Source organism: Arthrobacter sp. 05T442, assembly GCF_056395945.1.
This window is the reverse complement of the sequence record NZ_JBFTKM010000010.1, coordinates 1-56,206: the sequence shown is the minus strand read 5'-3', so window position 1 is coordinate 56,206 and position 56,206 is coordinate 1. Positions and strand designations below refer to the sequence as shown.

The 56,206-nt window shown below is 67.7% G+C and carries 55 protein-coding genes and 1 pseudogene (1 of these 56 cut by a window edge); 39 read left to right on the top strand and 17 right to left on the bottom strand.

Translation table 11 applies throughout. The features are described 5' to 3' along the window. Window positions 1-1,003, bottom strand: partial view of a GTP pyrophosphokinase gene (locus AC1DES_RS11410; protein ID WP_476895811.1) — the 5' portion only. 104 nt of this gene lie to the left of the window's left edge; only the first 1,003 of its 1,107 coding nucleotides appear in the window; it begins with the start codon at window positions 1,001-1,003; the stop codon falls past the left edge of the window. A 240-nt stretch (window positions 1,004-1,243) separates the two neighbouring features. On the opposite strand from AC1DES_RS11410, the gene AC1DES_RS11405 reads away from it, so the two are divergent. The 6 genes from AC1DES_RS11405 (at window position 1,244) to AC1DES_RS11380 (ending at window position 6,874) form a co-directional block, all read left to right on the top strand. Beyond that, window positions 1,244-2,041: an alpha/beta hydrolase gene (locus AC1DES_RS11405; RefSeq protein WP_476895894.1), complete on the top strand. Its 798-nt coding sequence runs from the start codon at window positions 1,244-1,246 to the stop codon at window positions 2,039-2,041. 161 nt (window positions 2,042-2,202) lie between these two features. Further along, the gene (gene nhaA / locus AC1DES_RS11400; RefSeq protein WP_476895810.1) at window positions 2,203-3,567 is read left to right on the top strand and encodes a Na+/H+ antiporter NhaA; all 1,365 of its coding nucleotides are present in this window, start codon (window positions 2,203-2,205) and stop codon (window positions 3,565-3,567) included. Between the two features lie 81 nt (window positions 3,568-3,648). Continuing rightward, a complete protein-coding gene (locus tag AC1DES_RS11395) occupies window positions 3,649-3,951 on the top strand; it encodes a rhodanese-like domain-containing protein (RefSeq protein WP_476895809.1) in 303 nt (100 codons plus the stop codon). Window positions 3,952-3,982: 31 nt separating this feature from the next. Next, window positions 3,983-5,344, top strand: coding sequence for an MBL fold metallo-hydrolase (locus AC1DES_RS11390; RefSeq protein WP_476895808.1), 1,362 nt, complete (start codon window positions 3,983-3,985; stop codon window positions 5,342-5,344). Window positions 5,345-5,393: 49 nt separating this feature from the next. Further along, a complete protein-coding gene (locus tag AC1DES_RS11385; RefSeq protein WP_476895807.1) occupies window positions 5,394-6,365 on the top strand; it encodes a carbohydrate kinase family protein in 972 nt (323 codons plus the stop codon). Beyond that, a complete protein-coding gene (locus AC1DES_RS11380; protein WP_476895806.1) occupies window positions 6,362-6,874 on the top strand; it encodes a YbhB/YbcL family Raf kinase inhibitor-like protein in 513 nt (170 codons plus the stop codon). The genes AC1DES_RS11385 and AC1DES_RS11380 overlap by 4 nt, the downstream gene beginning before the upstream one ends. 120 nt (window positions 6,875-6,994) lie before the next feature. Here the strand turns inward: AC1DES_RS11380 and AC1DES_RS11375 are convergent, their stop codons facing one another. Then, entirely contained in the window at window positions 6,995-8,335 is a 1,341-nt protein-coding gene (locus tag AC1DES_RS11375) for an MFS transporter (RefSeq protein WP_476895805.1), read from the bottom strand. A gap of 268 nt (window positions 8,336-8,603) precedes the next feature. Between AC1DES_RS11375 and AC1DES_RS11370 the strand changes: the two genes are divergently transcribed. The 8 genes from AC1DES_RS11370 (at window position 8,604) to AC1DES_RS11335 (ending at window position 16,692) form a co-directional block, all read left to right on the top strand. Beyond that, window positions 8,604-9,185: a PadR family transcriptional regulator gene (locus AC1DES_RS11370; RefSeq protein ID WP_476895804.1), complete on the top strand. Its 582-nt coding sequence runs from the start codon at window positions 8,604-8,606 to the stop codon at window positions 9,183-9,185. A gap of 148 nt (window positions 9,186-9,333) precedes the next feature. Further along, the gene (locus AC1DES_RS11365; RefSeq protein WP_476895803.1) at window positions 9,334-10,431 is read left to right on the top strand and encodes an aromatic ring-hydroxylating oxygenase subunit alpha; all 1,098 of its coding nucleotides are present in this window, start codon (window positions 9,334-9,336) and stop codon (window positions 10,429-10,431) included. Window positions 10,432-10,468: 37 nt separating this feature from the next. Then, on the top strand, window positions 10,469-11,473 hold the full coding sequence (locus tag AC1DES_RS11360; RefSeq protein ID WP_476895802.1) for a PDR/VanB family oxidoreductase: 1,005 nt from the start codon (window positions 10,469-10,471) through the stop codon (window positions 11,471-11,473). Window positions 11,474-11,654: 181 nt separating this feature from the next. Further along, a complete protein-coding gene (locus AC1DES_RS11355) occupies window positions 11,655-12,473 on the top strand; it encodes an HAD family hydrolase (protein WP_476895801.1) in 819 nt (272 codons plus the stop codon). A 134-nt stretch (window positions 12,474-12,607) separates the two neighbouring features. Next, on the top strand, window positions 12,608-12,856 hold the full coding sequence (locus tag AC1DES_RS11350; protein ID WP_476895800.1) for a hypothetical protein: 249 nt from the start codon (window positions 12,608-12,610) through the stop codon (window positions 12,854-12,856). Between the two features lie 130 nt (window positions 12,857-12,986). Continuing rightward, window positions 12,987-13,730, top strand: a complete 744-nt coding sequence (locus AC1DES_RS11345; protein WP_476895893.1) for a glycerophosphodiester phosphodiesterase family protein — start codon at window positions 12,987-12,989, stop codon at window positions 13,728-13,730. Between the two features lie 88 nt (window positions 13,731-13,818). Next, window positions 13,819-14,943 carry a glycerate kinase gene (locus tag AC1DES_RS11340; RefSeq protein WP_476895799.1) on the top strand — a complete coding sequence of 375 codons (1,125 nt, stop codon included), beginning with the start codon at window positions 13,819-13,821 and terminating at the stop codon, window positions 14,941-14,943. A 171-nt stretch (window positions 14,944-15,114) separates the two neighbouring features. Then, a complete protein-coding gene (locus AC1DES_RS11335) occupies window positions 15,115-16,692 on the top strand; it encodes an MFS transporter (RefSeq protein WP_476895798.1) in 1,578 nt (525 codons plus the stop codon). A 45-nt stretch (window positions 16,693-16,737) separates the two neighbouring features. On the opposite strand, the gene AC1DES_RS11330 is transcribed toward AC1DES_RS11335, so the two are convergent. Further along, on the bottom strand, window positions 16,738-17,268 hold the full coding sequence (locus tag AC1DES_RS11330) for a DUF6328 family protein (RefSeq protein WP_476895797.1): 531 nt from the start codon (window positions 17,266-17,268) through the stop codon (window positions 16,738-16,740). A gap of 211 nt (window positions 17,269-17,479) precedes the next feature. On the opposite strand from AC1DES_RS11330, the gene AC1DES_RS11325 reads away from it, so the two are divergent. Both AC1DES_RS11325 and AC1DES_RS11320 read left to right on the top strand, forming a co-directional pair. Then, window positions 17,480-18,391, top strand: a complete 912-nt coding sequence (locus AC1DES_RS11325) for an SDR family oxidoreductase (RefSeq protein WP_476895796.1) — start codon at window positions 17,480-17,482, stop codon at window positions 18,389-18,391. Between the two features lie 60 nt (window positions 18,392-18,451). Further along, window positions 18,452-18,973 (top strand): hypothetical protein, encoded by a 522-nt coding sequence (locus tag AC1DES_RS11320; RefSeq protein ID WP_476895795.1) that lies wholly within the window; start codon window positions 18,452-18,454, stop codon window positions 18,971-18,973. 95 nt (window positions 18,974-19,068) lie between these two features. Here AC1DES_RS11320 and AC1DES_RS11315 read toward each other — a convergent pair whose 3' ends face one another. After that, window positions 19,069-20,424 carry a uracil-xanthine permease family protein gene (locus tag AC1DES_RS11315; protein ID WP_476895794.1) on the bottom strand — a complete coding sequence of 452 codons (1,356 nt, stop codon included), beginning with the start codon at window positions 20,422-20,424 and terminating at the stop codon, window positions 19,069-19,071. Between the two features lie 235 nt (window positions 20,425-20,659). On the opposite strand from AC1DES_RS11315, the gene AC1DES_RS11310 reads away from it, so the two are divergent. The 3 genes from AC1DES_RS11310 to AC1DES_RS11300 all read left to right on the top strand — a co-directional run bounded on the left by AC1DES_RS11310 (window position 20,660) and on the right by AC1DES_RS11300 (window position 23,349). Next, window positions 20,660-21,265 carry a malonic semialdehyde reductase gene (locus tag AC1DES_RS11310; RefSeq protein WP_476895793.1) on the top strand — a complete coding sequence of 202 codons (606 nt, stop codon included), beginning with the start codon at window positions 20,660-20,662 and terminating at the stop codon, window positions 21,263-21,265. Between the two features lie 245 nt (window positions 21,266-21,510). Further along, window positions 21,511-22,044 carry a 2'-5' RNA ligase family protein gene (locus AC1DES_RS11305; RefSeq protein ID WP_476895792.1) on the top strand — a complete coding sequence of 178 codons (534 nt, stop codon included), beginning with the start codon at window positions 21,511-21,513 and terminating at the stop codon, window positions 22,042-22,044. Between the two features lie 138 nt (window positions 22,045-22,182). Continuing rightward, the gene (locus AC1DES_RS11300; protein ID WP_476895791.1) at window positions 22,183-23,349 is read left to right on the top strand and encodes a GGDEF domain-containing protein; all 1,167 of its coding nucleotides are present in this window, start codon (window positions 22,183-22,185) and stop codon (window positions 23,347-23,349) included. A gap of 173 nt (window positions 23,350-23,522) precedes the next feature. On the opposite strand, the gene pgm is transcribed toward AC1DES_RS11300, so the two are convergent. Beyond that, the gene (pgm, locus tag AC1DES_RS11295) at window positions 23,523-25,184 is read right to left on the bottom strand and encodes a phosphoglucomutase (alpha-D-glucose-1,6-bisphosphate-dependent) (RefSeq protein WP_476895790.1); all 1,662 of its coding nucleotides are present in this window, start codon (window positions 25,182-25,184) and stop codon (window positions 23,523-23,525) included. Window positions 25,185-25,318: 134 nt separating this feature from the next. Here pgm and AC1DES_RS11290 point away from each other — a divergent pair, with 134 nt between their 5' ends. Beyond that, window positions 25,319-25,930 carry a DUF4190 domain-containing protein gene (locus AC1DES_RS11290; RefSeq protein WP_476895789.1) on the top strand — a complete coding sequence of 204 codons (612 nt, stop codon included), beginning with the start codon at window positions 25,319-25,321 and terminating at the stop codon, window positions 25,928-25,930. 27 nt (window positions 25,931-25,957) lie between these two features. Here the strand turns inward: AC1DES_RS11290 and AC1DES_RS11285 are convergent, their stop codons facing one another. The 5 genes and pseudogenes from AC1DES_RS11285 to AC1DES_RS11265 all read right to left on the bottom strand — a co-directional run. After that, window positions 25,958-26,818, bottom strand: coding sequence for a phosphotransferase (locus AC1DES_RS11285; protein ID WP_476895788.1), 861 nt, complete (start codon window positions 26,816-26,818; stop codon window positions 25,958-25,960). Window positions 26,819-26,822: 4 nt separating this feature from the next. After that, complete coding sequence (locus AC1DES_RS11280; RefSeq protein ID WP_476895787.1) at window positions 26,823-28,328, bottom strand: peptide MFS transporter; 1,506 nt, start codon at window positions 28,326-28,328, stop codon at window positions 26,823-26,825. Between the two features lie 104 nt (window positions 28,329-28,432). Beyond that, on the bottom strand, window positions 28,433-29,611 hold the full coding sequence (locus AC1DES_RS11275; RefSeq protein ID WP_476895786.1) for an alcohol dehydrogenase catalytic domain-containing protein: 1,179 nt from the start codon (window positions 29,609-29,611) through the stop codon (window positions 28,433-28,435). Window positions 29,612-30,122: 511 nt separating this feature from the next. Further along, window positions 30,123-31,622 carry an amidase gene (locus AC1DES_RS11270; RefSeq protein WP_476895785.1) on the bottom strand — a complete coding sequence of 500 codons (1,500 nt, stop codon included), beginning with the start codon at window positions 31,620-31,622 and terminating at the stop codon, window positions 30,123-30,125. A 160-nt stretch (window positions 31,623-31,782) separates the two neighbouring features. Continuing rightward, window positions 31,783-32,472, bottom strand: a pseudogene (locus AC1DES_RS11265) (Type 1 glutamine amidotransferase-like domain-containing protein); the annotation flags it as partial. A 109-nt stretch (window positions 32,473-32,581) separates the two neighbouring features. On the opposite strand from AC1DES_RS11265, the gene AC1DES_RS11260 reads away from it, so the two are divergent. The 3 genes from AC1DES_RS11260 (at window position 32,582) to AC1DES_RS11250 (ending at window position 34,232) form a co-directional block, all read left to right on the top strand. Beyond that, window positions 32,582-32,908 carry a rhodanese-like domain-containing protein gene (locus AC1DES_RS11260; protein WP_476895784.1) on the top strand — a complete coding sequence of 109 codons (327 nt, stop codon included), beginning with the start codon at window positions 32,582-32,584 and terminating at the stop codon, window positions 32,906-32,908. Window positions 32,909-32,926: 18 nt separating this feature from the next. Next, a complete protein-coding gene (gene pheA / locus AC1DES_RS11255; protein ID WP_476895783.1) occupies window positions 32,927-33,907 on the top strand; it encodes a prephenate dehydratase in 981 nt (326 codons plus the stop codon). 94 nt (window positions 33,908-34,001) lie between these two features. Then, window positions 34,002-34,232 (top strand): hypothetical protein, encoded by a 231-nt coding sequence (locus tag AC1DES_RS11250; RefSeq protein WP_476895782.1) that lies wholly within the window; start codon window positions 34,002-34,004, stop codon window positions 34,230-34,232. Here the strand turns inward: AC1DES_RS11250 and AC1DES_RS11245 are convergent. Then, entirely contained in the window at window positions 34,229-35,293 is a 1,065-nt protein-coding gene (locus AC1DES_RS11245; protein WP_476895781.1) for a diacylglycerol/lipid kinase family protein, read from the bottom strand. The genes AC1DES_RS11250 and AC1DES_RS11245 overlap by 4 nt on opposite strands. 78 nt (window positions 35,294-35,371) lie before the next feature. On the opposite strand from AC1DES_RS11245, the gene serS reads away from it, so the two are divergent. Then, entirely contained in the window at window positions 35,372-36,652 is a 1,281-nt protein-coding gene (serS, locus tag AC1DES_RS11240) for a serine--tRNA ligase (protein WP_476895780.1), read from the top strand. A 148-nt stretch (window positions 36,653-36,800) separates the two neighbouring features. Next, window positions 36,801-37,646 (top strand): HAD family hydrolase, encoded by an 846-nt coding sequence (locus AC1DES_RS11235; RefSeq protein ID WP_476895779.1) that lies wholly within the window; start codon window positions 36,801-36,803, stop codon window positions 37,644-37,646. Window positions 37,647-37,720: 74 nt separating this feature from the next. On the opposite strand, the gene AC1DES_RS11230 is transcribed toward AC1DES_RS11235, so the two are convergent. From AC1DES_RS11230 to AC1DES_RS11205, 6 genes are all read right to left on the bottom strand, one after another. Then, window positions 37,721-38,320, bottom strand: coding sequence for a hypothetical protein (locus AC1DES_RS11230; RefSeq protein WP_476895778.1), 600 nt, complete (start codon window positions 38,318-38,320; stop codon window positions 37,721-37,723). 43 nt (window positions 38,321-38,363) lie between these two features. Beyond that, entirely contained in the window at window positions 38,364-39,068 is a 705-nt protein-coding gene (locus AC1DES_RS11225) for a hypothetical protein (RefSeq protein WP_476895777.1), read from the bottom strand. Then, on the bottom strand, window positions 39,061-39,696 hold the full coding sequence (locus tag AC1DES_RS11220) for a hypothetical protein (RefSeq protein ID WP_476895776.1): 636 nt from the start codon (window positions 39,694-39,696) through the stop codon (window positions 39,061-39,063). Before AC1DES_RS11220 ends, AC1DES_RS11225 begins: the two co-directional genes overlap by 8 nt. A gap of 30 nt (window positions 39,697-39,726) precedes the next feature. Next, window positions 39,727-40,503, bottom strand: coding sequence for a hypothetical protein (locus AC1DES_RS11215; RefSeq protein WP_476895775.1), 777 nt, complete (start codon window positions 40,501-40,503; stop codon window positions 39,727-39,729). Beyond that, window positions 40,500-41,477, bottom strand: coding sequence for a hypothetical protein (locus tag AC1DES_RS11210; RefSeq protein ID WP_476895774.1), 978 nt, complete (start codon window positions 41,475-41,477; stop codon window positions 40,500-40,502). Before AC1DES_RS11210 ends, AC1DES_RS11215 begins: the two co-directional genes overlap by 4 nt. A 196-nt stretch (window positions 41,478-41,673) precedes the next feature. After that, window positions 41,674-42,162, bottom strand: coding sequence for an inorganic diphosphatase (locus AC1DES_RS11205; RefSeq protein ID WP_476895773.1), 489 nt, complete (start codon window positions 42,160-42,162; stop codon window positions 41,674-41,676). Between the two features lie 151 nt (window positions 42,163-42,313). Here AC1DES_RS11205 and dacB point away from each other — a divergent pair, with 151 nt between their 5' ends. The 14 genes from dacB to panC all read left to right on the top strand — a co-directional run bounded on the left by dacB (window position 42,314) and on the right by panC (window position 55,965). Continuing rightward, window positions 42,314-43,831 carry a D-alanyl-D-alanine carboxypeptidase/D-alanyl-D-alanine endopeptidase gene (gene dacB, locus AC1DES_RS11200; RefSeq protein ID WP_476895772.1) on the top strand — a complete coding sequence of 506 codons (1,518 nt, stop codon included), beginning with the start codon at window positions 42,314-42,316 and terminating at the stop codon, window positions 43,829-43,831. Between the two features lie 102 nt (window positions 43,832-43,933). Further along, complete coding sequence (locus AC1DES_RS11195) at window positions 43,934-45,055, top strand: zinc-dependent metalloprotease (RefSeq protein ID WP_476895771.1); 1,122 nt, start codon at window positions 43,934-43,936, stop codon at window positions 45,053-45,055. Window positions 45,056-45,171: 116 nt separating this feature from the next. Beyond that, complete coding sequence (gene tilS, locus AC1DES_RS11190) at window positions 45,172-46,209, top strand: tRNA lysidine(34) synthetase TilS (RefSeq protein ID WP_476895892.1); 1,038 nt, start codon at window positions 45,172-45,174, stop codon at window positions 46,207-46,209. A gap of 29 nt (window positions 46,210-46,238) precedes the next feature. Further along, entirely contained in the window at window positions 46,239-46,790 is a 552-nt protein-coding gene (hpt, locus tag AC1DES_RS11185; protein ID WP_476895770.1) for a hypoxanthine phosphoribosyltransferase, read from the top strand. Window positions 46,791-46,975: 185 nt separating this feature from the next. After that, window positions 46,976-49,036: an ATP-dependent zinc metalloprotease FtsH gene (ftsH, locus tag AC1DES_RS11180; protein ID WP_476895769.1), complete on the top strand. Its 2,061-nt coding sequence runs from the start codon at window positions 46,976-46,978 to the stop codon at window positions 49,034-49,036. Window positions 49,037-49,045: 9 nt separating this feature from the next. After that, a complete protein-coding gene (gene folE / locus AC1DES_RS11175) occupies window positions 49,046-49,690 on the top strand; it encodes a GTP cyclohydrolase I FolE (protein WP_476895768.1) in 645 nt (214 codons plus the stop codon). Between the two features lie 12 nt (window positions 49,691-49,702). Next, window positions 49,703-50,650, top strand: coding sequence for a dihydropteroate synthase (folP, locus tag AC1DES_RS11170; RefSeq protein WP_476895767.1), 948 nt, complete (start codon window positions 49,703-49,705; stop codon window positions 50,648-50,650). A 10-nt stretch (window positions 50,651-50,660) separates the two neighbouring features. Next, window positions 50,661-51,020, top strand: coding sequence for a dihydroneopterin aldolase (folB, locus tag AC1DES_RS11165; protein WP_476895766.1), 360 nt, complete (start codon window positions 50,661-50,663; stop codon window positions 51,018-51,020). Continuing rightward, window positions 51,017-51,556: a 2-amino-4-hydroxy-6-hydroxymethyldihydropteridine diphosphokinase gene (gene folK / locus AC1DES_RS11160; protein ID WP_476895765.1), complete on the top strand. Its 540-nt coding sequence runs from the start codon at window positions 51,017-51,019 to the stop codon at window positions 51,554-51,556. The genes folB and folK overlap by 4 nt, the downstream gene beginning before the upstream one ends. Continuing rightward, complete coding sequence (locus tag AC1DES_RS11155) at window positions 51,553-52,077, top strand: DUF3180 domain-containing protein (protein WP_476895764.1); 525 nt, start codon at window positions 51,553-51,555, stop codon at window positions 52,075-52,077. Before folK ends, AC1DES_RS11155 begins: the two co-directional genes overlap by 4 nt. After that, complete coding sequence (locus AC1DES_RS11150) at window positions 52,058-52,570, top strand: PH domain-containing protein (protein ID WP_476895763.1); 513 nt, start codon at window positions 52,058-52,060, stop codon at window positions 52,568-52,570. Before AC1DES_RS11155 ends, AC1DES_RS11150 begins: the two co-directional genes overlap by 20 nt. Window positions 52,571-52,594: 24 nt before the next feature. Then, a complete protein-coding gene (locus AC1DES_RS11145) occupies window positions 52,595-54,172 on the top strand; it encodes a PH domain-containing protein (protein WP_476895762.1) in 1,578 nt (525 codons plus the stop codon). Continuing rightward, window positions 54,165-55,061: a Rossmann-like and DUF2520 domain-containing protein gene (locus AC1DES_RS11140; protein WP_476895761.1), complete on the top strand. Its 897-nt coding sequence runs from the start codon at window positions 54,165-54,167 to the stop codon at window positions 55,059-55,061. The genes AC1DES_RS11145 and AC1DES_RS11140 overlap by 8 nt, the downstream gene beginning before the upstream one ends. A gap of 1 nt (window position 55,062) precedes the next feature. After that, entirely contained in the window at window positions 55,063-55,965 is a 903-nt protein-coding gene (gene panC, locus AC1DES_RS11135; RefSeq protein WP_476895760.1) for a pantoate--beta-alanine ligase, read from the top strand. Window positions 55,966-56,206: the final 241 nt, after the last annotated feature.

Below are 56,206 nucleotides of genomic sequence, written 5' to 3'. Positions count from 1 at the left end.
TGTGTTCGGTGCCGTACTGCCACAGCAGGAGGTCATCCAGGAGACGGTCCGGGCCGGGGGAGTAGCGGTGGTCCAGTGCTTTGCGGACCTCGGTGATCCGGTTGGCGCTGAGCAGCCCGGCGAGCTGCATGGTCTGGTTGAGGCCATGGGCGGCCATCAGCTCCGCGGCCCAGCCCCAGTCGTCGTCCACCTTCCGGTCCACGTGCGGCAATAGGGTCCGCCAGACGTCGCGGATCCGGTTAGGCGTCAGCGGCGCAGCCCCTTCGCCATCCATGTCCCAGTAGCTGCGCACCTCTTCGTAGCGGTCATGCAGGTCGGAGAACGCGCTCTCCACCGTTTCCAGCATGGCTGCTGTGGCGGTGAACTGGCGGTCGAAGTGAGGTGTCCAGGCCCGGGGGTCCTCGGCCTTGAAGCGAATGTCGTGCTCGATCTCGCTCCAGGCGTGCGCGAACACCGTACGGATCTGGCACTCGAAGAAATAGCTGCCGTTGGGCTGGGCGTCAGGGTTGAAGACCTGCTGGTAGTCCTTGACGGCCTCGTTCTGGATGGTCCGCAGGATCAGGTGCCGGCTCGAATATCCATAAGTTCCCGACTCAATGGAACCGATGTCCTTCTCGCGGTCCCCGCGGCAGTCGAAGAGCTGGCGCTGGCGCTTGATGATGTTGGCCACCACGGCGTTTTCCGCCGGAAGCTTGGTGATGACGCGGATGCCCACCATGTCATTGAGGGTCCGGAACGGGTCCGGGAACTTCAGGACCGGCGGCCCGCCCGGCTCGAGGGGCTCCTCGGTGCGGGAGATCTTCTCGCGGAAGGACTCCACGGTTTTGGTCCGGCCGGTGACGAACAGCGGTGTCACCTCGGTGCCCTTGAGCATGGCCCGCAGGGTGAGCAGGACTTCCCGGGTGACCAGCTTCAGCGCAGGACGGACCCGCTCGTAGAGCTCCACGTTTTCCTGCACTGATTCGCGCAAGCCGAGGTCCAGCCGATCCCAATTGCTCGCCATGCGTCCAGCTTACGGCGCGCGGACGACGGCGTCGGGCCGACACCCCAGCTGCTGTCGTCCGCCGCGCTGCCAATGCCGGTGACTGAACGCCCCGAGCCGGGCCTGCGCCGCCCGGCGCGGCGCCCAAGGTAGGCTCGGGACATGGCTGATGTGCGGCGTCGGACTTTGATCTCGGCCGCAGTGGCGGTGACACTGGGGGCAGTCTCCGCCGCCTGTTCACCGGGCCCCGAGGAGGACACAGTGAAGCGGCACAAGTACCACTACGGCGATGACCCGAGCCAGTGGGGAGAGCTCTTCCTGCCCGAGGCGGCCGCGCCCAAGGGCGTGGTGGTGGTCATTCACGGCGGCTACTGGCGTTCGCAATATGGTGCAGAACTCGGCGAGCCGCTGGCCAGGGACCTCGCCGCCCACGGCATGGCTGCCTGGAACCTGGAATACCGGCGCGCCGGCAACGGCGGCGGCTGGCCCAACACTTTTGCCGACGTCCTGGCGGGAATCGACAAACTCGGCGACGTCGCCGGGGAACACGGACTGGGGCTGGACAGGGTAGTCGCACTGGGGCACTCCGCCGGCGGCCACCTCGCCGTCTGGGCGGCGGGCCGCTGCAGGCTCGCGCAGCTCGGCGCGCCCGACGCCGACCGCCAGCTCCTGCGCAAGGGGGACGACGGCGGCGCTGTGCAGCTCACGGGTGTCGTCAGCCAGTCAGGGGTCCTGAACCTCGCCGCCGCCGAACGGCTGAACCTCAGCAACGGCGCGGTCAGCAACCTGCTGGGCGGCTCCTCCGAAAAATACCCCAAACGGCATAAGTTCGTAGACCCGATGAGCGCCCTGCCCCTGAAAGTTCCCGTATATGCCGTCCACGGCACTGACGACGACACCGTTCCGATGAGCCAGTCCGAAACGTATGCCGGGGCTGCGAAGGCGGCCGGCGCACCCGTCCAGCTTCTACAAGTCCCAGGCGACCACTTCGCACTGATCGATCCGAAGGCTGCCGCGTACCGGAAATGCCGCGAACTCGTGCAGCTGCTGCTGGGCTGAGGCCTCCGCCGCCAGGGCGCCGCCTCCGCCGGCGCCGACCGCCGGGCAGCCGGGGCGCCGCACAAGCAGCCGGAAAACCGGTTGGAGTCCAATAGACTAGGGTCCAGGTGCGCCGGGAAGTCTGGTCGGCATAATTCTGTCGAGCCGATTTTGAGGATCCCATGAGCGCCACCCCTCCTCCCCTCCCGCCGTCCGTACCCCCGCGATTCACCGTTTTCGGCCGCGGGAGCTATACGGAATCCCTGCGGATCAGGGAAATCCTCCGCAAGGAAACTGTTGGCGGCGCCCTGCTGGCCGCCGCGGCGGTGATCGCCCTCATCTGGGCCAATTCGCCGGCGTCGGGCAGCTACTTCGCACTCCGGGACTTCACTTTCGGTTACGCGCCGTGGCACCTTGAGCTAAGCCTCGGTGCGTGGGCGGCCGACGGACTCCTCGCCATCTTCTTCTTCCTGGTCGGACTGGAGCTCAAACGCGAATTCGTGGCGGGGGACCTGCGGCAGATCAGCAAGTCCATCGTCCCCGTCGCCGCGGCCGTCGGAGGCGTGGCGTTCCCGGCGCTGATCTACGCGGCGGTCAACGTCGGCAGCCCCGGGACACTGCGCGGCTGGGCCATCCCCACCGCCACCGATATTGCGTTCGCCGTCGCGGTACTGGCGATCATCGGCTCGCACCTGCCCTCCGCCCTGCGGATCTTCCTGCTCACCCTGGCCGTCGTGGATGACCTGCTGGCCATCAGCATCATCGCGGTGTTCTACACCAGCGACCTCCAGCCTGTCCCGCTACTTCTGGCACTGCTCCCGCTGGGCCTCTACACTTTGCTCGCGCAGAAGTATCGGCGGTTCTTTGGCACGCGCGCCCTCGCCGCCTGGCTCATCCTGCTCCCCCTCGGGGCCGCCACCTGGGCACTCGTGCACGCCTCGGGCATCCACGCCACGGTGGCAGGAGTCCTGCTCGGCTTCGCCGTACCGGTGATCCGCTCCCGGGCCAGCGGGGGTCCCGACGCCGGGCCCGGACTCGCGGAAATCTTCGAACACCGTTTCCGCCCGATTTCCGCCGGGGTGGCCGTCCCGCTGTTCGCCTTCTTCTCCGCCGGGGTCGCCGTGGGCGGCTGGCGCGGACTCGGCGCCGCGGTGGCGGATCCGGTGGCCGTGGGTATCATTTTCGCCCTGGTGCTGGGCAAGCCGGCGGGTATCCTGGGCACCACCTGGCTCATCACCAAGGCCACGCGGGCGCGGCTGGACGGCTCGTTCAAATGGATCGACGTCTTCGGCCTCTCGATCCTGGCCGGCATCGGCTTCACCGTTTCGCTGCTCGTGGCCGAACTGAGCTTCGGGCAGGGCAGCGTCCACGATGACCACGCGAAGGTAGGAATCCTCGCGGCGTCGGTCCTCGCGGCGCTGCTGGCCACCGCCGTGCTGCGCACCCGGAACCGGCAATACCGGCAGGCCGAGGATGAAGAGAACGTCGACTCCGACCACGACGGCATCCCGGACGTTTACCAGCAGGACGCTACCAAATACCCTTAGGGCTGATTTTATACCCCAGGGGGTATGATTAGGGAGAGTGGCCCGCCGGGACCTGCCCGGCCACCTCGAAAGGACGCAAGCATGAAGAGCATTTCTGTCAATGACCTCGCCGCGCTTGGCGACAACGCCGCAATCGTCGATGTCCGCGAGGACGGCGAGTTTGCGGAAATCCGCGTGCCCGGGGCCCAGAGTGTCCCGCTCTCACGCTTTGCGCAGTCGCTGAATGACGTTCCGGCGCAGGGGACGGTCTACGTGATGTGCGCCGCCGGAGGCCGCAGCGCCCAGGCCACCACCTTCCTTGAAGACCAGGGCTACGACGCCGTCAACGTCACGGGCGGCATCACTGAGTGGCACCGCAACGGCCACCCGGTCAACCAGGGCTGAGCCCACCCGCGTCCGGCCGCCGGAGGAAACCATGGATGTCGTCGTCATTGAGACCCCGCAGTTGGGGGACCGCAGCTATCTGGTCCACGACGGCACTGTGGCGCTGGTGATCGATCCGCAGCGGGACACGGACCGCGTCGAAGCGGCCGCCCGTGCTGCCGGGGTCACCATCACGCACGTGGCGGAAACCCACCTGCACAATGACTACATCACCGGCGGCCTGATCCTTGCCCGGGAGCACGGCGCCAGCTATCTCGTGAACGCCGACGATCCCGTGAAGTTCGAGCGCACGCCCATCTCCGGCGGCCAGAGCGTCCGGGTCGGTTCGCTGACGGTCACGGCCGTCGCCACGCCCGGGCACACCCATACCCACCTGTCATTCATTGTCGACGACGGCGAGAAGCAGGCCGTCTTCTCCGGCGGCAGCCTGCTCTATGGTTCGGTGGGCCGCACCGACCTCGTGGCCTCAACCGACACGATCGGACTCACCCACGATCAATACGCCTCCGTCCGGCGCCTCGTTGCCGAAGCCGGGCGCGATGCGGCGCTGTTCCCGACCCACGGCTTCGGCTCCTTTTGTTCATCCGGGCCGTCCACGGGCGCCAAGTCATCCACTATTGGCGAACAGCTCGCGGCCAACCATGCCCTGACCGACCCGGATGAGGAGCACTTCGTACGCGAGCTCATCGCCAACCTGACGGCCTACCCCGCGTACTACGCCCACATGAGCCCGGCCAACGTCCGGGGCCCGGGCCCCGCGGACCTGACCGTGCCCGAGTCGCTCGACGCCGCCGAGCTCACCCGGCGCCTGCACGAGGGCGAGTGGGTGGTGGACCTGCGGCGGCGGGTGGCATTTGCGAGCAGCCACCTCAAGGGCAGCGTCAGCTTTGAGTACGGGAGCGGCTCCAGCTTCACCAGCTACCTTGGCTGGGTGCTGCCCTGGGGGGACCAGCTGACCCTCGTCGGCTCCCACGAGGACGTTGAAAACGCCATCCGGGACCTCTCCCGCATCGGCATAGAATCGCCGGACGCGGCGGTGGGGACCGATCCGCGCGCCCTGGCCCCGCAGGCCGACGTCGTCTCCTATCCCCGGGCGGGCTGGGAGGATGTGGTCGCGGACCGCGCCGGCGCGGACACCGTCCTGGACGTCCGCCGGAGGGATGAGTACGCCGCGTCGCGGGTGGCGGGTGCCGTGAATGTCCCGCTGCACGAGCTGTTGCTGCGCCTGGATGACGTGCCCGCCGGAAGGGTGTGGGTGCACTGCGCGACCGGGTACCGGGCCGGGGTGGCCGCCAGCCTGCTCCAGCGGGCCGGCAGGGACGTGGTCCACATCGATGCCAGGTTCGCGCATGCGGAGGCGGCCGGGATGCCTATGGACCAGGTGCCTAACTAGGCCACGCAACACTCGCGCGGCGGACAGCGTTCTCTGGCAGAGTATGAGCATGCTCACAGTTATTGGCGAGGGCCTCGTTGACGTGGTCCAGCGCTCCTCCGGTGTCCAGGCCCATGTCGGCGGAAGCCCGCTCAACGTGGCGGTGGGGCTGGCCCGACTGGACCACCCCGTGCAGTTCATCGGCCGCTACGGGCGCGACGCCTACGGTGAAGCGGTTGCGGCTCACCTGAAGTCCAGCTCGGTGCTCTTGCCGCAGGGACCGGACGGGCTGCCCACAAGCGTGGCCACGGCCCTGATTGACGACGACGGCGCCGCCACCTACACGTTCGACCTCGCCTGGGAGCTCCCAGGGCTCGCGGAGCGGTTGCCTTTCATGCTGCAGGGCACCACCTTGCTGCACACCGGCTCGATCGCCACGATGCTGGCGCCCGGCGCCGCCGAGGTGCTGGCCGCCGTCGAACATGCCCATCCTTCCGCGACGGTCAGCTTCGACCCCAACTGCCGGCCCAGCATTATCACCGACGTGGACTATGCGCGCCGGCAGGCCGAAAAATTCGTCGCCCTGGCGGACATCGTCAAGGCCTCCGACGAGGACCTTGAATGGCTGTACCCCGGCGAGGACCCGCTGGTGTCCGCGCGCCGCTGGCTGTCCCTCGGCGGCTCGGAAGGCCCGGCGATGGTGGTGGTGACCCGCGGCGCCGAAGGGCCCTGGGCCGTCAACGCCGCCGGCGAGGCGCACTTTGAGGCTCCAGCGGTGATCGTGGCGGACACGGTCGGGGCCGGGGATTCCTTCATGGCGGCACTGCTCTCCGGGGTGGTGGACCTGGGCCTGGACGGAGCACAGAACCGCAAGGACCTCCGCGAACTCTCCGCCGAAAGCCTCCGCGGCCTCCTCGCCCACTCGGCCTGGGCGGCCGCCGTGACGGTATCGCGCGCCGGCGCCAACCCGCCGACCCGCGCGGAGCTTGCCCGGATGGAACTGGATGCAGAGGCCCCAACAGCAACTGAAAGGCAGTCATGACACACCACGATGCTTCGTCTTTCCACGTCAGCAGCGAATCCTTCAGTGAGCGCCAGAGCCTGCCGCCGGCACAGCGAAGCGGCAGAATGCGTGCCGGCGGTCAGGACGAGTCGCCGCAGCTGAGCTGGTCCGGGGCGCCGGCCGGCACCAAGAGCTACGCCATCACCATGTTCGACCCCGACGCGCCCGGGCATGGCGGCTTCTGGCACTGGGCGGTCCTGGACATCCCGGCCGATGTGAACTCGCTGTCTGCCGGAGCAGGCGCGGAGGGCGGCGGGCACCTTCCTCCGGGTGCCCTGCAGCTGAAGAACGACGCCGGATTCCACGGCTACCTGGGGGCCGCACCGCCGCCCGGCCACGGCCCCCACCGCTACATCGTCACGGTGCACGCGCTCGACGTCGCGCCGTCAGGGCTGGACGAGCGCACGTCTCCGGCGAGCCTGGAATCGAAGCTGTCCCGGCACACCCTTGGCCGGGCCACACTCACCGGGATCTACGAACGGCATTAGACGAGCAGCCGCCCGAGCGCCGCGGAAATCGCCGGAAGCCTGCGGGATCGCCGGAAGATTCCGGCGATCTGGCACTCTTCCGGCGACCTCGGTTGCGCGACGGGCGGCTGGGGGTTCGGCTCAGGCCGCCGTCGTCAGGCGTTCCTCCGCAGGGAGCGGGGAGGTCCCGACGGCGGCCGGACGCATCGCCGCTACGGCGCCGCCAGCCACCAGGACCACGATGCCAACCCCGATGTAAAGCATGGATGCGGTCCAGTGCGCGTCCAGGAGGGCGCCCGTGATCAGCGGGGCGACGATGGCACCCACGCGGCCGATCCCGATGGCCCAGCCGACCCCGGTGCTTCGGACTGAAGATCCGTACAGGGCAGGGGCGATGGTGTACAGGCCGGCGATGCAGCCGTTGATGAGCATGCCCACGACGCCCCCGGCGACAAAGGCCAGGGCGAGGATGCCGGCCGTGGAAATGAACATCACCATAGTGGCCGCGGAGAGGACGGCGAAGATGATCATGACCTTGCGGCTGCTCCAGCGGATCGTCAGCAGACCATAAAGGAGGGAACCAAAAGTGCCGCCCAAAGTCAGCATGAGGCCGCCGATGACGCCTTGGCTCTCGGTCATACCGGCAGTCACGAGGAGCCGCGGCGTCCAGCTGTTGACGAAGTAGAAACCGAACATGGTGGCAAAGAAAGCCAGCCACACAAGCCAGGTGGAGCGGCGGTTCCCGGTCGTGAAGAGTTCAGAGAGCTTGTTCTTCCTGCCGGCCGCGGACACTGGCGCGGGGAGTTCCGTGACGGCGGGCTGTCCGATCTTGCGGGCAATCTTGTTCAGGCGGTCCAGCACGTTGCGGGGACGGCGGGTGGCCAGGAAGGCCACGGACTCGGGCAGCAGTGCCGCCAGAAGTACGAAGGTGGCGGCGGTGCAGATGCCGCCGAAGAGGAACACCGAGCGCCAGCCGAAGCTTGCCTGCAGGGTCACGGCCGCGGTGCCGCCGAGCGTCGCCCCGATACCGTAGCCCGCGGTGTAGATGCTGATGGCCAGTCCGCGCCAGCGCTTGGACGAGTATTCGCTGGCGATGACGTTGGTGCACGCGAGGATTCCGCCGATGCCCAGCCCTGTGACGATGCGCCAGAGGCCGAGCTCCACGGCCGAGTGCGCAAGCGATGCCAAAAGCATCCCTGTGGTCGCCAGTCCGGTGGAAATGAGCATCATGGGCCGGCGCCCGACGACGTCGGCGAAGGGTGCCAGCCCCAGGGAGCCTATTGCCATGCCGATCAGTCCGGCGCTGAGCAGGATACCCAGTTCGCCGCCACTGAGGCCGAAGTCGCGGGTGACGCTGTTGGCTGTGAAGGCCATGGCCAGGACGTCGAAGCCGTCCAGGGCGTTGAGGACAATGCACAGTCCGACGATGAGCCATTGATACATAGACATGCGTGACGCGTCGATGCGTTCTTGCAGTTGCATGGGGACTACTTTCTGGAGGCCGCGGTTTGTCCGGGCAGTTGCTGAGCGAAGGGCGCGGAAGCTGCAGTGCCGCTTCCGGTGCCGGCGGCCGCCCCGCGTCGTTGAAGGATTGGCAGCAGGTCACTATCTATGCTGAGAGTTAGATGTGGCGTGGGACACAGCATAACTATGAAGATAGTTAGTTGACAAGGGGTTTAATGGAGGCGGCGTCCGGCCTTGCTGCAAGGCATTGCGGCCGGGGCGCTCAAACGGAAAGGATCGGTGGCATGTGAGCCTGCGGTATGCCCTGCTTGCGCTACTCACGTCCCAGCCCCTGACGGGCTACGACGTCTTCAAGCAATTCGAGCAATCTGTGGGCTACGTCTGGCATGCCCCTGACTCGCAGATCTATCCCGAACTCCGGCGGATGGAAAAGGATGGCCTCCTGCGTGGCGTGGAGGAACCCTGGGGCAAAAAAGGCAAGAAGAAGCGCTATCACATCACTCCCGAAGGCGTGGAGGCCTTCCGCGCCTGGATGAACACGACGCTTGACTACGCCCGGGAGCGTGACCCGATCCACCTCAAGGCCGCCTATCTTGAATGGGCGGAACCTGATGCCGCGCGGGCGCAGATGCGCGCCCATATTGCGTACCACTTCTCCCGCGTGCGGCAGTGGCAGGAGATGATCGCCGCCCTCCAGGATCGGAGCAACCCCATCCTGGCGAAGCGTCTTGAGACGGCTCCCGAGGGGGATCGGGAAAAGATCGCAGCGTACAAGATCTTCACCTACGAAGGCATGATCGACGGCGCCGAAGCCGAGATCGAATGGGCCAACAAGGGCCTTGAACTTATTGACACGTTGGAGTCCTAGGCGCCAGGAAGCCTGACGGCTTCCGGGCTTTCTGCCCCCCGCCCGGGCTTGTGCGCGACACCTCTTGCCACTATCTATCAACATAGTTATGCTGTGATCCGGACCACTACCTATGAACATAGGTATAGCGTGACGGGAAGGATCGATCATGACCGCACTGATGCAGTCAATGAGTTCAACGACCAACAAAGTGCTGGGGTATCCGCTTAACGCCTGGTATGTGGCCGCCTGGGACCACGAGGTGACCCGCAAGCCCATGTCCCGCCGGATCGCGGACAGGCCGCTGGCCCTGTACCGCACGGAGGATGGCAAGGCCGTGGCCCTGGCGGACGCCTGCTGGCACCGGCTCGCGCCGCTGTCCATGGGAAAAACGCTGTCCAAGGACCAGATCCAGTGCCCTTATCACGGCATCGTCTACAACTCCGCGGGCCGCTGCGTGTCCATGCCTGCCCAGGAAACCATCAACCCAAGCGCCACGGTGCCGTCCTTCCCCGTTATCGAGCGCTACCGGTACGTCTGGGTGTGGCTGGGTGATCCCACTCGCGCGGACCCGGGCCTTATCCCCGACATGCACCAAATGAGCTCCGACGAATGGGCCGGCGACGGCCAGACCATCTTCGCGCCGTGCAACTACCAGCTGGTGCTGGACAACCTGATGGACCTAACCCACGAGGAGTTCGTCCATTCCTCCTCGATCGGCCAGGACGAGTTGAGCGAGTCTGATTTTGTCGTGACCCAGGACGGCAGCACCGTCACGGTCTCACGATGGATGCTGGACATCGATGCCCCGCCGTTCTGGCTCAAGAACATGCGCGACAAGTTCCCCGGTTTCGAAGGCAGAGTGGACCGCTGGCAGATCATTACCTTCCAGTCGCCGTCGACCATCAACATCGACGTCGGGGTCGCCAAAGCCGGCACCGGAGCGCCCGGAGGTGACCGCAGCCAGGGCGTGAACGGCTTCGTCATGAACACCATCTCGCCCGAGACCGCAAAGACATGCCACTACTTCTGGGCGTTCATGCGCAACTACCGGCTGGAAAGCCAGCTCATTACCACCCAACTGCGCGACGGCGTACACGGAGTCTTCGGCGAGGACGAGGCCATGCTCAAGGCCCAGCAGGAAGCGATCGACGCCAACCCGGATTACGAGTTCTACAACCTCAACATCGACGCCGGCGGCATGTGGGTCAGGCGGCTGATCGAGCGGCAGCTGGCCGCCGAGGGGCGCCTCATTCCGACCGCCTGATCGCCCGGCTGATCCACCTGGAAGGCAGAAGAACGTTATGGCAGCAACGAACATTGAAGTATGGCAGGCAGGCGCGGTCGTAGAGGCGGAGTGCATCACCCCGCACATCCGGCGCATGGTCCTGTCCCAGTCCCTGCCGAAGAAGGCAGAGCCAGGCTCGCACATCGACGTCATGGTCACGATCAACGGAGAACGCCGCAAGCGCTCCTACTCTGTGGTCGATTCCAGCGACGACGGCCGGCGTGTGGCCATCAGCGTCTTCGAAGCGCCCCGGTCCCGCGGCGGATCCGTGTTCATGCACGGTCTCAACGTGGGCGACCGGCTGGAGATCACGCAGCCGCTGCAGAACTTTCCGCTCCGGATCGGCGCTCCCCGCTACGTGCTCCTTGCCGGTGGAATCGGCATCACCGCGATGATAGGCATGGCGCGCGTGCTCCGGAACATCAAGGCCGACTACACCCTGGTTTACGCAGGCCGTAGCCGTGCCGCCATGGCCTACCTGCCCCAGCTGGAGCAGCTGCACGGCGATGCGTTGCGGGTGCATGTGGACGACGAGGGCACGGCGCTGAAGGTTGACGAGCTGCTTGCGGCTGTGGATCCGGACACCGAACTGTACATGTGCGGTCCGATCCGGCTCATGGATGCCGTCAAGCGCGGCTGGGGCACACGCGGGCTCAGCCTGCCGAACCTCCGATTCGAGACCTTCGGCAACAGCGGCTGGTACGACCCCGAGGAGTTCGTGGTCCGCGTGCCCCGCCTGGGCGTCGAGGCGGCTGTCGGCCCCGGAAAGTCCATGCTGGAAGCCCTGGAGGACGCGGGTGTCGACATGATGTTTGACTGCCGCAAGGGCGAATGCGGGCTGTGCGAAGTGCGCCTGCTTGGCGTGCAGGGCTCCATTGATCACAGGGACGTCTTCTACAGCGAACGCCAACAGCACGCGGCTGCCAAGATGTGCTGCTGCGTCTCCCGGGCGGTCCGCTCCGAGACCGGCGCCCGGACGGACCCGGCGGGGGAGCGCGCCGTCGTAACCATCGATATCTGAGCCGATCGCCGCCGAAACCGCCGGAAGCCTGCGGGATCGCCGGAAGCTTCCGGCGATTTCGTGCGTTTCCGGCGACCTCGGGTGCGGGCCGGGCGACCTCGTGTGCGGGCCGGGCCCCGCGGGTGCGGGCCGGGCGACTCGTGTGCGGGCCGGCGCCCGGGCACCCACGTAGACTGGCACTATGCGGCTGGTAGCAAGTGACATCGACGGAACGATCCTGGGCCACGACGGCAAAATCAGCGACCGGACCGTTCGCGCCTTCCACGCCTGCCGCGACGCCGGCATCGAACTGGTCTTCGTGACCGGCCGGCCGCCGCGCTGGCTCCACCCCCTGCAGGACCAGCTGGGCCACACCGGCACCGTCATCTGCTCCAACGGCGCCGTCGTCTGGGACCTCGAGGCGGACCGGATGCTCTCGGCTAAGGGGCTTGCGCCCGACGCCGTGTTCGAGGTGCGGCGCATCATCCAGCAGCTGCGCCCGTCGGCCCTGTTCGCCGCCGAAACACTGACCGGCTTCCATCTGGAGCCGGGGTTCATCGAGGACGGCTCCAGCCAGCTGCTCTCCGAGTTCACGCCTGCGCCGCTGCACACCACCCTCACGGCGGCAGACTCCGTGGTGAAGTTCCTCGCGATCGTCCGGGAGGGAACGGCCGATGACTTCCTGGCCGAGGTGACGCCCGCCGTCGCGCATCTGGCGGCCGCCACCCACTCCGCGCCGAACATGGCGTTGCTGGAGCTCTCCCTTCCCGGCGTGAACAAGGCGGTCACCCTTGCCGAATACGCTGGCTCCCTGGGCATCGCGGCGCGGGACGTTGTGGCTTTTGGGGACATGCCCAACGACATCGAAATGCTCCGCTGGGCCGGCGACGGATATGCAATGGCCAGCGGCCACCCGGAGGCCATCCTCGCGGCCGGCCAGCAGGCCCCGCACTTCGACGACGACGGCGTCGCCCAGATCCTCGAGGCCAAGCTCGCCGAACTCGGCGTCCGGCTGCCCTGATACCGGCCGGCGGAAGCGTTTCTTGAGCGGCCGGTCATGTCACCGGATTCCCAGCCGGCAGTCAACTGGCGTTCATCTTGGTTGCCTACGCTGAAATCTCGCGACGGATCGTTGATTGATGATGGGGAACTCTCGTGGCCAGGTACCGTACTGAAAAGACTTCCGACCTGCCCCTGCACAGGGTGGACCCGGATCCGCGCTGGAGGAGCCTGCGCCAGGGCGACCGGGTGAGCGTCCGGATGGCGCCCGGCTATGAGACCGGCGGCCTCGTGGACGCCGTCACGGCCGACCACACCGCCGTCTGGGTGGACCTCGACGGCGGGCGCGGCCGCACGCTGCTCCACTGTAGCGACGGCGTGGAAATCCTCCAGCACAGTTCCTGACGCCATGTCCTGGGCACCGCCACCGAGGGCTCCGGTACGCCTCAGGAGTTACGCTTCAGGTGTGAGGAACTCCCACCCCTTTTTTGACCCGTCCGGAGACTCCGGCAACGGCGCCACGACGCCTGTTGCGATGGCACACCGCGGCTTCGCGCGGGACGGCCGGGAGAACTCCATGGCCGCCTTCGGCGCCGCCGTCGGACTCGGTTTCCGGCATCTTGAGACGGACGTGCACACCACCGCCGACGGCGTCCTCCTGCTCTTCCACGACGAAACCCTGGACCGGGTGACGGACGGCAGCGGCAGGATTTCCGAGCTGCCCGGGGAGACCGTGGCCCGTGCGCGGATCGGGGGCACGGAGCCGATCCCGCTGTTCGAGGAACTCGTCACGGCTTTCCGGGACGTCCGGCTCAACCTGGATGTCAAGGACTGGAACTCCGTGGACACCCTGGCCGCGGCGATCGAACGCTACGGGCTGCATGACCGGGTACTGATTGCCAGCTTCTCCGACCGCCGGCGGCGCGCGGTGCTGAAGCAACTGAGCCGTCCGGCCGCCAGCTCTGCCGGTATTGCCTCCAACGCCCTCTTCGTGCTGCTGGGTCCCGTGCTCCCCGCGCCGCTGATGCGCCTGCTGGTCCGGCGGGCGCTCGGCGGAGTCCACGCCCTGCAGGTCCCGGTGCGCTACGGCGCGGTGACCGTCGCGACGCGGGGCTTCGTGCGCCGTGCCCACCGGCATGGCCTGCACGTGCACGTCTGGACCATCAACGAGCCCGCGGAAATGCACCGCCTGCTCGATCTCGGCGTCGACGGAATCGTCACGGATCGTGCGGACCTGCTCAAAGAGGTGCTGCGGGAGCGCGGCCAATGGCGGCAGTAGTGGCACCTGGCGTGCCCTGAGCGCACCCTTCCGGGTTGCCAATGTCGTCGCGGGAGTGGTTGTCGGCGTCTGCTGGCAGGATAGAGCCATGCGAATCCTCATCGCCCCGGACAAGTTCAAGGGCTCCCTTACCGCCGCCGAAGCCGCCGCCGCCATCGCCGAAGGCGCCCTCCGCGTTTACCCCGACGCCGAGGCCATCCAGTTTCCGGTGGCCGACGGCGGCGAAGGAACCCTGGAGGCGGCCGTCGCGGCAGGCTACGAGGAACGGCTCAACGCCGTCGTGGGCCCAATCCTGGCACCGGTCGGTGCCGCGTGGGCCATCCGGAAGGACGCGTTCGGCGGGGCCACTGCGGTCATTGAAACCGCGCAGGCTTCCGGGCTGGCACACATGGACCCGACCCCTGCGAATGCCCTGCGCGCCCACAGCTATGGTTGCGGTCAGCTGATCGCCGCCGCGCTGGATGCCGGCGCCACGGAAATCGTGCTCGGCCTGGGCGGCTCGGCCATGACCGACGCCGGCAGCGGCGCCCTCCGCGCGCTGGGTCTCAAGCCCTTGGATGTCCACGGCAATGTGGTTCCCCTGGGGGGCGGCTCGCTGGCCGACGTCGTGTCGATGGACGCCAGCGGGCTCGATCCACGGCTGTCCGCCGTGAAGTTCAGGATCGCCGTGGACGTGCAGAACCCGCTGTTCGGCCACGACGGCGCCGCGCATGTGTTCGGCCCGCAGAAGGGCGCCGACGAGGACGCGGCGGAACTTCTCGACGCAGGCCTGCGGAACTGGGCCTCCGTGTTGCGCGCAACGACCGGCCGCGACGTCAACGTCCCCGGAGCCGGCGCGGCCGGCGGCTTCCCGGCATCGTTCCTGGCCTTCAGCAACGCGGTCCTGGAGGGCGGATTCGAGCTGGTGGCCGGACTGACCGGCCTCGCCGCGAAACTCGCGGAAGCGGACCTCGTCATCACCGGGGAAGGGTCCCTGGATTCCCAGTCGCTGACCGGCAAGGCACCGATCGCCCTCGCCGACGCCGCCCAGGAACGCGGCATCCCCGTGATCGTCGTCGCCGGCCGGATCCTGGTCACCCCGGAGGACCTTGCCCGGCACGGGGTGGTGGCCGCCGCGCAGCTGCTGGACCTGGCCAGCAGCCCCTCCGACGCCGTCGCCAACGCCGCCAAATACCTCGCCTGGGCCACCAGCCAGGTCCTCGAGGGGGCCTGAGAGCGGCGGCCGCCGCGGGCCCAGGCCCGCCGGAGGGCCGGGCGCACCGGCAAACCGTCCGGCCGAACGCTGGCGCCGCGTCCGGTGACGCCGATAAACTGTCCGCAGTGGGGGAGTGACTCCCGGCCAGGGCCACGAATCAACGGATGTGGCCCTGGCAGGAGATGCATCATGAGCCCAGACCCCAGGAATGCGCACGGGAAGCACGGCACCCCTGGTGCCCCGCCGTCGTCGGGACGGCCTCTCACCCCGCGCAGGCTGAAGGTATCGCACATCAACATCGTCGACCGCCCCATGATGCGCAAGGCCCTGGGCGGCACGATCGTGGGCAACACGATGGAATGGTACGACGTCGGGGTCTTTGGCTACCTCATCACCACCATGGGTCCGGTCTTCCTGCCGGAGGCCGACAAGACCGTGCAGAACCTGTTCCTGCTCGGAACCTTTGCCGCCACCTTCATCGCCCGTCCCCTAGGCGGCGTGTTCTTCGGCTGGCTGGGGGACAAGTTCGGCCGGCAGAGGGTCCTGTCCATGACGCTCATCATCATGGCGGCCTCCACGTTCATCGTTGGCCTGCTCCCCGGATACGCGGTCCTTGGAATGTGGGCCGCAGTGCTTCTGGTGGTGACCAAGCTCGTCCAGGGCTTCTCCACCGGCGGCGAATATGCCGGTGCCACGACCTTCGTCAGTGAGCACGCCCCCGACAGCCGCCGGGGGTTTTTTGCCAGCTTCCTGGACCTCGGCAGCTACATGGGATTCGCCCTCGGGGCAGCCCTGGTTTCCCTGCTGCAGGTCCTGCTCGGCCAGCCCGCAATGGAGGGCTGGGGCTGGCGGATCCCGTTCCTGATCGCGGGGCCGCTCGGGCTCGTGGCCATCTACTTCCGACTGAAAATTGAGGAATCCCCCACGTTCCAGGCCAGCCTGGACGCCCAGGCCTCCGGCGGCGCGGCGGAGGGCGCGGCGGCAGCCAAGGGTCCCGTGGCGATCCTCGCCTCCCACTGGCGCAGCATCCTCCTGGCGATGATCCTGGTGGCGGCCGCCAACACCGTCGGCTACGCACTGACGTCATATATGCCGACGTACCTCACGGCCACCAAGGGGTATGACGAACTGCATGGAACGCTGCTGACCATTCCGATCCTGGTCGCGATGTCTGCGGCCATCCCGCTGACGGGCCGGCTTTCGGACCGGATCGGCCGCCGCCCGGTGCTGTGGATCGGTTCACTCGGGACCGTGATCCTGGCGATCCCGGCGTTCCTGCTGATTGGTGTGGGGGAGATCTGGTCCACGCTCCTCGGGCTGGCGCTCGTCGCCTTCCCGCTGACGTTCTATGTCGCGAACCTGGCCTCGGCGCTGCCTGCACTGTTCCCCACGGCCAGCCGGTACGGCGCCATGGGCATTGCCTACAACTTCGCCGTGGCAATTTTTGGCGGGACGGCCCCGTTCATCATCGCCGCCCTCATCGCCTCCTCCGGAAATGACATGATGCCGGCCTACTACCTGATGGGCACCTCCGCCGTTGGCGCAGTGGCGGTCTACTTCATCAGGGAAACGGCCGGACGGCCGTTGCTGGGTTCCATGCCGAGCGTTGATTCGCTGGAGGAGGCCCACGAGCTGGTCGCGGGCCAGGACGCCAACGAAAACCTCGATCTCAACGAAATGCCCTTCGACCACACGTACGAGCCTGCGGCCGCGCCGGAGGAGCTGCCGAACAGGACGGAAGACACGAAGGACACCACGGCAGGCTGAGGGCTGAAGTTGTGCTGCGTCTGCTTTGCTGGCTTGCGGTGCCGGTCACGGGGTACCCCGTTGTCGATGTTTTGAAACAGCCGGCGCGTCGGCGGCTGCCCGGCGCCGCAGCCGGTCGGGGACGGCCACGAGCAAGATGAGCAGCACGGCCAACAGTCCCGTCCCGGCGGTGAGCCCTGCCGTCCGCCCGGCGGTGACATCAAAGACGAGGGCCGAGGTCCCCACGCTCAGCAATGCGACGCCGCCCAGCGACACTTTCGCGATGTTGTCGGCACTGGACACCAGGGTGGCCTTCAACCGCATCCGGAAGAGCCGGCGGTGCACGCTGACCGGAAGCAGGATCGTCGCGGTGGTCAGGGCGGCCAGCACGACATTCGTGAGGTACAGGCCGGTCTCGAAGGTGTCCAGGCTCGCAAACCGGGCCTGGAAGGGAAGGGTCAGGAGGAACCCCGCAAGGATCTGCACTCCGGTCTGCAGCACCCGAAGCTCCTGCAGCAGTTCCATCCAGTTGCGGTCGAGTTGCTCTTCGGCCGTCTCATTACGTCCGTCGCCACTGGGCTCTCCTGGACCTGGCATCGTTCTCCTCGGGCGTTGGCGGAAGGGCGGCTGGGCGCGGCACACACTCAACTTAAGCTGGAGACTTTCCAAACACAAGCCGATGCTAAGTTTGCTGAGTACTTTCCGGGTAGGGTGGAACTGTTACTTCGCTGGGGTAGTTCCGAACGGCCGGGTCCAGCGCCGCCGTCCGGACCAACCCCTGGAAACCGACACGTTGGGTAGGTGGACTATGAGTGATTCAGACCGCGCGACAGGCAAGAGGCCCGAGCCGCCGAGCGACCCCCGCGCCGGCTACTATTCCGGGGAATTCCCGGAGCAGGTGCAGAAACAACCCGGCCTCACAGGTCCGATGGACCCCAGACCGGATCACGGCGAGGAGAGTTATCGCGGCAGCGGGGCCCTCCGCGGCAAGGCCGCGTTGATTACCGGCGGAGACTCCGGCATCGGCAAGGCCGTGGCGATCGCGTTCGCCCGCGAAGGGGCCGACGTCGCCATCTCCTACCTGCCGGAAGAAGAGGACGACGCGCAGGACACCGCCGAATGGATCCGTAAGGAGGACCGCAAGGCGTTGCTGCTTCCGGGCGATGGCCGGAGCGAGGACTTCGCCGCCGGGATCGTGAAGGACGCGCTGGCCGAGTTCGGCCGCCTGGACGTCCTGGTGCTCAATGCGGCCTACCAGAAGAACCGGGACAGCTTCGAGTCGCTCCCCACCGAGGAGTTCGACCGCGTCTTCAAGACCAATATCTACTCCCTCCTGTGGACGGCCCGGGCCGCCGTGCCCCACTTGGAAGCCGGTGCGTCGATCATCACAACCGCGTCGATCCAGGCGTTCAATCCCTCGCCGGAACTCATCGACTACGCAATGACCAAGGCCGCACAGGTGGCTTTCACGAAGGCACTCGCCCAGGAGCTCGGGCCCAAGGGCATCCGTGTCAACGCGGTGGCCCCCGGCCCCATCTGGACCCCGCTGATCCCGGCCACGGAATGGCCGGACAAGCTTCCGTCCTTTGGCCAGGACACACCTCTGCAGCGTGCGGGGCAGCCCGCTGAGCTGGCGCCGGCCTATGTGCTGCTGGCGTCCGACCACGGCTCCTACATATCCGGGGCGGTACTCCCGGTGACTGGCGGCAAGGGCCTGTAAAACCTTCGCCCGCACGCGCAACCCCATCCAGCAACTTCACCCACGCACAGGAGGGACGGCATGACACAGGAGAACGAACCGCAGGACACCGTTGAGGAAGGCGGCTACGGAACGCCCACGGCAGAGCAGGAAATGCCTGTGGGTGACGGGAAGAAGTTTGCCCAGCCCCGCGAGGAAGAGGCCTTCGAGGCCGCAGGGCTCAGCCAGGACAGCCCGGACGGCGAGACATACCCGGCCGCCGCGCCGGACCTCAGCCAGTTCGGCGCCCAAGACCAGGACAGTGCAGGAGAACCCGGAGCAGGACGCTTCGGCGGAACGGAGGAACAAATGAGTTCAGAAAACGCCAGTACCGACCCCGGATTCGACGCCGACGCCAAGGAGAATTCCGAGGCGGCAGTGCCGTCGTCGGAGGCCGAGATGGATACGTCCAACACCGAAGAGCCCGACGCCGGGCGTCCCTTCTCGTCGGAGTCCGGCCAGGACGCGGCCGGCCTCCCCGACGGGAGCGGCACGGATCTGCCGGAGGATAAATCGCCGAAGGACCGCGACAGTGATGACAAGGAATCCTTCGACGCCGGCTAGGACCGGCGGCGGCCGTTGAACCCGGAAGGCCGGCATCCTGACTCCCAGCCGGGGGCAGGGTGCCGGCCTTGCGGTTAGGCTGTGGCGCCTGCGGCTTAGCGGCGCTTTTTGGCCGCGCGCTTGGCGGCAGCGTTCACGGCCGCTGCAACTGTGGCGGCGGGGGCTGCGTAGTCAGTCTCCGGCTCAGCCACGGTCCCGCGCGCCTTGGCAATGGCCTTCATGCCGTGATAAATCACCAGCGCCGCGGCCGATCCCAACGCGATCCCCGTGAACTTCAGGTCGCCGATCGTCCACGTGTAATCGGCGATGCCGATGATGAGCGCGACGGCGGCCGTGGTCAGGTTGACGGGGTTGGAGAAGTTCACCTTGTTCTGGACCCAGATCTTCACGCCCAGGACGCCGATCATGCCGTAGAGCATGGTGGCCGCCCCGCCGAGCACCCCGGCCGGAACCGTGGCGATGAGTTCCCCGAATTTCGGCGAGAAGCTCAGGACCACGGCAAAGATGCCGGCCACCCAGTAGGCCGCCGTCGAATAGACCTTGGTGGCGGCCATAACGCCGATGTTTTCCGCGTAGGTGGTGGTGCCCGAGCCGCCGCCCAGGCCGGCGAGTACGGTCGCTGCGCCGTCGGCCAGCAGCGCACGGCCGGAGACGCCGTCGAGGTTCTGGCCGGTCATGGCGGAGACAGACTTCACGTGGCCGATGTTCTCGGCGACCAGCACCAGCACCACCGGCACGAATAGGCCGATGACGCCGAGGTGGAATTCGGGGGTCTGGAAGTGCGGCAGCCCGATCCAGGCCGCCCCGTCGACCTTCTCGAAGTTGACCTCGCCGCGCATCATCGCCAGGACGTAGCCCGCCACCACACCCACCAGGATGCTGAGGCGGCCCAGGATGCCGCGGAAGTACACGCTGACCAGGATGATGACGGCCAGCGTGATGACGGCCGTGACAGGGGCCTTGTCAAAGTTGCCCTTCGCCGCGGGGGCAAGGTTCAGGCCGATCAGGCCAACAATTGCGCCGGTGACAATCGGCGGCATAAGCCGGTTGATCCAGCCCGCACCGAACTTCTGCACCACGGCACCGATCAGGGCCAGCCCGACGCCGGCAAGCACGACGCCGCCCAAGGCTCCAGGGATCCCGAACTGCTGCTGGGACGCCAGGATCGGGGCGATGAAGGCGAAGCTCGAGCCAAGGTAGCTTGGCACGCGGCCCTGGGTCACGACGAGGAACAGCAGCGTGCCGACGCCGGAGAAGAACAGTGTGGTGGCCGGCGGCATGCCGGTGATGATCGGGACCAGGAAGGTCGCGCCGAACATGGCAACGACGTGCTGCATCCCGACGCCGATGGTCAGCGGCCAGGTGAGGCGCTCATCCGGCTTGACGACCTCACCGGGGCGGATGGAATTGCCGTTGCCGTGGAGCTTCCATTTGGTACCGAGCATGCTCATTGCCGGGAGCCTTTCAGAGAATGTGTGGCGGGGCGGGGAAGGAATCTTCCGGAGCAACTTTACCGCGCGGCTCACTGCGGCCGGTTCCGGGCGGGGCGGGGGCGTCAGCGGCAAAGGGTTTGTGCCCAAGATCACGCGGCGGCAAGGAAGTCCCCGGCGACGGTTGAAGTTGCAACTATGGACAGCAGAAGCGGCCGTCGCCGGACGGCGAGCTGGCCCAGAGAAAGGGATGCGAATGACCATCGCCCATGATGAAGCAGTTATCGACGCGGCCGCCGTCGACGCCATTTTTGCCGAGGCCCGCACCGCCAACACTTTCACCGGCGAGGTCACCGAGGAGCAGGCGCGTGCCATCTACGAACTGACAAAGTTCGGTCCCACGGCTTTCAACTCCCAGCCGCTGCGCGTGACCTACGTGCGCTCCGACGAAGCCCGGGCGACGCTCGTGGACGCCCTGTCCGCCGGGAACCGGGCCAAGACGGCATCGGCGCCGCTGGTCGCGATCCTCGGCGTCGACACCGCCTGGCACGAGCAGTGGGACAACTTCCTCCCCGGCTACAACGCCCCGAAGGCCATGTATGACGCAGCGCCGGATCTGGCCGCCGTCACCGGCAACAACAACGCCCACCTGCAGGCCGGCTATTTCATCCTCGCGGTCCGATCCCTTGGCTTCGCCGCGGGTCCCATGACGGGGGCCGATTTTTCCGCCATCGATGCGGCATTCTTCCCCGACGGCAGCCAGAGGAGCTTCCTCGTGGTCAACATCGGACTGCCCGGCGCGGACGCCTGGGGCGAGGCCAAGCCGAAGTTCGCGTACGAGGACGTAGTCCGCACCGTCTGACGGTCACGCGGAGGTGCCTCCGGCACCATTTTGACGCGGAGGTGCCTCCGGCACTGTTTTGACGCGGAGGTGCCTCCGGCACCATGGGGGACAGGCCGGAGGCACACGAGACACAATTCTGCGGTTCAGCGCAAGGCCTGCATCCGGGGCCAGTTCCATCTTAGTCCGCATCCGGACCGCGGCCACAGGGGGATTTGCGCCTCTACCGACGTTGTTCGAGCTCACCGCCGTGGCACACTAGCCCCATGCGGAACCTCATTGCGGTGGCCTTCGTCGAGCCTGTCACGGAGGGGCTCGAATTCCCCCGGGATGACTGGCCGTTGCACATCACCGTGGTGAAGTTCGACATCCCCGACCACGCAAGCGCGCCTGCAACCACGCCGGAGTCCACGGCCGGCGCCGCCGCCGACGTCGTCGACCAGATCTGCACGCTGATGGACGCGCCCGTCGCGGCAGCCCTGGGCAGCACCGTTATGGTGGGCGGCGAGGCGGGCTTTGGCCGGGCCGGGACGATCCCGGTCAGCCTCATTGAGCCCAACGAACCCCTGCAGAGGCTGCACGACGCCCTTGTCCGGCTGGTTGAGGGGATGCATGGCCGGATCCCCACGCCCGGTTACACCCTGGACGGCTACCGCCCGCATGTGTCCCACCACGGGGGTAAACAGCTCAAGGCGGGCGACGCCGTCGTCCTGGACCGGATCGCCCTGGTCGACATGGCGCCCGACGGCGGCCACGCCACCCGCCGGATCCTCCGGCTCTGGACCGGTACCCCATCGTGAGCGCGACTGTACTGCCGCGCCTTCCGTCACAAGCCGGACCGGCTCCGTGGTTTCCGGGGTGCGGGTGCAATACTTGGGCAACCGCGACGCTGAGTCTACGAATCGCGGGCACTTACATTCGGACCGGGGGGCCACATCATGATGCTTGACACCGCAACCCTGCGGGTGGCTTTGGCGCTGGTCGATCTGACGCTGCTGCTGTTGTTCTACTTCATCACCTACCGCCGGACCCGGTCCGCCTACAGCCGCTGGTGGTGCACGGCGCTGCTCTTGTTCCTGGTTGGCAACGCCACGTACCTGTTGGACGGAACGATCCATCAGGTGTGGGCCAATCCCGCGGGCAACGTGCTGCTCGTGGCGGGCGGGGCCAGCATCTGGGCCGGGGCGCGTTCACTGAGGACCGCCATCCCCGCATTGTGGCAACTGGCGGTGGGGCCCGGCATCACGGCCGTAGCGTCAGTGCTGGACCGCCCCGCCACAAACATCTGGGCGGGAGGGCCGGTCTATCTGGCGCTCATGGGCCTGCTGATCGGTCTGGCCTCCCGGGAGCTGTTCCTGCTCGAGCGGCATTACTCGCGCGTGCACCGCCCGCTCGCCGTCGGCGCCGGCCTCCTCGCCCTCTTCTACCTCGGCCGCCTGATCGCCTTCGTGCTGGAAGGTCCGGGTGGCCAGGTCTTCACCTCAGTGTTCGGGTCCGTGACGACCACGACGCTTACTACCGTCACCCTCGTCGTCGCCTCGTTCACCATGGCGGAGCTGAGCTACGAGCAACAGACCCAGGATCTCCGGGCGCGCGCGACCGTCGACGGGCTCACCGGCCTCCTGAACCGCACCGCCTTCATCGACCTGGCGGAGAACGAACTCCTCCGCCTCCGCCGCAGCCGGACCACTGCATCGCTGGTCCTGGCCGACCTCGACCATTTCAAGGCAATCAACGACGAGTTCGGACACGCGGCCGGGGACTCGGCGCTGCAGGCCTTCGCCAAGGCCTGCAGCAGCACCGTACGCTCCACGGACCTCGTGGGCCGGTACGGCGGAGAGGAGTTCATCCTGCTGCTGCCGGGAGTCACCCCGGACCGGGCCCGCGGGATCGCCGCGGACATCAGCCGCCGGCTCGACGCATCGGTGTCGGACGCGATCCCCCGCCTGCCCACCGTGAGCTACGGAATCGCGTCCACGGAATCCGGCCGGAGGGATCTTGAAGTGATGGTTGCCGCAGCCGATGCGGCCCTGTACCAGGCAAAGACGCTCGGCAGGAACTGCTCCGTGCTGGCCACGGGTTCCCTCGGGGAAGGCTTCGCCTGAGCTGGCCGGTGCCTGGTGCCTGAACCTGCGGGTGCCGGGCGCCTGAACCATGGGTGGCGAGTCTGCGGCACTGATTAAGGGCAGATCAGGGCGGATGCCAGACCGGCATCCGCCCTGATCTGCCCTCGTCCCGTTGCCCTTAGCCTTGTAGCCCCATCCTCAGGGGCCGGGTGCTAGGAAATGACCCCGTCCACGAGCGCCTTCGCTTCGGCCTGGACCTGCTTCAGGTGGTCCGCACCCTTGAAGGACTCGGCGTAGATCTTGTACACGTCTTCAGTGCCGGAGGGCCGGGCCGCGAACCAGGCGTTCTCTGTGACAACCTTGAGGCCGCCGATGGCTGCGCCGTTCCCCGGTGCTTCCGTGAGTTTGGCCGTGATCGTTTCGCCGGCCAGTTCCGTCGCAGTGACATCCGACGGCGAGAGCTTGCCGAGAGCGGCCTTCTGCTCACGGGTGGCGGCAGCGTCGATCCGGGCATAGACAGGGTCGCCAAACTGGTCGGTGAGGCCCTTGTAGAGCTGGGAAGGCGACTTGCCCGTGACGGCGGTGATTTCCGAGGCAAGCAGCGCGAGCAGGATGCCGTCCTTGTCCGTCGTCCAGACGCTGCCGTCCATCTTGTTGAACGAGGCGCCCGCGGATTCCTCGCCGCCGAATGCACCCTCGCCGGAGAGCAGCCCGGGAACAAACCACTTGAAGCCCACGGGGACCTCCACGAGCTTACGGCCCAGGCTTTCCGCCACACGGTCGATGATGGAGGAGGAGACCAGGGTCTTGCCGATCACGGACCGCGGGTTCCAGCCCGTGCGGTGGCGGTACAGGTAGTCGATCGCGACGGCGAGGTAGTGGTTCGGGTTCATCAGCCCGCCGTCAGGCGTGACAATGCCGTGGCGGTCCGCGTCGGCGTCGTTTCCGGTGGCGATATCGAACGGCGCCTTGCCGGAACTGTCGGCGGACATCCGGCTGATCAGGGAAGCCATGGCAGACGGCGAGGAGCAGTCCATCCGGATCTTCTCGTCCCAGTCGAGGGTCATGAAAGCCCACTGGGGATCGACGGTGGGATTCACGACGGTGAGGTCCAGGTGGTGGCGTTCGCCGATCTCGCCCCAATAGTCCACGGATGCCCCGCCCATGGGGTCGGCGCCGATCCGGACGCCGGCCTCGCGGATGGCGTTCAGGTCCAGTACCGACGGGAGGTCGTCCACATAGCTGCTCAGGAAGTCGAACTTGCCGGTGGTATCGGCGGCCAGGGCGTCCGCTACGGGAATGCGCTTGACGCCGCGGAGCCCGTTTTCCAGCAGTTCGTTGGCGCGGTTGGCGATCCATCCGGTGGCGTCGGTGTCCGCCGGGCCGCCGTGCGGGGGGTTGTACTTGAAGCCGCCGTCACCGGGCGGGTTGTGGCTGGGAGTGACCACGATGCCGTCGGCCTGCGGGGCGCCGGCGGCGGAGTTCCGGTTGTGCGTCAGGATGGCATGGCTTAGCGCCGGAGTGGGCGCGTAGCCGTGGCGGGCGTCGATCAGGACGTTGACGCCGTTGGCCGCGAGCACCTCCAAGGCTGAATTCTGGGCGGGTTCACTCAGCCCGTGGGTGTCCTTGGCGAGGTACAGGGGACCGGTTATGCCCTGGCCCGCGCGGTATTCCACGATCGCCTGGGTAATGGCAAGGATGTGCGGTTCGTTGAAGGATGCCTTCAGGCTTGAGCCGCGGTGTCCGGAGGTGCCGAAGGCCACCCGCTGGCCCGGGTCCCCCAGATCCGGCGAAACGTCGTAGTACGCATCAAGGAGCGCAGTGAGGTCAACAAGGTCTTGGGGTTGGGCAACTGTGCCCGCGCGGCTAGCCATGGCACCAGCATGCCAGACGCCGGCCGGGCACAACACGGTTTGGCCGGAATCGGGCCCCTGTGACGAAAAGAATCTCCCCACCAGCAGATTCGTCCGGCGGTAGTCTTGAGGCACGGACTCACGAGGGGATTTCCATGACCGATCAGCCGACACCAGGCAACGACGAGGCGCCCAAGGGCCACCAGCCGCCGTCGTACCCTCCGCTGTACGGATCAGAGGTGCCGCCGGCACCGCCGGGAGCGCCGCATGTCCAGGAGCCGGGATACAGCACGCATGAGGGTCAGCACTACGGCCTGGGCGCACCGGCCTACGGCCAGCCGGCGGCGCCGTACGGCTCCGCCCCCAGCGGGAATGCCCAGGGCGGGAGTGCCTACGGCGTTCCGGGCCAGCAGCCCTACGGTGCGCCGCAGCAGTACGGTTCGCCGCAGCAGTACGGCCCGCCGGGCAGCGCCTACAACGTCTATGGCCAGCCGGCGTACTACGGGATGCCGCCGGAGCCCAAGGGCCTCAGCATCGCCAGCATGTGCTGCGGCATCGCAGCCTTCGTCGGGTTCGGGTTCTTCATCCTGCCGCAGATTGCCGCCGTCATCCTCGGACACCTGGCACTGAAGCGGGAACCGGGCAGCAGGGGCATGGCCATTGCGGGCCTGGTGATGGGCTACGTGGCCATCGCCCTGACCATAGCGGTTATCGTGATTTTTGCCGCCGTCGCTGGCAGCGCGCGCAACCGCGGGTACGGGGTCTAGGCGCCCCTCGGTAAAGCAGGGCGGGGCTCAGTCCGTGAGGGCGTCGACAATCCGTCCGGCGTTGGCTTCCAGCCACAGGCGGCGGCGGCTGATGATGCCGCCCACACCTTCGTCCCACATGCGCGCCCAGCCTCCGCCAAGCGTCGCGGCGTTGTGCCGCATCCGCTCGAAGCTCTGTGCCGCGGCTTCGACGCCGTGGGAGGGCAGCAGCTGGCGTTCCGCCTCGCTCCAGCCATAGGCGTCGGCGAAGATCCGGAGCCGCCGGAGAAGGTTAAGGTGCTCCCAGCCGGCGTAGGAGTCGTCCGGGTCCCGGAGTGGAATCCAGTGCATGGCCGTGTTGAAGGAATCCCGGAGGGCCGTGGCGGGGCCGGCGAGGTCGAAGTCCACCAGGCCTGCGGCGCGGCCGTTCCGGACCACCACATTCTGGGGGGTGACGTCGAGATGGCACACCAGCGCTGGCGAATCATGGGACGGTGTCTCCGGCCGGACGCCCCGGGCCGGGAACGGGTGGTCCGACGGGACGAAGCCAGCCGAAGCGTTGTGGAGGCGGCGGACCAGTTGCGCCACGGATACCAGGAGCTCCTCGGACTGCGCCCACGGCTCCGGCGCCGCGCCGGCGCACTGTCCGGGTACGAAGGTCAGGACATCCCGGCCTTCCTCGTCGCGGCCGAGGTACCGCGGCGAGCCGGCGAAGCCGGCGTCCTCCAGCCAGTCAAGGTACCCGGCAACGGCCAGGCTCTGCGGCTGGTGCGGGCGGCGGATGGTGCCGCCCACCCGCACCACGCCGGCGGTGACATCGCCCGCCGGCATGAGTTCGACGTCGGACGCCGCGCCTGGGGCGGGAACGTACACGCGCGACTCAACCGGCGGGCGGTCTCTGGTGCTCATCGGGTCAGCGTACGCCGCCCATGCGCTTCTTGATCGCTGGCGAGGCGATCGCCAGGCCTACGGCCAGCAGCATCGCGGTTCCGCCGATGCCGATGAAGTAGGGCAGCTCGTCCTTCGGGTTGTACAGGCCGGACAGGATGCCGGCCAGGGTGGTGCCCAGGGAGACGGAGAGGAAGAACAGCGCCACCATCTGGGTGTGGAAGGCCTTGGGTGCCAGCTTGGTGGTCACGGACAGGCCGATGGGGGAGAGGAACAGCTCTGCGAGAGTGAACAGGAGCAGGATTCCGACGAGGGCCAGCAGCGGGGTCTTGCCGCCGCCGGCCAGCGGGATGAAGGCCAGGAATGCGAGGCCCATCACGAAGAGGCCGATCGAGAACTTCAGGGCCGAACCCGGCTGCTTGCGGCCGAGCCGCGTCCACAGGGCGGCCATGATGCCGGCGAAGACGATGATGAATACCGGGTTGATGGACTGGACCCAGGCGGCAGGCATTTCCCAGCCGAAAAGGTTCCGGTCCAGCTTCTCCTCCGAGTAGACGGCAATGAACGTGAACTGCTGCTGGAACAGCGCCCAGAACGCGGCCGAGGCAATGTACAGCGGGATGAACGCCGCCACCCGTCCGCGCTCGGTGGCGTTGACTTTCTTGCTGCTGAAGATCAGGGCGAAGTACAGCACGGACGCGCCGATAGCCGTGTAGGCCATGGACATGGCAAGGTTCTTGGCGTTCACCGTGCCGGTCACGAGCAGCACGGCGATGATCACGGCGATGCCGGCGAAGATCAGGCCGTACCGGGTGCGCCGGGCGGCGGGGAGAGGGTTCGGTACCCGGTGTGCTTGTCCGGGCAGCTTCTTGCGGCCCAGCGAGTAGATGACCAGGCCCACGGCCATGCCGACGGCGGCGGCGCCGAAGCCCCAGTGGAAGCCCTGGCTCTCCTGCAGCCAGCCGGTTACCAGCGGGCCGATCAGGGCGCCTGCGTTGATGCCCATGTAGAAGATGGAGAATCCGGCGTCGCGGCGTTCGTCCTTCTCGCCGTACAGGCTGCCGACGAGGGCGGTCGCGTTGGCCTTGAGGCCGCCGGAACCGACGCCTACCAGCACCAGGCCGGCGATCAGGCCGGGGACGCCGGGAATGAGAGCGAGGGCGATGTGGCCGGCCATGATCATGATCGCGGCGCCGAACAGCACCCGTTCCGACCCGAAGAGCCGGTCCGCGAGCCAGGCGCCGAGGATGGTGGAGAGGTAGACGCCGCCACCGTAGGCGCCGACGAGGCCGGCAGCCATGGCCTGCGGAATCTCAAGGCCGCCCTGGGCGGCCGAGAAGTACATGTAGTAGAGGAGGATCCCCTGCATTCCGTAGAAGGAGAAGCGCTCCCACATCTCTACGGAGAAAAGGCTGGCCAGCATCTTTGGATGGCCAAAAAACGACGTGTCGCCCGGCGTCTTAGCGGGGGGACGGAATGAGGGATCGCCCGGCGTTGTAGCGGGGGGATTGGATAAATGAGTTGTGCTCATTTACTTAATGGTGACATTGTGACGCGCGATTGTCACATTCGGGCGGGTCCGGGGCAAGCAACCCGCATGGTGTTTCGCCTCTCTTTCGCCTCCCTATCGCCTCCCTACCGCCGGGTTTCCCGGGGCATGCCGGGCAGGCCGGACCTGTCCTGTTCCTCGTCCGGGGCGTCGTCGGCGGCGTCGAACATGATGACCTGCCGGACGGCTTTTCCGTCGGCCAGCTGGTCCATGGCCTCGTTGATGTCGGCCAGGGCGATGCGGGCGGAGATGAGCTCCTCGACAGGAAGTCTTCCCTCCCGCCAGAGCTGCGCGTACGTGGGGATGTCCCGGGACGGCACTGCGGAGCCGAGGTAGCTGCCGACGATTGTCCTGGCCTCCGCGGTGATCGTCAGCGGCGAGATCCGGGCGCGGGCATCGGGGTGCGGCAGGCCGGCCGTGATCGTTGTGCCACCGACTGCGGTGGCGGCAAAGGCCGTCTCGAAGGCGCGCGGATTGCCTGCGCACTCGATCACGAACTTGGCTTTAACGCCGTCTTCAAGGACCTGCTGCGGGGTGTACGTTTCGTGGGCCCCGAGGCGGCGGGCATGGTCAAGTTTCTCGTCGAGCGTGTCCACGGCGATGATTCTGGAGATTCCCTGGGAAGTCGCGGTGATCAGGGCGGCCATGCCGACCCCGCCGAGGCCCACGATCATGATGCTGTCCTCCGGCCTGGGGCGGGCGGCGTTGAGGACGGCTCCGCCGCCGGTGAGGACGGCGCAGCCCAGGACGGCGGCGATGTCAGCCGGGATGTCGTCACCGACAGGCACGGCGGAAGCCCGGTCCACGACCGCGTGGGTTGCAAAACCTGAAACGCCCAGGTGGTGGTACACCGTCTCGCCGGACCGGCTCAGGCGCATTGAACCGTGCAGCAGGGTCCCTTCTCCATTGCTCCTCGATCCTGCGGTGCAGGGCAGCCGGCCGTCCTCGGCGCAGTTGGCGCACTCCTCGCAGCGGGGAAGGAAGGACATGACTACGCGCTGGCCCGGCTCCAGGTCGAGGACGGCTGAACCGACCTCAACCACGCGTCCTGCCGCCTCATGGCCCAGCAGCATGGGCACCGGACGAACCCGGTTGCCGTCGACAACGCTCAGATCCGAGTGGCAGATCCCGGCGGCCTCAAGGCGGACCAGAATTTCGGTGGGCCCGGGGCCGGCCAGCTCCAACTCGGAGATGCTGATGGGCCTGGAGTCCGCGAACGGGCGCGGGCGGCCAATTTCCTCAAGTACTGCACCGGTGATCTTCATCGATCCTCTTTCGCGGCCTGGTCGGGTTTGAGTGAACGATAGCCGCCGGCCGCAGCCAGCGTCCATTTGGGGCTTCCCGACGGCGGCCGCGCTGACGCCGGGCGGACGGGATGGGCCGGTTGGGAAAGGCAGGTGGGCCGATGGGCTTCCTTGGCCCAGCCGGGGGACATGCCCATTCTTGGCGCCCGCGGGTGGACATGATGGCAATATGTCCAGCGGCCGCGGCCAGGGCTGGACATGTCCCCGATGAGCGCGGGACATGTCCCGGGTGCGGCAGGAGGAATGGGCATGTCCCCAGCAGCGGACGTTGGGCATGTCCCGTGTTGGAGCGGCGCTCCGAACTTGTCCTGTGCTCGGCGTGCGGGTTGGGCATGTCCCCGGGCGAGAGGCAGGTCCTTGGCCGGTACCCCAGGCGGCCATGTTTCCGGTGAGTCTCCGGTGAGCCACGGGTCCTTGGCTAGAACCCCGGTTGGGCCGCCACCTGCGGCAGCAGCCCAACGGTGGTCCTTGGCTAGAACCCCAGTTGGGCCGCCACCTGCAGCAGCAGCCCCTCGGAGCCCATCGGCCCGATCAGCTGGATGCCCATCGGGAGGCCGGAACCGGGGGCGGCGCCGGTCCAGTGCACCGGGATACTGACCGCCGGCAGCCCGCAGACGTTCACCATGGAGGACCACGGAGCGTATTCGCACTGTTTGCGGTAGTCGTCGTCGGCGTCGCCCGCCCATTCTGCGGCCGGCCAGTAGTTCCCGCCGTGGGTCGCGCCCGTGAACCAGCCCACCGGGCGGGGCGTTTGCGCCAGCGCCGGCGTCATTATGAGATCCCATTGGGCGTACTGGACGATCGTGTCCCGCTGGAACTGCCGCAGGAAACCGAGGGATTCGTTGAGTTTGGCGGTGCTGCGCTGCTGTGCGCGCCGCCGGAACGTCCGGGTGAGCGGGGTCAGGAGCGCTTCGCGCTGGGGAGCGATCCGGGCACTTCCGACGGCGGCAGTCCAGGCGGTGGTGAACGCGTCCGGGTAGCGGTTGTCGTAGCGGATCGCGGCTTCCGCCGTTGTGTGTCCGGCTGCCTCCAGCCGGCGGACTCCCTCGGCCAGGGCATCGAGCGCTTCCGGGTCCGGAGTGAACGGGAATACTGTCTGCCACGGGCTGTCCAGGCTCACGCCGATCCGCAGCCGGGGCGGCTGCCCGGAAGCCTGCCCGACGTAGCTTGCGGCGCCGTTTGGACCAGCACTGAATCCGGCGCCGGGCCCGCCGGCGCCAGTCACATCAGCGGGCAAGGGGTTGCAGGGCCAAGGGCTGCTGGGCACGAGCGCGTCCAGCATCAGGGCGGCGTCTGCGGCGGAGCGTGCCAGCGGTCCGGCCACCACCAGCCTGGCGGGATCGCCGGAGTTTTCGCCGGCGGGGACCAGCCCCCGCCCGGGTTTCAGGCCCACGAGTCCGCATGCGGCGGCCGGAATACGGACGGACCCGCCGCCGTCGGACCCTGGCGCGAAGGGCACCAGTCCTGCGGCGACGGCGGCGGCGCTCCCGCCCGAGGACCCGCCCGAACTGCGGCTGAGCGCGTACGGGTTGCGCGACGGCGGCGCGATGCGGTTCTCGCTGTAGGCCGTCAGTCCGAATTCCGGAACCTGCGTCTTGCCCAGCGAGATGACCCCGGCAGCCTTCAGCATGGCGGCCAGGGCGCCGTCGGCCAGGGCCGGTTTGTGGTCGAGGGCCGCGCTGCCGTGGGTGGTGATCACTCCGGCAACGTCTGTCAGGTCCTTGAAGGCGACCGGCATGCCGTGCAGCAGCGCCAGCTCTGTCCCTTCGCGGGCGGCGCGGGCATGGACGGCATCGGCCGCTGCGGCATCCCTCATTGCCTGCTCCGCGGTGACGGTGATGAACGCCCCGAGACGGTGGTTTTCGGATCCGATGCGGTCGAGGAAATGCTCTGCGGCCTGCCGGGCCGAGAGCTCGCCCGAGAGTAATGCGGCCCGCAGCTGCACCGCGGAAAGTTCGTGGATCTCAGCCAAGGAAACGCGGCTCCAGCCGTTCCTCGACCGCGCCGCCCTCCACCCCGGGGGGACATGCCCAGTCCTCGGACTCGGGGCTGAGCATCGTGGCCATATGTCCAGCCGTCACGGCCAGGGGAGGGCATGTCCCGGGCTGGCCATTGGGCATGTCCCCTGGTGGCTGGCCGCCCCGGCGGGTCACGACATACGCGCCCTTGCCCCTGGTCTCGCTCACGGCCTCCACGAGTTCCGTCCCTGCGTAGACGAGCCCCACGCCGTCGTCCGTGCAATGCGTTTCGCCGAGGGTGCCGTCCGCGACGAGCCGGTGAACGAGTGGCCGCCGACGTGCTTCCGAGTCATAGTGGACCCCGTTGGCGTAGGGCAGCAGCGCCAGACCGTTGGTCACTGCTGCGAGCTCGGGACCAAAGGAATCGGTGGTCCCGCCCTGGAACCAGCAAATGGACCCTGCCGAGACGCCCGCCAGCACGACGCCGTGTTCCCACACCCGCCGCAGGATGGCGTCCAGCCCGTGTGCCCGCCAGACCGCCAGCAGGTTCACGACCGAGCCGCCGTTCACCCATACGACGTCCTGGTCCATCAGGTGCGCCTCGGGGTCCGGATGGTTGGGCATGGTGAAGAGATTGAGGTGGCTGAAGTCGAAGCCGGCGAGCCGGGCGGCCTCGTCCATTTCCGCATTGAACCAGCGCTGATCCCCGGACGCGGTGCCGATATGCGCCACCCGCGGTGCACGTCCGCTCGCCCCGGACAGTTCGACGGCGTGATGCATCAGGCGGTCGAACTCCAGCCGCGTACGGTCCCCGGCTTTGTACCCGCCGGACGTTGCCAGGATCGTGGGCCTCTCCGCTGCCATGTGGTCTCCTTCGTGCTCCCCAGAAGCGTAACCTGCCTGCTCCGCGGGTGTTCCGCCGGCCGCTGGCGATACGCTGGGGACAGACCTTGAATTCTGCGAAAGGGCGAACATGAGCGACTTCCATACGGTGACCGTGTCCGGTATCCCCGACGGTGCCAAGATCCTGGACGTCCGTGAAGACTATGAATGGGTCGCCGGCCATGCCGAGGGTGCCCTCCACATTCCGATGGACCAGCTTCCTGCGCGGATCGAGGAACTTGATCCTGACGAGGATGTCTATGTCATCTGCCGCACGGGCGGGAGGTCATTCCGCGCCACGCAGTGGCTTGTGGGCCAAGGCTATTCGGCAATGAATGTCGCCGGCGGCATGGACCAATGGCTTGAAACCGGAATGCCGCTGGTGTCCGACAACGGACTCAAGCCAGTCATCCTGTAACCGAAGAAAGAAGAGCCGATGCCCGCATCACCCGTCACCTACACGTTCCTCGGCCCCGAAGGAACCTTCACCGAGGCAGCCCTCATGCAGGTTCCGGACGCGGCGGACGCCCTCCGCATTCCGGCGTCGAATGTGAACACGGCGCTGGACAAGGTCCGGGACGGCTCGGCCGACGCGGCCATGGTGCCGATCGAGAACTCTGTAGAGGGCGGTGTCACCGCGACCCTGGACGCCATCGCCACCGGCCCCGAACTGCGGATCCTGCGTGAAGCCCTCGTGCCGATCAGCTTCGTGCTGGTGGCCCGTCCGGGAGTCCGCATCGAGGACATCCGCCGCATCTCCACCCACGGCCATGCCTGGGCCCAGTGCAGGCTTTGGGTCGACGCCAATATTCCCGATGCGGAATACATTCCCGGTTCGTCCACGGCGGCGGCCGCCTTGGGACTGCTGGAGGACGGCGTGCACTACGACGCCGCGATTTGCGCCCCGATTGTCGCCGAGGAGCAGTCCGGCCTCGCCGTGCTGGCCGAGAACATCGGCGACAACCCCGGCGCCGTCACCCGTTTCGTGCTCGTGGGCCGGCCCGGAGAACTGCCCGCGCGGACGGGCGCAGACAAGACGACCGTGGTGGTGCCGCTGCCCGAGGACCGGCCCGGCGCCTTGATGGAGATCCTGGACCAATTCGCCACCCGCGGAGTCAACCTGAGCCGGATCGAGTCCAGGCCCACGGGCCAGTATCTGGGCCATTACTTCTTCAGCATCGATGCCGACGGCCACATTGCCGACGCGCGGGTGGCAGACGCCCTGGCAGGCCTGCACCGGATCAGTCCGGCGACCCGGTTTCTCGGCTCCTACAGCCGCGCGGACGGGCACCGGACGGACGTGGCCCCCCACACTTCCGACCAGGCATTCCGGGCCGCACATGCATGGGTGAAAGACATACTTGCCGGAGCATCCGTGGTTCCGGAATATACGCCGGAGGCTTCGCCCACAGCGTAGACAAATGCCACATCAGGCACTTCCGCCCCTAGATAACTGTGCGTATGCTTGCCTGATCCAGATTGGGGAAGTCTTCTACCGGCGGGAGCGGGTCATGTCAGGCACCAGCACAGAAAATGACGGCCAGGGAATGATTGTGAACCCCAAGCCGACTGCCGAGAATCAGGACTGGGACGGCGACGACGCCGACCGGGCGGACCGGCTGCGCTTCGAAGAGGAACAGGCGATGATCCGCGAGCAGTCCGAAGCCCGCGCCGCCAAGGCCGCGGCGGATGCGAAAAAGTCCGCGGAGGCGGAAGCGACCCGAAAGTCAGCCGGCGCCTAGTCGCCGGCGGTGCCGTCCTTCACCCGCACGAGCAGGGAGCCCGGGGCCACCTGCACGGTCACCTTGGTGGCCGCTCCCGAGGGATCGCCGTCGACCTGGGTGGCCATGGGTTCCGCGCTCCGGATCGTCACCTTGCCGGAGCGGTAGTAGGTCATCACCGGCAGGTTTCTCTTGTGCTTGAGCACGATCTTTGTATACATCGCCAGCCAGCCGATCGCGCTGCGCGGACTCATCACCACTACGTCAAGCATGCCGTCATCGATCATGGCCTGCGGGATGAAATCGATTCCGCCCGGTATCAGCCCGCAGTTCGCGAACAGCACGCTGCGGATCTTGCGGCTTTGTTCAGGCTGGTCGTCCAGGGCGATCGAGACCTTTTTCCGCCGCCCGGGCAGGTGCCGGACCCCGGCTTCCGTGTAGGCAAGCCAGCCGACGGCCTTCTTGAGCCCGTCATTGGTGTCGCCGACGATCTCGGCGTCCATCCCGATGCCCGCAATCACCAGGAACGTGTGTTCCGCTGAATCCCCGGTCCGTGAGTTCTCAACCCGCATGCGGGCCGTGTCAATGAAGCGCTGGTGCCCGAACAGTGCCGCCTGCACGCTGCCGTGAAGATCGTTGATGTCCAAGTGGATGTTGCGGGCCAGGAGGTTGCCTGTGCCGAGGGGAATCAGGCCCATGGCGATGTCCGTGTCGGCAAGGGTCTCGGCCACCACGCGCACCGTACCGTCGCCGCCGCCCACCAGGACGACGTCGGCGCCGTACTCCACCGCTGCCCGCGCCTGGGAGAAGCCGGGATCGTCGGCGGTGGTTTCGAAGAAACGCGGTGCCTCCCAGCCGGCTGCCAGGCAGGCGGACTCGATGAGAACCCGGGCCTCGGCCGATTTTGCCTTGATCGGGTTCATCACCACGGCCACCTTCTGCTGCCCCAGCCCCGGGCTGTGGGTTTCTTCCCAGACGGCGCTGCGGGTGTGCTTGGCCTTCAACCGGCGCACCCCCCACCAGCTGGAGAGGGCAAAGGCCAGGACTCCAGCGATGATGAGGTAGAGCAGCCAGTCGCGCATTGTGCTCCCACACTATCCCGCCGGCGGCCGGAGCCCGGATTGCCGGGGAATGGTGACCTGATTGGATACTCTTGTCTGGTGATCGACGTAAAAGACCTCAGCGAAAATCCGGACAAGTTCCGGGCCAGCCAGCGCGCCCGCGGCGCCGATGAATCCGTGGTGGACGCGATCATCGCCGCGGACACGGCCCGGCGCGCGGCGCTGATCCGCTTCGAGAACCTGCGGGCCGAACAAAATGCCTTCGGCAAGAAGGTCGCACAGGCCAAGGGCGAGGAAAAACAGGCCCTGCTCGCCGAGGTGAAGGTCCTCGCCGGATCCGTCAAAGCCGCCTCCGCCGAGGCCGACCTCGTGCAGGCCGCCCACGAGGAACTGCTCCGCGGAATCCCCAACCTCATCGAGGACGGCGTCCCGGAGGGCGGCGAAGAGGACTACATCGTGGTCAAGACCGTCGGCACGCCGCGCGAGTTCCCTGATTTCGAGCCGAAGGACCACCTGGAGATCGGCGAACTGATCGGCGCCATCGACATGGAACGCGGCGCCAAGGTCTCCGGCTCGCGCTTCTACTTCCTGCGCGGCGTCGGTGCCCGGCTGGAAATGGCGCTGCTGCAGATGGCCATGGAGCAGGCCATCGACGCCGGTTTCGTGCCCATGATCACCCCCACGCTGGTCCGGCCCGAAACCATGCAGGGCACCGGCTTTGACGTCAAGCACGACGCCGAGATCTATCGTCTCGCCGAAGACGACCTCTACCTGGTGGGCACCTCGGAGGTGGCCCTCGCCGGCTATCACGCGGATGAGATCCTGGACCTCTCGGCCGGACCAATCCGCTACGCCGGGCAGAGTTCCTGCTACCGGCGCGAGGCCGGTTCCCACGGCAAGGACACCCGCGGCATCATCCGGGTGCACCAGTTCAACAAGGTGGAGATGTTCATCTACACCACCGTGGAGGACGCGGCAGCCGAGCACGCGCGCCTGCTCGCGTGGGAAGAGGAGATGCTGGCCAAGTGCGAACTGCCCTACCGCGTGATTGACACGGCCGCGGGCGATCTGGGCAACTCCGCGGCCCGCAAGTTCGACTGTGAGGCGTGGGTCCCCACCCAGGGCGCCTACCGGGAGCTGACGTCCACGTCCAACTGCACCACGTTCCAGGCGCGGCGGCTCAACATCCGCGAACGCGTGCTGAACGAGGACGGCGCCCCGAAGGGCACCCGGGCCGTCGCCACCCTCAACGGCACGCTGGCCACCACCCGGTGGATTGTGGCCATCCTGGAACACCACCAGAACCCGGACGGCTCCGTCAACGTCCCGGCCGCCCTGCAGAAGTACCTGGGCGGCATGACCGTTTTCCCTGTTCTCTAGCGTCCCGCGGCGCCGCCCTGTCCGGTCCCCCGGCAGCCGCCGGGTAAACATCCACAGTGTGGAAAAGCTCTGGGTGTTTACCACAAGTTCATGCCTTGCTGTGGCGTGAGTCCTAGCGGCTGTCAGGGGCGTCTGCTCTACTTATTGGATGACTACATTGACTGAAATCTCAGTCGCCGGCAACGATGACCGGCGAAATGCAAACGAAAAGATGATGATCGCCCTCGACGTCGACGGAACCCTCGTCGACCACGACGGCCACATGTCGGTACCCGTCCGCGAAGCCGCCCAGGCAGTCGTGGCGGCGGGCCACCACGTCATGATCGCCACGGGCCGTTCGCTCAACGCCACGCTGCCCATCATCGAGCACATCGGAATCGACAACGGCTATGCCGTGTGTTCCAACGGCGGCGTGACGCTCCGTCTCGACTCCGGACTCGCCGGGGGCTATGAGGTCCTCCACAAGGCCACCTTCGACCCCGGCCCCGCCCTCCGGGCCTTGCGCAAGCGGCTCCCCACCGCCAAGTACGCCCTGGAAGACGAGGCCGGAAACTTCCTCTCCACCGAACGCTTCCAGGACGCCAGTTTCGGCGTCGAAGCGATCGGCGTCGACTTCCAGACCATGCTGGAGGCGACCGCCGTGCGAGTGGTGGTGTTCAGCTCAGAGAACACTCCTGAGGAATTCAACGCCGCGATCCGCCACGTGGGACTTGCCGGCGTGACCTATTCGGTGGGCTGGACGGCCTGGCTGGACATTGCCGCCGCCGGCGTCACGAAGGCCAGCGCACTGGAACACCTCCGCGGCCGGCTGAGCATCGAGTCCCACCGAACGGTCGCCGTCGGCGACGGCCGCAACGATATTGAGATGCTCACGTGGGCACGCCGCGGCGTGGCCATGGGACAGGCGCCGGTGGAAGTGATCGCCGCTGCGGACGAGGTCACGAAGTCGGTCTACGACGACGGCGCCGCGCACGTACTGCGCAGCCTCCTCTAGGGCGGCATCGTCAGGGCCTGAACATTCCAGGGCTTCAACGTTCGGGGCCGGAAGATTCCGGCGCAGGCACGGCTCTAGCGGACCTCGAGGATAAGGCCCAGGAGCCGGGCCGCGGCCGGCCGCGCGGCGTGTTCCTCGTTCCACTGTGCGCGCGCAACGGCCTTGCTGACCGCCTGGGTGGTGATTCCGAGCTCCTCGGCGACGGCTTTCTGCTGGCCGCGCACGCCGGGGGTCAGCAGATCCAGCACACGCCATTCCGCCGCGCTCCTGTCGTGCACAATGTGGCCCAGCAGCCGCAGGACGGCCTCCGACTCTGCAGCCAGGTCCGCCAGCGGGCCCTCCACGGCCACCGGAATGCGGTCCTTGCCGTTGCGGAGCCGGTCGACGGCGCGGCGGGCGTAGATCAGACCGTGGCCCGAAGCGTCCTTGATCTGGTTGGGCAGGGGTTCATTCACGGGTCCCACGCCTATGCCGACGTACCAGCTGCCGCTGCGCAGGGCGATCATGGCCGCCTCAACGGCCTGCTGGGGACAGTCCACGATGCCCTGCACCTCGTCCTCCACCGAACGGTCAAAATCGAGGCGTGCGGGGATATGCCGCAGGTCCTTGAGGAGCTGCGGCACGCGGTCGCCGTCGCGCCGGCTGTCGGTTTGATTGATGGTCAGCGTGAACATACTGGATCAAACACTACCCGGTGGCATTGCGTAGGCAAGCGCCCTAGTCCAGCCTCATGGCGGTGCTGACGGAGACCAGCGGAACGGCGCCCGGGGTTGGCGCGCCGGCTGCCCGGAGCCCTGCGCCGGCCATCCCCTGCTCGATGGCGGCGATCAGGGCAACCGGGTGTTCCCTCGTGCTGAAGGTGAAGAACCCGGGCTCGGAGATTCCAGCCTGGAGGGCGGCCTGGTCCGGGTCCGACGCCCGGCCGCGGAACACGAGGGCGTAACGTCCGTGTACGCCCAGGGAGGTTTTGGTGCTGCGCTTGAGGGTCTTGAGGAGACCGTCGGCCTCGATGCCAGGCCGGGCTTCGACTACGCGGAGCGACCCCGGGTCGATGTCCTGCCACAAGATGGCACGGGCCGTGTGTTTCCGGGCGTACCCGAACAACAGCCCACGGTCAAAGACCAGCAGCCTGCGGAAGCTCCACAACAAGGTCATGGACCACAGGACCAGCCCCGTAGCCAGGCTCGTCGACAGGAAGAGCGGGAGGTCGGAGAAGAGCGCCGGGTCCCGTGACGACCGCGGCTGGCCGGTGAACTGGGCTATGGCGCCGAAGGCGAATCCGGCCAGCAGGAACCCCGGCAGCCACTTCAAGGGCACATGCCAGGAGAGCTCGCCGTACCGGAACCGGCCGAGCCGATCGCCGTACAATCGTTCGGCGCGGCGGACCAGCCGGGTGCTGCCGTGCCCGGGCTCTTCAGCCACGCGGGCTCCTGCCGTCGTAGAGGGCCGGGAGCTGGCCGTGCTGCTGCACTGCCGCCTGGCCGGCAGCCGCCGCGCGGGGGTCCGGAACCGGGGCCGCGCCGGAGGCCACTCCGGAACGGCGGTCAACGGAGACGTAGTTGGCGGTGAAGCTGTCGCCGCCACCACCGGTGACGGCGGCCGCAATCGCCATGATGAGATACAGGGGCGCGAAAGACCACCAGACAGCACGCCATCCACCACGCCAGGCGCCCGACGTCGTGCCGTTACTGATGCGGACCGAACGCATGCCGGCGGCCGCGTCCCCGACACTGCCGAAGGCCCCCCACACCATGCCGTAGGCGTACACAACCAGGAACCACAGGCCGATCATCACCGTGGCAAACAGGCCATTGCTCGACAGCACGGCATAAGACAAGGAGCCGAGCGCAAGGTCCTGGACCAGCGCGTTCGCCACACCCATCAGCACCCCTGCCACCAAGACCACCACCAGGGCATCGAGGGAACGGGCCCAGAAGTGCGGCCAGCCGGCCTTGGGCACGTAATAGGTGCCCGAGTCAGGGTGGCGGCGGACGGGACTTCCTGTGGCGGGATCGATCAGTCCGGTGGGGGAGGGCTTTGGCTTGTTCATCGATGACTTTCGTAGGCGGACGGCGGGAGCTCAGGAAACGCCGGCCAGCGAGCCAAGAACCCGGGCCAAGGTTGCGCCGGAGGTTTCCTGGAGCTCGAGGCTGACCCCGCGGTCCGCGAGCCGGGGCGTGAGGACACGGACCCAGGATGGGCCGGTGTAGACGGTCACCGTGGGGAAGTCTTCGGACCCGGTGCTGAATGACACCACGTTGCTGGCTGCGCGGGCGTCCGGGAGGACCGCCGGTGCCTGTGCTTCGAAGTCGGCCTCGGAGTATGCGACGGCGGGCGCGTCGGTCGAGGCGGACCCTTCCGGGTCAACGAACCGCGCCAGCCGGCCAGCGAGCTGGGCCCGGGTGATCACGGTGAAACCGTGCAGGCCGCCGTCGTCCACTTCTTCCAAGAGGACACCCTCCACATGGACGTAGGCGTAGAGCCAGCGTTTTCCGGTGGAGACGGTGCGCTCCACGGAGACGACAGTATCGCCGCTGCGCCGCAATGTGAGTGCGCCCGTGATGTGCTCCACGGCGTGCAGCCGGGACGGCGCGCTCTCGCCTTCGAAGAGGACGGGGTAGACGAGTTCCTTGGCCAGGAGGCCTCGAAGCGCCACCGCGCACAGGATGTCGGTGCCCGTCTTCTGTGCGCTGAGCCACGGGAGCGCGACGATTTGCTCGTGCTGCACGCCGTCGAGGGCCACAATTTCCTCGTCGGTCAGCGTGGGGAGGGCCGTGCCCTCGGCAGAAGCGCGGCCGAGGACGCCCGCCGCGCACTGCACGTCGCGTTCGGTCCATTTCATGGTGTTCGTGGTCATCCGAATATTCCTCCGACGAAGTTTCCGACAGATTTGGCCGCGTCACTGACTCCATCTGCAACCCTAATGGCTGTGTCCTGGGCGACGTCGAGCGCCTCCCCGGCACCGTCGGCGAGGTAGCTCCCGGGATTACGGGCGAAGTTGCTGATGGAGTCCCAGTGGTCGGCCACCAGGTTCCCCAGCGCCCAGGCGCCGGCGACGACGCCGGCACCGACAATAATGGGCGCACCGATCGGTCCCAGCATCGCCGCGCCGGCCGCCGTCATCAGCATGATGCTGCCGACACCGCCGGCTACGGAGAGACCGCCGGCGATCCGGTCTCCGGTGCCGCGCCATCCGTCGTGCTGGGGGTTCATGACGTCACTGATGCCGCCGACAATGTTCAGCGGGGCCGCGAGTGCCCCCGCGACCCGCAGGCCCTGGGAGAATTTCGAGGCTTCCAGGAATGCCGGGCTGAACGGGATGCCGGCCTTGAGGTCGGCAAGCACGTCCGTTATTTTGCCGCCGTTGCGCAGTGCGTCCAGGGATTCACGGATCACAGCACCGCCAGCGCGCCAGTCCGTGAGCAGGGCCTTGGTCTTGGCGAAGTCTTCCCAGCCGAGATTACGCAGCTTGTAGGCCTGCCACAGCTGGGCGCCGAGGTCCTTGACGCCCAAGCCGGTGTCGACGACATCCTTGATGACGCCAAGCGAGCTCTCCCCGTTCTTGTTGCTGGCGAACTCCTGCTGGTTGGCCTGTTCCTTCAGTTCCCGTGCGCTTGTCCGCAGCAGGCCGGCTGCCTGGATCAGGCTCTGGCGGTGCTGGCCGTTCCAATCGGCCTTGAAGCGGCTGGCGTCCTGTCCGTTCCACGACGTGCTGGTGTTGATGAGATTGGTCAACTGAGTGCCCTGCATGCCGATGGTGTCCGCAGCTTTGCCCATGACGCCTGCAAGCGTCCGGAGCTGGGCGACATCGGCCCCGTAAAATCCCGCCATCCGGAATCCCCCATGATAAGTAGCGATCGTTCCCCCGACAGCCTAGGCGTTCTCCCGGGACAGGGCGATGGGGACGGGTACCCATGCCGGCGACGGGACCCGGCCGTTAAACCGTTAAACAGTAACGCGGGGTCATCTACGGCCCATTCCGGCCACCCGGATGGGCTGTAGATGACCCCGCGTTGGGGTCAGGACGTCAGTGCGCGGCGGGCACGTAGCGCTTGATGGAAGCTTCCAGCTCGGCTTCGGCCGCGGCGCGGTCGCCCCAGCCTTCGGCCTTGACCCACTTGCCCGGCTCCAGGTCCTTGTAGCGGGTGAAGAAGTGCTCGATCTCCTTGATCAGGAACTCGCTGACATCGGTGATCTCGTTGATGTGATCGAAGCGGGCATCGGCCGGGACGCACAGGACCTTGGCGTCGCCGCCGCCGTCGTCAGTCATGTTGAACACGCCGATGGGGCGGGCTTCAACGATCACGCCGGGGTGAAGGTCGAAGTCCTGCAGGAGCACCAGGGCGTCCAGCGGGTCCCCGTCCTCGCCCAGGGTGTTCTCGAAGAAACCGTAGTGCGTGGGGTACTGCATGGAGGTGAACAGGACACGGTCCAGGCGGATGCGGCCGGTCTCGTGATCGACTTCGTACTTGACGCGTGATCCCTTGGGGATCTCGATTGTCACGTCATGTTTCATGGAATGCTCCTTGACGATTTCAGGGGTGCGCGGCACACGCGACGTCCGAAAAAGCAGTACCGGTGCCGCCGACTACTATTGAGGATATAGCGAGAGGCCCAGGTTTCAGGAACTAGTGGGGACATTTCAGGACTAAAGGACCAGCAGCAGCATGAAACGCAGAACCAGCCGTGCAGCCCTGGCCCCGGCGCCCGGCCCGCTGCGGCGGATCCTCCCGATGCTGTTCCTGACACTTCTGATCGTGTCCCTCGCCGTCCCGGCCGGCATCGCTATCGCCCCGGCCTTCCTCGGCCCGGACCGCTCCGGAACCTCCGCCGTCCCGGCCGTCCCGTGGCAGCAGGCCCCGGCCAGCCTCAGCCACGGAGGCGCCGACGGCCCAGGCATTATTGGACCCCTGAGCGGCTCGGCGGCCGTGCCGGACGCTGCCCGGCTCACGGCCCAGCTCAAAGACACGCTGAAGGCCGACGGCGGCGGAACAATCACCGGGGTCGTGCAGGATGCGTCCACCGGGCAGTTGCTCTTTGACAGCTCCGGGGACGAGGCCCGCGTTCCGGCGTCGAACATGAAGCTCTTCACGGCCAGCGCCGCCTTGCGCGTCCTGGGCCCGGACCACCGCTTCAGCACCAGGGCCGTGGCGGGACCCATGCCCGGCTCGGTCGTGCTCACCGGCGGTGGAGACGTGCTCCTGGGCGCGGGCGAATCAGCCCCGGACGCGGTCATGGGCCACGCCGGGCTCGGCACCCTCGCGCAGGCCACCATCCGCGCCCTCCAGAAGGACGGCGTCTCCGGCAATGTCACCGTGCTGGTCGATGACTCCCTTTTTACGGGTCCGTCCTTGAGCCCGGCGTGGAGCCCGGACGATGTGGCCGCGGGCGAGACGGCCCCGCTGTTTCCGCTGGCCATGAACGCGGCGCGGTTTGACCCGGCCACGACCACGGGCCCCCGCCCGCAGGACGCCGCCATGACTGCCGCCGAGGCGTTCTCGGCACAGCTCGCGTCGGCCGCAGCGGGCGCCGGGCTGTCCGTGGTGCCCGGCGTCGTACGGGCCCCGCCCGCCCCCGCCCCCGCGCCGGGCCCGGGGGCGACGCCCGCTGCCGGCGCGCGCGTCCTGGCGGAGGTCCAGTCCGCCACGGTCGGCGAGCAGGTCGACCTGCTGCTGCGGACCTCGGACAACTACCTCGCCGAGGTGATGGGCCGGATGACAGCCATTGCGGCCGGCCAGCCGGGCAGCAACGACGGAGCCATCGCCGCCGTCCTGCAGCAGCTCAAGGACATGGGGATCCCCACCGAGACGCTCCATGCCGCGGACGTCTCCGGCCTGGCCCTGGCCAACCAGGTCTCCGCCCGGCAGCTCACGGACGTGGTCCGGGCCATGACCTCCGGCCCGGATCCGCGTCTGCGCGCCGCCCTCGCCGGCTTCCCGGTGGCGGGACTCACCGGAACACTCGGGGACCGGTACACCGATGCGGCCACGGCAGCGGGAGCCGGGCTCGTGCGCGCCAAGACAGGCACGCTGAATACCGTGATCGCCCTCAGCGGCTACGTCGTCGACGCCGACGGCCGGCTGCTGGTCTTCTCCTTCATTGGTAACGGCCTGAGCCCGGGCGCCGCGAACAAGGCAGCACTGGACCGCTCGGCCTCCATCCTTGCCGGCTGCGGCTGCCGCTGACGGGCAGGCCGGGCGGCGACGGGCAGGCTGGCACCGATGTGCGGCCGGGTTTGTTCGCCGGCCGGTGAAAGTTAACGCGCAACGTCGTGCCCCTGTGATCTGATGGAGCCTATGGAGTTCTCTGCACGCGGGACATCAGCCCAAGCCCAAGCCCTCATCAACTGGGAGCTTGCCGCTTCCACGGCCGCCCGGCTGGCGCCGGCGGGGCCAACCCTGGGATCCGCCGAGATCGGCGCCGCCGTGGAGAACCTGCGCCTCATGGCAGACATCTCCGTGCCGCATGTCCACCACATCACCGGCCTCGACGCCGCCCGCGACCTCCGCGATTCCTCCGTCCTGGTGGTGGACCGGGCCTCCTGGGCGAAGGCCAACACGCAGAGCTTCGCCGTGATGCTCGCTCCTGCCATGGAAAAGATGCTCGAGGGCCGCCGGGGGACCATCAATCCCGGTGCGGCCAGCGTCAGCGGCGCCATCACCGGCAGCCAGCTCGGCGCCGTCCTGGCATTCCTCTCCAGCAAGGTCCTCGGCCAGTACGACCCCTTCTCCGCGCTGGCCGAGAACTCGTCGGCCCCCGCCGCCGGGCGCCTGCTGCTCGTCGCGCCGAACATCATCACGGTGGAGCGAGAACTCAACGTCGAGCCCGCCGATTTCCGGCTTTGGGTCTGCCTCCACGAGCAGACTCACCGGGTGCAGTTCGCCGCGGCACCCTGGCTGAGGCACCACATGCTGGATGAGATCGAAAACCTCAGCGGCCAGTTGCTGGGCAATGTCGATTCCCTGATGGAACGGGCCTCCGCCGCGGCTAAGTCACTAAGGGACCGCACCACGTCCGGTCCGGGCCGCGGCGCCATCCTCGACCTCCTGCAGAACCCGGAGGAGAAAGCCGCCCTGTCCCGCCTGACGGCACTCATGAGCCTGCTCGAAGGCCACGCCAACGTCGTGATGGACGCCGTCGACGCCAGCATTGTCCCCTCGGTGAAGACCATCCGGCAGCGTTTCAACGCCCGGGGCAAGGACCGCGGCGTCATCGAGAAGTTCATCAGGAGCCTCCTGGGCCTCGATGCCAAGATGCGCCAGTACAGCGACGGCGCGAAGTTTGTCCGCGAAGTGGTGGCCGCGGCCGGCATGGAAGGCTTCAATAAGGTCTGGGATTCCGCGGACCACCTGCCCACCGAACCCGAGATCCACGATTCCAAGCTTTGGCTTGAACGGATGGGGCTCTAGTTTCCGTGCCCGCCAGCGAACCTCCCCTTGTCGATCCCGGGGCTGATCACCCGGCCGTTCAAGGCGGACGACGCCAGCCAGGCCGGCTGGCGCCCGTCGTCGGCACGGCGCGGAAGATGCTCCAGGACGCCCTGGCGGGAGCGGGCTACCCGGAACGCGTGATCGTCGCCTGCAGCGGAGGGCCCGACTCGCTGGCACTCGCTGCAGTTGCCGCGTATTTCGCCCGCCGCGGGCATGTGGACGGCCACCCCGTGAGGGTCGGGGCCGTCGTCGTGGACCACCAGCTGCAGCCGGGCACGGCAGAGGTGGCCGCCACCACCGCCCGGGTCCTCACGGACCTCGGACTTTCGCCCGTAATGGTGAGGCGCGTCGACGTCGCCCCGGCCGGCATGGGCCCCGAGGCGGCCGCCAGGGAGGCGCGCCACGGCGCCCTTGAGGCCGCCGCTGACGAGACCGGTGCCGCCGTGATCCTGCTCGGCCATACCCTCGACGACCAGGCCGAACAGGTCCTGCTCGGCCTGGCACGCGGCTCCGGCACCCGGTCCCTTGCCGGGATGCGCCCCGCCCGCGGGCGCCTCCTCAGGCCCTTCCTGGGACTGCGCCGGGCACAGACCCTGGAGATCTGCGAGGTCGAGGGCCTGGAGCCCTGGCACGATCCCAGCAACGCCGACCCCGCCTACGCGCGGTCCCGGACCCGGGTCGAAGTGCTGCCGCTGCTAGAGGAGAAGCTCGGGCCGGGCGTCGCCGAGTCCCTGGCCCGGACCGCGGCGATCCTGCAGCTGGATGCCGACTACCTGGAGGACGTGGCCGGAGACACCTTCGCCCGGCTGCGGGAGCAATCCGGGGACGAGATCAGCCTTCCGGAGGCGCCCTTGCGGGACCTTCCACCGGCTGTGAGGTTCCGGGTCATCGCCAAGGCAGCCGCCGCCGTCGGGGGCCAGCAGCCCAGCCACCAGCGCCTGCTCGCGGCGGAGGCGCTGTTGCGCCGGCAGGGATCGGCGGGCCCGGTTCAGCTCCCCGGCGGAGTCAGCGTCTACCGGCTCTCGCTCGCCCAGCGCTCTGCCGGGGGGCAGCCTGCCGCCGGCGGCGTTCCCCGGGAGGCCGCCCGCTGTGGGAAGCTTGTATTCCGGCCTCACAAACCGCCCCGAAATTAGTCGCACCCGCATCGACACAGGAGCCATTGGTGGATTCAAACGACGTCCAGGCAGACCTCAAGCACGTTCTCTACACCAAGGAACAGATCCAGTCACGGATCGCCGAACTTGCGGCGCAGATCGACAAGGACTACGAAGGCCGCGATCTCCTGATCGTCGGCGTGCTCAAGGGCGCCGTCATGGTCATGGCTGACCTGGCCCGCGCGCTGCACAGCCACGTCTCCATGGACTGGATGGCAGTCTCCTCCTACGGTTCGGGCACGCAGTCCTCCGGCGTCGTCCGCATCCTCAAGGACCTCGACACCGACCTGTTGGGCAAAGACGTCCTGATCGTCGAGGACATCATCGACTCCGGCCTCACGCTGTCCTGGCTGAAGACCAACCTCGAATCACGCGGCACCGCCTCGGTGGAAATCTGCACCGCCTTCCGCAAGCCCACGGCCGCCAAGGTCAAGATCGACGTCAAGTACGTCGGCTACGACATCCCCAACGAGTTCGTCGTCGGCTACGGCCTGGACTACGCGGAGAAGTACCGCAACCTGGACTTCGTGGGCACCCTCGCCCCGCACGTCTACGAGTAGACGGCTGGCGGGGCCTGCTCCTGGACCCCGCCCGGCCGGCCCGCTACGCCCACAGGGAACTTTTGCACGTCATTGTGCGTGAGTTACAGCGAACGGTGTATAGCTAGAAGCTGACGCAGCACCACACGCGCGCAGATCGGTCGCCGTGCAGCACTACCAGGAGGGACGGGGCCAGCCCCGAACAGATGAAAGCTAAGAGTTTCTTCAAGGGCCCCGGCATCTGGATTGTCGTCGTCGTCGCCATGCTCCTGCTTGCCTTCGCCACCTTGGCGCCGGGCGGCTCGAGCCGGATTGACACCGACAAGGGCCTCGCGCTGCTGACCGGGGGCAAAGTCGAGCAGGCCAAGATCTTCGACGCCGAAAACCGCGTGGACATGGTCCTGAAAGACAACCTGCAGGTCGACGGACAGGACAAGGGCAAGAACGTCCAGTTCTACTTTGTCAACGCCCGTGCCCAGGACATCGTCAAGACAGTCACCGATTCCAAACCGCCGAGCGGCTTCACCGACCAGCCGATCGAAAACAACTGGTTCTCCGGGCTCTTCTCCCTCCTGATCCCCGTGCTGCTGCTGGGTGTCCTCTTCTGGTTCCTGCTCTCCCGGATGCAGGGCGGCGGCTCCAAGGTCATGCAGTTCGGCAAGTCGAAGGCCAAGCTCGTCAACAAGGACATGCCGCAGGTCACCTTCAGTGACGTCGCCGGCGCCGACGAGGCAGTCGAGGAACTCGAAGAGATCAAGGAATTCCTGCAGGAGCCTGCCAAGTTCCAGGCGGTCGGGGCCAAGATCCCCAAGGGCGTGCTGCTCTACGGCCCTCCCGGCACCGGCAAGACCCTCCTGGCCCGCGCCGTCGCAGGCGAGGCCGGCGTCCCCTTCTTCTCCATCTCCGGCTCCGACTTCGTTGAAATGTTCGTCGGGGTGGGCGCCTCCCGCGTCCGCGACCTCTTCGAGCAGGCCAAGTCCAACGCCCCTGCCATCATCTTCGTCGACGAGATCGACGCCGTCGGCCGTCACCGTGGCGCCGGCATCGGCGGCGGCAACGACGAGCGCGAGCAGACGCTCAACCAGCTGCTGGTTGAAATGGACGGCTTCGACGTCAAGACAAACGTCATCCTGATCGCCGCCACCAACCGCCCCGACGTACTGGACCCTGCCCTGCTGCGCCCGGGCCGCTTCGACCGGCAGATCTCCGTCGAGGCCCCCGACCTGATCGGCCGCGACCAGATCCTGCAGGTTCACGCGAAGGGCAAGCCGATGGCTCCCGGCGTTGACCTCAGGTCTGTTGCCAAGAAGACGCCCGGCTACACGGGCGCCGACCTGGCCAACGTCCTGAACGAGGCCGCGCTGCTGACCGCGCGCTCCAACGCGAACCTGATCGATGACCGCGCACTCGACGAGGCGATCGACCGCGTCATGGCCGGCCCGCAGAAGCGCAGCCGCGTCATGAAGGAACACGAACGCAAGGTCACGGCCTACCACGAGGGCGGCCACGCCCTCGTCGCGGCGGCCCTGCGGAACTCGGCGCCGGTCACCAAGATCACCATCCTGCCCCGCGGCCGCGCCCTCGGCTACACCATGGTGGTCCCGGAAAACGACAAATACTCCATCACCCGCAACGAACTGCTCGACCAGATGGCCTACGCCATGGGCGGCCGTGTCGCGGAAGAACTCGTCTTCCACGACCCCTCCACCGGCGCGTCCAACGACATTGAGAAGGCCACCGGGATTGCCCGGAAGATGGTCACCGAGTTTGGCATGAGTGAGCGCGTCGGCTCCGTGCGCCTCGGCCAGGGCGGCGGGGAGCCGTTCCTGGGCCGTGATGCGGGCCATGAGCGCAATTACTCGGACCAGATCGCGTACATCGTGGATGAGGAAGTGCGCCGCCTGATCGACGGGGCCCATGACGAGGCCTACGCCATCCTCACCGAGAACCGGGACGTCCTGGACCAGCTGGCACTCGAACTGCTGGAACGCGAAACCCTGAACCAGGCCGAAATCGCGCACGTCTTCACGCACATCCGCAAGCGCGACTTCCGTGAAGTCTGGCTCTCCAAGGAAACGCGCCCGCTCCAGTCCGCCGGCCCGGTGGAGTCGCGCCGCGAAAAGGCGGAGCGCGAGGCGCAGGAGGAAGCCACCCAGGCACGGCTCGAAGAGCCCCTGGATGCACGGCCGCCGCACGCCCAGGGCGTCCCCGGACAGGAGCCCTTCCAGGGCGTTACGGATATCGGGACTGACGGCCATCCCGGCTAGGCTTCTTCTGTGACTTCTAACTTCGACGACGACGTTCCCGCCACCGCCGCTCCTTCGGCGGTAGGCGGGACAGCCCAGCACTCCCGCCCGAAAGTGGACCGCCCGCGCATCGAGGCGGCAGTGCGGGAAATCCTGCTGGCCATCGGCGAGGACCCGGACCGCAGCGGTCTCGTGGACACCCCGAAACGGGTGGCGAAGGCCTACACGGAAATGTTTGCCGGCCTGCACCACGATCCGGCTGAAATCCTGGCTACGACCTTCGACCTGGACCACGAGGAACTGGTGCTCGTCAAGGACATCCCCTTCTACTCCACGTGCGAGCACCATCTGGTGCCGTTCCACGGCGTGGCGCACGTCGGCTACATTCCCTCGCACGACGGCAAGGTCACTGGCCTGAGCAAGCTGGCCCGGGTGGTGGACATGTTCGCCCGGCGCCCCCAGGTCCAGGAGCGGCTGACCACCCAGATCGTCGAAGCCCTCGTCACCCACCTCAAGCCCCGCGGCGCGATCGTCGTCGTCGAATGCGAACACCTGTGCATGTCCATGCGCGGTATCCGCAAGCCCGGCGCGAAGACCGTCACCAGTGCGGTGCGCGGGCAACTGCATGACCCGGCCACCCGTGCCGAAGCCATGAGCCTCATCCTCGGAAGGTAAGAAATACAGACTATGGACTCCTTAGCTGCAGCCCCTGGGACCGGACCCGCGACCTCGCCGATGCCCGTACTGCGCAAACCGCGCCCGGCAGCGAGGTTTCAGGACCTGCCCACGGACCGGACCCTCGTGATGGGAATCCTGAACGTCACCCCCGACTCCTTCAGCGACGGCGGCAAGCACCCGACGGCCGACACCGCCATCGCGGCCGGACTCCGCATGTTGTACGCAGGCTCTGACATCATCGATGTCGGCGGCGAATCCACCCGCCCCGGCGCGATCGCAGTCGGCGTCGAGGAGGAACAGCGCCGGGTCCTGCCGGTGATCGAGGCGATGGTCAAGGCCGGTGCCCTTGTCAGCATCGACACGACGCATGCCGCCACCGCGGCCAAGGCCCTCGAGGCTGGTGCCGCGATCATCAACGACGTCTCCGGGCTGACCATGGAGCCGGAAATGGCGGAGCTGGCGGCCCGAACCAAGGCCCCGTACATTCTCACGCACCGCCGCGGCGACGCCAGCACCATGAACGAACTGACGGACTACCAGCACGTGGCCGAGGACGTCGCCGCCGAGCTCGCGGGCGTCCGGGACAAGCTCTACGCCGCGGGTGTGGCACCGGAACAGATCATCGTGGACCCCGGCCTCGGGTTCGCGAAGACGGATGTGCAGAACTGGGAACTGCTGCAGCACCTGGACGTCCTGCAGGCCATGGGCCACAGGGTCCTCGTGGCGGGGTCCCGGAAGCGCTTCCTGGGCAGCCTCCTGACGGTGGCCGGCAAGGCCGCCCCGCCGGAGGAACGCGACGCCGCCACCGCCGCCGTGACCGCCATCAGCGCCTTTCGCGGTGTCTGGGCCGTGCGCGTGCACGACGTCGGCTCAAGCCTCGACGCGGTCAAGGTCGCCGCCCGCATGGCACCCCCGGCGCCCGCGGCGACTACACCGCCCGCCCCCGGCCACGGCTGATCCGGCCGCCATGGACCAGATCACGCTGACCGGCGTCACCGCCGTCGGCCATCACGGGGTGTTCGAGTTCGAACGCCGGAACGGCCAGCCGTTCATCGTCGACGCGGTGCTGCACCTTGACTTCAGCAAGGCGGCCGCGAGCGACGACGTGCAAAACACCGCACACTACGGCGAAGTGGCCGGCTGCATCAAGGCCTGGATCACGGGGGAGCCGCTGAACCTGATCGAAGCCCTGGCCGTGCGGATCGCCGAGGACGTCCTGGCCAAGTTCGCGGTGGCCGCCGTGGACATCACCGTGCACAAGCCCAAGGCTCCGATCGACGTCGAATTCGGTGACGTCTCCGTCAGCGTGCACCGGGAGCGGCGATGAGCCCGGTCTACACGCGGGCCGTGCTTGCGCTCGGCAGCAACCTCGGGGAGCGCAGCGACACCCTCTCCGCGGCCGTCGCGGACCTCGTCGATCCGCCGGAGGTCCGCCTCCTCGCCATCTCGCCGATCGTCCAGACGAAGGCCGTGGGCGGGCCGCCGGACCAGCCGGACTTCCTCAACATGGTGATTGCCGTGGAAACCAGCCTGTCCCCGCTGGAGCTGCTGCGGCACTGCCACGAAGTGGAACAAAAACACCTGCGGGTACGCGAAGTCCGGTGGGGGCCGCGCACGCTCGACGTCGACATCGTGACTTACGGGGACATCGTGAGTGCGGACCCCGAACTGACCTTGCCCCATCCCCGGGCCGGGGAACGTGCCTTCGTGCTGTATCCGTGGTCGCTGATCGATCCCGCGGCGGAACTCAACGGCGAACGGGTGGGCGACCTCGCCGCCAGGGCCGCGGACTTCGCCGACCTCGCACCCTTCGATGGTTTCCAGGACGTCAACGCCGGGGCCGACGCCGTGGAGTTGCCGTGAAGCTCACGAACCCCCTGGTCTTGCTCATCATGGCGGTGGCAGTGGCCGCCGCAGGCTGGTTCGCGACCCTCCTGACGAGCCGCTACAGCATGGCGACACCCGTGCTGCCGCTCACCGGGCTGGTGACCATGGGCGTGATCGTGGCACTAACCCTGTTGCTGGGCATCCGCGTGCTCCGGTGGCGCAACGGCAAGAAAAAGAAAATCCTCAACCCCATCCTGGCGGCCTGGACCCTCGTCCTGGCCCAGGCCTGCGCTTACACGGGCACGGTGCTGCTGGGCTGGCACGCGGGGATCTTCATGGACCAGTTGCGGCTCTGGAACCTGCGGAGCAACCATGACATCGCATGGCAGACGCTCGCCATGGCCGGCGGGGGTCTGGTCATGATCGTCGTGGGCCTCGTCGTCGAGCGGTTCTGCCGGATCCCGCCCGAGGACGGCGACGCCGAAACGGTTCCCGGACGGCAGGGCAAACGCAGCAAACCCTCGGCGGAAGGCGAATATGCCTACCGAGGCGATTGATCCGCCGGGCATCGCCTGGCTTCGGGTCTCACCCAAGTACGTCACCGTGCGCCTCGTCGGCTGGGCTCTCGGAAACCTGATCGTGGTGGCCATCGTGTCGCTGCCACTGGTCTTCGTGCTGGCCGCCGCATGGGTGTGGCCCCCGCTGTGGCTGGCCGTTGCCGTGCCGGCGGTGTTGCTGCTCCTTGCCATCTGGCGGCTCGTGCTGATCCCGAGGCAAGTGCGTTCCATCGGTTACGCAGAGCGCGAGGACGACCTCCTGATCCGCCGCGGGATTTTCTTCCAGCGCACCCTCGTGGTCCCCTACGGCCGCATGCAATATGTCGACATCGGGGCGGGACCGGTGGAACGCGCGCTCGGTCTCTGCACCCTGAAGCTGCACACCGCCTCCGCCGGGACCAACGCGGAAATTCCTGGCCTGCCCGCGAGCGAAGGCGCGCGGCTCCGCGAGCAGCTTTCGGCCCGGGGCGAAGCCCGGCTGGCCGGTCTGTGACACGACTGCCGTGAAGGGACTGAAGTGACACAGGGCGGCACCGGAATTGCCCCGCGGCAGGGGGCCGGTACGGCGGAACCGTCCGACGGCGGCTGGCTGCGCGTGCACCCGGCATCGCCGTTCGTCCGTGGCTGGGTGGCACTGGCCGCCATTGCCTTCTTCTTTGGCCGCGACACCTTTGAGCGGCTCATCCAAGGCGGCCCCCTCATCGACGACCGCTTCGCCGGGCGTGCTCTGTGGCTGCTGCTCGGCGGGGGCGTCATGCTGCTGCTGGGCGTGCTCGGCTACCTCCTGACCTGGTACTTCACCCGCTACCAGGTGGCGGACGGCTACGTACGGGTCAACACCGGCTTCCTCTTCAAGCAGCAGCGCCAGGCCAGGCTGGACCGGGTGCAGGCGATCGATATCGTGCAGCCGCTACTGGCCCGGATCTTCGGGCTGGCCGAGCTCAGGTTCGAAGTCGCCGACGCCGGCGTATCCGCGATGCGCCTGGCCTACCTCCGCACGGCGGACGCCACGCAGCTCCGGGCCACGATCCTGTCCCGTGCCGCCGGAGTGCTGCCGGAACCCGGCCGTCCGGAGGATAGGGCTGCGGAGGCGCCCGAACGGGCAGTGCTGACCGTGCCGCCGTCGCGCCTTGTCGGGTCGCTGGTCCTGAGCGAGCAGAGCGTCACGATTGTGGCGGCCGGTGTCGTGTCCGTGGCGCTGTCCGCCGTCACTGAGAACCGCAGCTTTTCGTTCTTCCTGATTCCTGCCGCCCTGGGCCTGGTGGCGGCCTACTGGTCCTCGTTCAACAAGGGCTACAACTTTACCGCCGCCATTTCTCCTGACGGCATCCGGCTGCGCTACGGGCTGCTCGACACCCAGGCGCAGACGCTGCCGCCGGGCAGGATCCAGGCGTTGCGGGTCAGCCAGCCGCCGCTGTGGCGGTTCCTCGGCTGGTACCGGATGCAGGTCAACGTGGCCGGATACGGCACCTCCGGAAACAACAGGGAAGCTTCGGCCCGGACCACGCTCCTGCCCGTCGGGACCCTCACCGAGGTGCTGGCCATGCTCGCCCTCGTGCTGCCCGATCCCGGGACCCCGGACCCGGTGCGGATCTTCACGGCAGGCCTCACCGGGATGACCGACGCCACCCGGGCACCGGAAACCGCCTCCGCGCAGGAGAACGACGGCGGCTTCGTCACCACGCCGCGCCGCGCCCGCCTCCTGGCGCCGCTGGGGTGGCGTCGTAACGGTTTCGCCTCCACCGGCACAGCCCTGCTGCTCAGGTCGGGCCGCTGGTGGCGGCATCTTGTAGTGGTACCGCACCAGCGCACGCAGTCGATCGCGCTGCAGCAGGGTCCGCTGGCCCGGCGGTTCAGGGTGGCGGACCTGGTCCTGCACACCACGGTCGGCCCGGTCTCTCCGCGGCTCGTCCAGGCGGGCCTGGACGAAGGCCGGGCGCTGCTCGATGCGCAGTCCGCCCGCGCCCGTGCCGCACGGAAACGCCAGACCAGCGAACACTGGCTGGACCCGGTCAGGCCGGTGGGCGCGCTGTTCGGCGCGCAGCCGGCGGCTGAGGACCAACAAACCCCTAAGGAAGGCCCGCACCATGGCTAAGCCAGGACGCCTCGGCGTCGGAATCATCGGGGCCGGCAGGGTCGGTGCCGTCCTGGGGGCGGCGCTCCGCGGAGCCGGGCACGCCATCATCGGAGTGTCCGCCGTCTCGGATGCCAGCCGCGAACGCGCCGAAACCCTGCTGCCCGGCGTCCCCATCCTGGACGTGCGGGACATTGTGGAGCGCGCCGAACTCGTCCTGCTGGCAGTCCCCGATGATGCCCTGGGCCCGCTGGTGGACGGCCTCGCCGCCCTGGGCGCCTGGCAGCCGGGCCAGCTCGTGGCCCACACGTCCGGCCGCTTCGGCGTCGGGATCCTGCATCCGGTCCGGGCCGCCGGTGCCGTGCCGCTCGCGCTGCACCCGGCCATGACTTTCACCGGGATGAGCCTGGACCTCACGAGGCTGCTGGACTGCACCTTCGGCGTCACGGCTGATGCCGCGATGCTGCCGATCGCCCAGGCCCTCGTGGTGGAGATGGGTGCCGAGCCCGTCGCCATCGCCGAGGCTGACCGGGTGCTTTACCACGCGGCCCTGGCCCACGGCTCGAACCACCTCGTCACGCTCGTGGCGCAGGCCTCCGAGCTGCTCCGCGAAGTCGGCGTCGACGCCCCCGAACGTATGCTCGGACCGCTGCTGCGCGCCACCCTCGAAAACGCTCTCGCCTCGGGCGAATCTGCCCTGACGGGGCCCGTGGCGCGCGGGGACACGGGCACAGTGGCCGCGCACGCCGAGGCGCTCCGGGAGCACGACGGCGGCTCCCACGGCGATATTCTGGAGGCGTACCTGGCCATGGCCCGGGCGACTGCCCGCCGGGCAGGAAGCCGCGGACTGTTGAAGCCGGCGCAACTTGACGGCATCAGCGAGGCGCTTGATGCCCCGGAAGGACCCTGACGTGACAATCCAACTCGTGACCACGGCGGCCCAGCTGCGCGCCGAGAGCGCGCGCCTGCTGAGGCACAAGGGCGGGACATCCCAAGGGCTCGTGCCCACGATGGGCGCCCTGCACGAGGGGCACGCCCGGCTGGCACGAACCGCCGTCGCCCAGAACGACGTCGTGGTGGCCAGCATCTTCGTCAACCCGCTGCAGTTCGGCGATGCCGTGGACCTGGAACGGTATCCGCGCACGCTCGATGCAGACCTGGCCCTCCTCGACGCCGAGGGCGTGGACCTCGTGTTCGCCCCCTCCGTGGACGAGGTCTATCCAGGCGGGGAACCCTCCGTGCGCATCACCGCGGGGCCACTGGGCGAGAAGTGGGAGGGCGCCTCCCGCCCCGGACACTTCGACGGAGCCCTGACCGTGGTGGCAAAGCTGCTGCACTACGGGATGCCCGGTACCGGCCTTCCCGGCACTGGCCTTCCGGCGTACCGGGCGTACTTCGGCCAGAAGGATGCGCAGCAGCTGGCCCTGGTCAAGCGCATGGTGGAGGATCTGAACTTCCCGGTTGAAATCGTCGCTGTTCCGATCGTGCGCTCCGCGGACGGGCTCGCGCTGTCCAGCCGCAACCGTTTCCTCTCGGACGACGAGCGCGAGGCGGCCCTCGTGCTGTCCCGGGCCCTCCGGTTGATCGAGGAGCGGGCCAACGCCCGTGAACCCCTGGACGTGGAGTCCGCCCAGGCACTTGTCGAGTCGCAGCCGCTCGTGGGGCTGGACTACTTCGAGGTCGTGGATCCGCGAACCCTTGAGCCGCTCGCCGAGAACTGCAAGGACACCCCGTTCCGCGGCGAGGGCCTGGCCATTATCGCGGCCAAGGTCGGACCGGTGCGCCTGATCGACAACGTGCCGCTGGCCTCCTAACACCGATCGACCGCGGGGATGCCACGCTCCCGCAGTTGTGGCGGGCCCGACGCGAACGCTCCCGCAGTTGTGGCGGGCCCGCCACGAACGCTCGAAAGTTGTCAAGCTGTGTGGAGTCACTGGGCTGGTTTTTGGGGTGTTTTGGTCTGGGGGAGGTTGATCCCGGCGTGTGTGGCGGGGGCCGGTGTGCTGGGTCGTTGGCGGAATCTTCCTGGGTGTAGTTCGTAGTAGTCCTGGTGGA

Bases quoted from the DNA above. Each gene is read 5' to 3' on its own strand.
- AC1DES_RS11250 (WP_476895782.1), top strand. From the start codon at position 34,002: ATGTCAGGCACCAGCACAGAAAATGACGGCCAGGGAATGATTGTGAAC.
- AC1DES_RS11285 (WP_476895788.1), bottom strand. From the start codon at position 26,818: ATGAGCACCAGAGACCGCCCGCCGGTTGAGTCGCGCGTGTACGTTCCC.
- AC1DES_RS11205 (WP_476895773.1), bottom strand. From the start codon at position 42,162: ATGAAACATGACGTGACAATCGAGATCCCCAAGGGATCACGCGTCAAG.
- AC1DES_RS11290 (WP_476895789.1), top strand. From the start codon at position 25,319: ATGACCGATCAGCCGACACCAGGCAACGACGAGGCGCCCAAGGGCCAC.
- AC1DES_RS11335 (WP_476895798.1), top strand. From the start codon at position 15,115: ATGAGCCCAGACCCCAGGAATGCGCACGGGAAGCACGGCACCCCTGGT.
- AC1DES_RS11380 (WP_476895806.1), top strand. From the start codon at position 6,362: ATGACACACCACGATGCTTCGTCTTTCCACGTCAGCAGCGAATCCTTC.
- pheA (WP_476895783.1), top strand. From the start codon at position 32,927: ATGCCCGCATCACCCGTCACCTACACGTTCCTCGGCCCCGAAGGAACC.
- AC1DES_RS11395 (WP_476895809.1), top strand. From the start codon at position 3,649: ATGAAGAGCATTTCTGTCAATGACCTCGCCGCGCTTGGCGACAACGCC.
- AC1DES_RS11230 (WP_476895778.1), bottom strand. From the start codon at position 38,320: ATGTTCACGCTGACCATCAATCAAACCGACAGCCGGCGCGACGGCGAC.
- AC1DES_RS11280 (WP_476895787.1), bottom strand. From the start codon at position 28,328: ATGAGCACAACTCATTTATCCAATCCCCCCGCTACAACGCCGGGCGAT.
- AC1DES_RS11235 (WP_476895779.1), top strand. From the start codon at position 36,801: ATGACTACATTGACTGAAATCTCAGTCGCCGGCAACGATGACCGGCGA.
- AC1DES_RS11365 (WP_476895803.1), top strand. From the start codon at position 9,334: ATGACCGCACTGATGCAGTCAATGAGTTCAACGACCAACAAAGTGCTG.
- AC1DES_RS11360 (WP_476895802.1), top strand. From the start codon at position 10,469: ATGGCAGCAACGAACATTGAAGTATGGCAGGCAGGCGCGGTCGTAGAG.
- AC1DES_RS11345 (WP_476895893.1), top strand. From the start codon at position 12,987: ATGGCACACCGCGGCTTCGCGCGGGACGGCCGGGAGAACTCCATGGCC.
- pgm (WP_476895790.1), bottom strand. From the start codon at position 25,184: ATGGCTAGCCGCGCGGGCACAGTTGCCCAACCCCAAGACCTTGTTGAC.
- AC1DES_RS11305 (WP_476895792.1), top strand. From the start codon at position 21,511: ATGCGGAACCTCATTGCGGTGGCCTTCGTCGAGCCTGTCACGGAGGGG.
- AC1DES_RS11215 (WP_476895775.1), bottom strand. From the start codon at position 40,503: ATGACCACGAACACCATGAAATGGACCGAACGCGACGTGCAGTGCGCG.
- AC1DES_RS11195 (WP_476895771.1), top strand. From the start codon at position 43,934: ATGGAGCCTATGGAGTTCTCTGCACGCGGGACATCAGCCCAAGCCCAA.
- AC1DES_RS11315 (WP_476895794.1), bottom strand. From the start codon at position 20,424: ATGAGCATGCTCGGTACCAAATGGAAGCTCCACGGCAACGGCAATTCC.
- AC1DES_RS11310 (WP_476895793.1), top strand. From the start codon at position 20,660: ATGACCATCGCCCATGATGAAGCAGTTATCGACGCGGCCGCCGTCGAC.
- AC1DES_RS11320 (WP_476895795.1), top strand. From the start codon at position 18,452: ATGACACAGGAGAACGAACCGCAGGACACCGTTGAGGAAGGCGGCTAC.
- folB (WP_476895766.1), top strand. From the start codon at position 50,661: ATGGACCAGATCACGCTGACCGGCGTCACCGCCGTCGGCCATCACGGG.
- folP (WP_476895767.1), top strand. From the start codon at position 49,703: ATGGACTCCTTAGCTGCAGCCCCTGGGACCGGACCCGCGACCTCGCCG.
- nhaA (WP_476895810.1), top strand. From the start codon at position 2,203: ATGAGCGCCACCCCTCCTCCCCTCCCGCCGTCCGTACCCCCGCGATTC.
- tilS (WP_476895892.1), top strand. From the start codon at position 45,172: ATGCTCCAGGACGCCCTGGCGGGAGCGGGCTACCCGGAACGCGTGATC.
- AC1DES_RS11390 (WP_476895808.1), top strand. From the start codon at position 3,983: ATGGATGTCGTCGTCATTGAGACCCCGCAGTTGGGGGACCGCAGCTAT.
- ftsH (WP_476895769.1), top strand. From the start codon at position 46,976: ATGAAAGCTAAGAGTTTCTTCAAGGGCCCCGGCATCTGGATTGTCGTC.
- AC1DES_RS11375 (WP_476895805.1), bottom strand. From the start codon at position 8,335: ATGCAACTGCAAGAACGCATCGACGCGTCACGCATGTCTATGTATCAA.
- AC1DES_RS11210 (WP_476895774.1), bottom strand. From the start codon at position 41,477: ATGGCGGGATTTTACGGGGCCGATGTCGCCCAGCTCCGGACGCTTGCA.
- AC1DES_RS11245 (WP_476895781.1), bottom strand. From the start codon at position 35,293: ATGCGCGACTGGCTGCTCTACCTCATCATCGCTGGAGTCCTGGCCTTT.
- AC1DES_RS11220 (WP_476895776.1), bottom strand. From the start codon at position 39,696: ATGAACAAGCCAAAGCCCTCCCCCACCGGACTGATCGATCCCGCCACA.
- AC1DES_RS11340 (WP_476895799.1), top strand. From the start codon at position 13,819: ATGCGAATCCTCATCGCCCCGGACAAGTTCAAGGGCTCCCTTACCGCC.
- AC1DES_RS11300 (WP_476895791.1), top strand. From the start codon at position 22,183: ATGATGCTTGACACCGCAACCCTGCGGGTGGCTTTGGCGCTGGTCGAT.
- AC1DES_RS11260 (WP_476895784.1), top strand. From the start codon at position 32,582: ATGAGCGACTTCCATACGGTGACCGTGTCCGGTATCCCCGACGGTGCC.
- AC1DES_RS11140 (WP_476895761.1), top strand. From the start codon at position 54,165: ATGGCTAAGCCAGGACGCCTCGGCGTCGGAATCATCGGGGCCGGCAGG.
- AC1DES_RS11275 (WP_476895786.1), bottom strand. From the start codon at position 29,611: ATGAAGATCACCGGTGCAGTACTTGAGGAAATTGGCCGCCCGCGCCCG.
- AC1DES_RS11150 (WP_476895763.1), top strand. From the start codon at position 52,058: ATGCCTACCGAGGCGATTGATCCGCCGGGCATCGCCTGGCTTCGGGTC.
- folK (WP_476895765.1), top strand. From the start codon at position 51,017: ATGAGCCCGGTCTACACGCGGGCCGTGCTTGCGCTCGGCAGCAACCTC.
- AC1DES_RS11355 (WP_476895801.1), top strand. From the start codon at position 11,655: ATGCGGCTGGTAGCAAGTGACATCGACGGAACGATCCTGGGCCACGAC.
- AC1DES_RS11325 (WP_476895796.1), top strand. From the start codon at position 17,480: ATGAGTGATTCAGACCGCGCGACAGGCAAGAGGCCCGAGCCGCCGAGC.
- dacB (WP_476895772.1), top strand. From the start codon at position 42,314: ATGAAACGCAGAACCAGCCGTGCAGCCCTGGCCCCGGCGCCCGGCCCG.
- AC1DES_RS11385 (WP_476895807.1), top strand. From the start codon at position 5,394: ATGCTCACAGTTATTGGCGAGGGCCTCGTTGACGTGGTCCAGCGCTCC.
- AC1DES_RS11330 (WP_476895797.1), bottom strand. From the start codon at position 17,268: ATGCCAGGTCCAGGAGAGCCCAGTGGCGACGGACGTAATGAGACGGCC.